The 56,513-nt window shown below is 51.9% G+C and carries 57 protein-coding genes (2 of these 57 only partly in view); 23 read left to right on the forward strand and 34 right to left on the reverse strand.

Going from position 1 to position 56,513, the window contains the following annotated elements; all coding sequences use genetic code 11:
• Positions 1-225 carry the final stretch of a class I SAM-dependent rRNA methyltransferase gene (locus CS910_RS02440; protein ID WP_099209574.1) on the forward strand. 966 nt of this gene lie to the left of the window's left edge, so the window shows 225 of its 1,191 coding nt (coding positions 967-1,191); the start codon falls outside the window, past its left edge; the stop codon is at positions 223-225.
• A 163-nt stretch (positions 226-388) separates the two neighbouring features.
• On the opposite strand, the gene CS910_RS02445 is transcribed toward CS910_RS02440, so the two are convergent.
• Entirely contained in the window at positions 389-1,132 is a 744-nt protein-coding gene (locus CS910_RS02445; RefSeq protein WP_099209575.1) for an RlmF-related methyltransferase, read from the reverse strand.
• 36 nt (positions 1,133-1,168) lie between these two features.
• Positions 1,169-2,431 (reverse strand): M20 family metallo-hydrolase, encoded by a 1,263-nt coding sequence (locus CS910_RS02450; protein ID WP_099209576.1) that lies wholly within the window; start codon positions 2,429-2,431, stop codon positions 1,169-1,171.
• A gap of 106 nt (positions 2,432-2,537) precedes the next feature.
• Here CS910_RS02450 and CS910_RS02455 point away from each other — a divergent pair, with 106 nt between their 5' ends.
• On the forward strand, positions 2,538-3,353 hold the full coding sequence (locus CS910_RS02455) for an MBL fold metallo-hydrolase (RefSeq protein WP_099209577.1): 816 nt from the start codon (positions 2,538-2,540) through the stop codon (positions 3,351-3,353).
• Here CS910_RS02455 and glmM read toward each other — a convergent pair.
• Together glmM and CS910_RS02465 are read right to left on the reverse strand one after the other, a co-directional pair.
• Positions 3,322-4,692 (reverse strand): phosphoglucosamine mutase, encoded by a 1,371-nt coding sequence (glmM, locus tag CS910_RS02460; RefSeq protein WP_099209578.1) that lies wholly within the window; start codon positions 4,690-4,692, stop codon positions 3,322-3,324. The two genes, CS910_RS02455 and glmM, sit on opposite strands and share 32 nt — an antisense overlap.
• 22 nt (positions 4,693-4,714) lie before the next feature.
• Positions 4,715-5,113 carry a UPF0146 family protein gene (locus tag CS910_RS02465; protein ID WP_099209579.1) on the reverse strand — a complete coding sequence of 133 codons (399 nt, stop codon included), beginning with the start codon at positions 5,111-5,113 and terminating at the stop codon, positions 4,715-4,717.
• A 133-nt stretch (positions 5,114-5,246) separates the two neighbouring features.
• Here CS910_RS02465 and CS910_RS02470 point away from each other — a divergent pair, with 133 nt between their 5' ends.
• Together CS910_RS02470 and CS910_RS02475 are read left to right on the forward strand one after the other, a co-directional pair.
• On the forward strand, positions 5,247-6,272 hold the full coding sequence (locus CS910_RS02470) for a TrmB family transcriptional regulator (protein WP_099209580.1): 1,026 nt from the start codon (positions 5,247-5,249) through the stop codon (positions 6,270-6,272).
• 5 nt (positions 6,273-6,277) lie between these two features.
• Positions 6,278-7,624: a glycogen synthase gene (locus tag CS910_RS02475; RefSeq protein WP_099209581.1), complete on the forward strand. Its 1,347-nt coding sequence runs from the start codon at positions 6,278-6,280 to the stop codon at positions 7,622-7,624.
• Here the strand turns inward: CS910_RS02475 and CS910_RS02480 are convergent.
• Positions 7,621-7,983, reverse strand: coding sequence for a ribonuclease P protein component 2 (locus CS910_RS02480; RefSeq protein ID WP_099212382.1), 363 nt, complete (start codon positions 7,981-7,983; stop codon positions 7,621-7,623). The genes CS910_RS02475 and CS910_RS02480 overlap by 4 nt on opposite strands.
• Positions 7,984-8,054: 71 nt before the next feature.
• On the opposite strand from CS910_RS02480, the gene CS910_RS02485 reads away from it, so the two are divergent.
• From CS910_RS02485 to CS910_RS02500, 4 genes are all read left to right on the forward strand, one after another.
• Positions 8,055-9,140, forward strand: coding sequence for a radical SAM protein (locus CS910_RS02485; protein WP_099209582.1), 1,086 nt, complete (start codon positions 8,055-8,057; stop codon positions 9,138-9,140).
• A gap of 114 nt (positions 9,141-9,254) precedes the next feature.
• Entirely contained in the window at positions 9,255-10,037 is a 783-nt protein-coding gene (locus CS910_RS02490; protein ID WP_099209583.1) for a hypothetical protein, read from the forward strand.
• Positions 10,038-10,073: 36 nt separating this feature from the next.
• Entirely contained in the window at positions 10,074-10,304 is a 231-nt protein-coding gene (locus tag CS910_RS02495) for an antitoxin VapB family protein (protein ID WP_099209584.1), read from the forward strand.
• Positions 10,274-10,645 carry a type II toxin-antitoxin system VapC family toxin gene (locus CS910_RS02500; RefSeq protein ID WP_099209585.1) on the forward strand — a complete coding sequence of 124 codons (372 nt, stop codon included), beginning with the start codon at positions 10,274-10,276 and terminating at the stop codon, positions 10,643-10,645. The genes CS910_RS02495 and CS910_RS02500 overlap by 31 nt, the downstream gene beginning before the upstream one ends.
• 51 nt (positions 10,646-10,696) lie before the next feature.
• On the opposite strand, the gene CS910_RS02505 is transcribed toward CS910_RS02500, so the two are convergent.
• Positions 10,697-11,752 (reverse strand): AAA family ATPase, encoded by a 1,056-nt coding sequence (locus tag CS910_RS02505; RefSeq protein WP_099209586.1) that lies wholly within the window; start codon positions 11,750-11,752, stop codon positions 10,697-10,699.
• 154 nt (positions 11,753-11,906) lie between these two features.
• On the reverse strand, positions 11,907-15,107 hold the full coding sequence (gene ileS / locus CS910_RS02510; protein WP_099209587.1) for an isoleucine--tRNA ligase: 3,201 nt from the start codon (positions 15,105-15,107) through the stop codon (positions 11,907-11,909).
• A gap of 160 nt (positions 15,108-15,267) precedes the next feature.
• Between ileS and yjjX the strand changes: the two genes are divergently transcribed.
• Together yjjX and CS910_RS02520 are read left to right on the forward strand one after the other, a co-directional pair.
• Complete coding sequence (gene yjjX, locus CS910_RS02515; RefSeq protein WP_099209588.1) at positions 15,268-15,810, forward strand: inosine/xanthosine triphosphatase; 543 nt, start codon at positions 15,268-15,270, stop codon at positions 15,808-15,810.
• 157 nt (positions 15,811-15,967) lie between these two features.
• Positions 15,968-16,321, forward strand: a complete 354-nt coding sequence (locus CS910_RS02520; protein WP_145955337.1) for a hypothetical protein — start codon at positions 15,968-15,970, stop codon at positions 16,319-16,321.
• A 35-nt stretch (positions 16,322-16,356) separates the two neighbouring features.
• Here the strand turns inward: CS910_RS02520 and CS910_RS02525 are convergent, their stop codons facing one another.
• Genes CS910_RS02525 through CS910_RS02535 form a run of 3 tightly spaced genes read right to left on the reverse strand, consistent with a single transcriptional unit; the run spans position 16,357 to position 17,957 of the window.
• Positions 16,357-16,740: a hypothetical protein gene (locus CS910_RS02525; RefSeq protein WP_099209590.1), complete on the reverse strand. Its 384-nt coding sequence runs from the start codon at positions 16,738-16,740 to the stop codon at positions 16,357-16,359.
• A 50-nt stretch (positions 16,741-16,790) separates the two neighbouring features.
• The gene (locus tag CS910_RS02530) at positions 16,791-17,618 is read right to left on the reverse strand and encodes a DMT family transporter (protein ID WP_099209591.1); all 828 of its coding nucleotides are present in this window, start codon (positions 17,616-17,618) and stop codon (positions 16,791-16,793) included.
• Between the two features lie 30 nt (positions 17,619-17,648).
• Complete coding sequence (locus CS910_RS02535) at positions 17,649-17,957, reverse strand: hypothetical protein (RefSeq protein WP_099209592.1); 309 nt, start codon at positions 17,955-17,957, stop codon at positions 17,649-17,651.
• Between the two features lie 104 nt (positions 17,958-18,061).
• On the opposite strand from CS910_RS02535, the gene CS910_RS02540 reads away from it, so the two are divergent.
• A complete protein-coding gene (locus CS910_RS02540) occupies positions 18,062-19,789 on the forward strand; it encodes a glycoside hydrolase (protein WP_099209593.1) in 1,728 nt (575 codons plus the stop codon).
• A gap of 242 nt (positions 19,790-20,031) precedes the next feature.
• Here the strand turns inward: CS910_RS02540 and cca are convergent, their stop codons facing one another.
• A complete protein-coding gene (gene cca, locus CS910_RS02545; RefSeq protein ID WP_099209594.1) occupies positions 20,032-21,396 on the reverse strand; it encodes a CCA tRNA nucleotidyltransferase in 1,365 nt (454 codons plus the stop codon).
• A gap of 75 nt (positions 21,397-21,471) precedes the next feature.
• Between cca and CS910_RS02550 the strand changes: the two genes are divergently transcribed.
• On the forward strand, positions 21,472-22,791 hold the full coding sequence (locus CS910_RS02550; protein WP_099209595.1) for an ATP-binding protein: 1,320 nt from the start codon (positions 21,472-21,474) through the stop codon (positions 22,789-22,791).
• On the opposite strand, the gene thpR is transcribed toward CS910_RS02550, so the two are convergent.
• From thpR to CS910_RS02600, 10 genes are all read right to left on the reverse strand, one after another.
• Positions 22,755-23,309: an RNA 2',3'-cyclic phosphodiesterase gene (gene thpR / locus CS910_RS02555; protein WP_099209596.1), complete on the reverse strand. Its 555-nt coding sequence runs from the start codon at positions 23,307-23,309 to the stop codon at positions 22,755-22,757. The genes CS910_RS02550 and thpR overlap by 37 nt on opposite strands.
• Positions 23,310-23,368: 59 nt before the next feature.
• Entirely contained in the window at positions 23,369-24,709 is a 1,341-nt protein-coding gene (locus CS910_RS02560) for a hypothetical protein (protein ID WP_099209597.1), read from the reverse strand.
• Between the two features lie 248 nt (positions 24,710-24,957).
• Positions 24,958-25,422 (reverse strand): phosphoribosyltransferase, encoded by a 465-nt coding sequence (locus CS910_RS02565; protein WP_099209598.1) that lies wholly within the window; start codon positions 25,420-25,422, stop codon positions 24,958-24,960.
• A 161-nt stretch (positions 25,423-25,583) separates the two neighbouring features.
• On the reverse strand, positions 25,584-30,770 hold the full coding sequence (locus tag CS910_RS02570; protein ID WP_099209599.1) for an adenosylcobalamin-dependent ribonucleoside-diphosphate reductase: 5,187 nt from the start codon (positions 30,768-30,770) through the stop codon (positions 25,584-25,586).
• 175 nt (positions 30,771-30,945) lie between these two features.
• Entirely contained in the window at positions 30,946-31,377 is a 432-nt protein-coding gene (locus CS910_RS02575) for a ferritin family protein (RefSeq protein WP_099209600.1), read from the reverse strand.
• Positions 31,374-32,171, reverse strand: coding sequence for an HAD-IIA family hydrolase (locus CS910_RS02580; RefSeq protein WP_099209601.1), 798 nt, complete (start codon positions 32,169-32,171; stop codon positions 31,374-31,376). The genes CS910_RS02575 and CS910_RS02580 overlap by 4 nt, the downstream gene beginning before the upstream one ends.
• 39 nt (positions 32,172-32,210) lie before the next feature.
• Positions 32,211-32,777 carry a TasA family protein gene (locus CS910_RS02585; protein ID WP_099209602.1) on the reverse strand — a complete coding sequence of 189 codons (567 nt, stop codon included), beginning with the start codon at positions 32,775-32,777 and terminating at the stop codon, positions 32,211-32,213.
• 77 nt (positions 32,778-32,854) lie between these two features.
• Positions 32,855-33,790, reverse strand: a complete 936-nt coding sequence (locus CS910_RS02590; RefSeq protein WP_394346613.1) for a DUF1616 domain-containing protein — start codon at positions 33,788-33,790, stop codon at positions 32,855-32,857.
• Between the two features lie 66 nt (positions 33,791-33,856).
• Positions 33,857-34,105 (reverse strand): hypothetical protein, encoded by a 249-nt coding sequence (locus CS910_RS02595; RefSeq protein ID WP_099209604.1) that lies wholly within the window; start codon positions 34,103-34,105, stop codon positions 33,857-33,859.
• Entirely contained in the window at positions 34,096-34,842 is a 747-nt protein-coding gene (locus tag CS910_RS02600) for a hypothetical protein (RefSeq protein WP_099209605.1), read from the reverse strand. Before CS910_RS02600 ends, CS910_RS02595 begins: the two co-directional genes overlap by 10 nt.
• A gap of 68 nt (positions 34,843-34,910) precedes the next feature.
• On the opposite strand from CS910_RS02600, the gene CS910_RS02605 reads away from it, so the two are divergent.
• From CS910_RS02605 to CS910_RS02645, 9 genes are read left to right on the forward strand one after another with little or no spacing between them, the layout of a single operon-like run.
• Positions 34,911-36,650: a hypothetical protein gene (locus tag CS910_RS02605; protein WP_099209606.1), complete on the forward strand. Its 1,740-nt coding sequence runs from the start codon at positions 34,911-34,913 to the stop codon at positions 36,648-36,650.
• Positions 36,647-37,678: a DUF4350 domain-containing protein gene (locus CS910_RS02610; protein ID WP_099209607.1), complete on the forward strand. Its 1,032-nt coding sequence runs from the start codon at positions 36,647-36,649 to the stop codon at positions 37,676-37,678. Before CS910_RS02605 ends, CS910_RS02610 begins: the two co-directional genes overlap by 4 nt.
• Entirely contained in the window at positions 37,668-38,597 is a 930-nt protein-coding gene (locus CS910_RS02615) for an AAA family ATPase (RefSeq protein WP_099209608.1), read from the forward strand. The genes CS910_RS02610 and CS910_RS02615 overlap by 11 nt, the downstream gene beginning before the upstream one ends.
• A 3-nt stretch (positions 38,598-38,600) precedes the next feature.
• The gene (locus tag CS910_RS02620) at positions 38,601-39,896 is read left to right on the forward strand and encodes a DUF58 domain-containing protein (RefSeq protein WP_099209609.1); all 1,296 of its coding nucleotides are present in this window, start codon (positions 38,601-38,603) and stop codon (positions 39,894-39,896) included.
• Positions 39,897-40,442 (forward strand): hypothetical protein, encoded by a 546-nt coding sequence (locus tag CS910_RS02625; RefSeq protein WP_099209610.1) that lies wholly within the window; start codon positions 39,897-39,899, stop codon positions 40,440-40,442. It abuts the gene before it with no gap.
• Between the two features lie 31 nt (positions 40,443-40,473).
• Complete coding sequence (aglJ, locus tag CS910_RS02630) at positions 40,474-41,403, forward strand: S-layer glycoprotein N-glycosyltransferase AglJ (RefSeq protein ID WP_197704277.1); 930 nt, start codon at positions 40,474-40,476, stop codon at positions 41,401-41,403.
• Between the two features lie 6 nt (positions 41,404-41,409).
• The gene (locus CS910_RS02635; RefSeq protein WP_099209611.1) at positions 41,410-42,582 is read left to right on the forward strand and encodes a DUF1972 domain-containing protein; all 1,173 of its coding nucleotides are present in this window, start codon (positions 41,410-41,412) and stop codon (positions 42,580-42,582) included.
• A gap of 3 nt (positions 42,583-42,585) precedes the next feature.
• Complete coding sequence (locus tag CS910_RS02640; RefSeq protein WP_099209612.1) at positions 42,586-43,716, forward strand: glycosyltransferase family 4 protein; 1,131 nt, start codon at positions 42,586-42,588, stop codon at positions 43,714-43,716.
• A 5-nt stretch (positions 43,717-43,721) separates the two neighbouring features.
• The gene (locus tag CS910_RS02645) at positions 43,722-44,936 is read left to right on the forward strand and encodes a glycosyltransferase family 4 protein (protein ID WP_099209613.1); all 1,215 of its coding nucleotides are present in this window, start codon (positions 43,722-43,724) and stop codon (positions 44,934-44,936) included.
• On the opposite strand, the gene CS910_RS02650 is transcribed toward CS910_RS02645, so the two are convergent.
• The gene (locus tag CS910_RS02650; protein WP_099212387.1) at positions 44,933-45,976 is read right to left on the reverse strand and encodes a glycosyltransferase family 2 protein; all 1,044 of its coding nucleotides are present in this window, start codon (positions 45,974-45,976) and stop codon (positions 44,933-44,935) included. The two genes, CS910_RS02645 and CS910_RS02650, sit on opposite strands and share 4 nt — an antisense overlap.
• A 64-nt stretch (positions 45,977-46,040) precedes the next feature.
• On the opposite strand from CS910_RS02650, the gene CS910_RS02655 reads away from it, so the two are divergent.
• Together CS910_RS02655 and CS910_RS02660 are read left to right on the forward strand one after the other, a co-directional pair.
• The gene (locus CS910_RS02655; protein WP_099212389.1) at positions 46,041-48,143 is read left to right on the forward strand and encodes a DUF2206 domain-containing protein; all 2,103 of its coding nucleotides are present in this window, start codon (positions 46,041-46,043) and stop codon (positions 48,141-48,143) included.
• Positions 48,144-48,158: 15 nt separating this feature from the next.
• On the forward strand, positions 48,159-49,523 hold the full coding sequence (locus CS910_RS02660) for a sulfatase-like hydrolase/transferase (RefSeq protein WP_099209614.1): 1,365 nt from the start codon (positions 48,159-48,161) through the stop codon (positions 49,521-49,523).
• Here CS910_RS02660 and CS910_RS02665 read toward each other — a convergent pair.
• From CS910_RS02665 to CS910_RS02720, 12 genes are all read right to left on the reverse strand, one after another.
• Positions 49,520-51,049 carry a flippase gene (locus CS910_RS02665; RefSeq protein WP_099209615.1) on the reverse strand — a complete coding sequence of 510 codons (1,530 nt, stop codon included), beginning with the start codon at positions 51,047-51,049 and terminating at the stop codon, positions 49,520-49,522. The genes CS910_RS02660 and CS910_RS02665 overlap by 4 nt on opposite strands.
• Before the next feature lie 50 nt (positions 51,050-51,099).
• Complete coding sequence (locus tag CS910_RS12230) at positions 51,100-51,216, reverse strand: hypothetical protein (RefSeq protein WP_197704286.1); 117 nt, start codon at positions 51,214-51,216, stop codon at positions 51,100-51,102.
• A gap of 69 nt (positions 51,217-51,285) precedes the next feature.
• Positions 51,286-51,666, reverse strand: a complete 381-nt coding sequence (locus CS910_RS02675) for a DUF2283 domain-containing protein (RefSeq protein WP_099209616.1) — start codon at positions 51,664-51,666, stop codon at positions 51,286-51,288.
• Positions 51,650-51,955, reverse strand: coding sequence for a hypothetical protein (locus CS910_RS02680; RefSeq protein WP_145955340.1), 306 nt, complete (start codon positions 51,953-51,955; stop codon positions 51,650-51,652). The genes CS910_RS02675 and CS910_RS02680 overlap by 17 nt, the downstream gene beginning before the upstream one ends.
• A gap of 59 nt (positions 51,956-52,014) precedes the next feature.
• Entirely contained in the window at positions 52,015-52,206 is a 192-nt protein-coding gene (locus CS910_RS12035; protein WP_223211914.1) for a hypothetical protein, read from the reverse strand.
• A gap of 5 nt (positions 52,207-52,211) precedes the next feature.
• On the reverse strand, positions 52,212-52,898 hold the full coding sequence (locus tag CS910_RS02690; RefSeq protein WP_099209618.1) for a hypothetical protein: 687 nt from the start codon (positions 52,896-52,898) through the stop codon (positions 52,212-52,214).
• Positions 52,895-53,830: a helix-turn-helix transcriptional regulator gene (locus CS910_RS02695; protein WP_099209619.1), complete on the reverse strand. Its 936-nt coding sequence runs from the start codon at positions 53,828-53,830 to the stop codon at positions 52,895-52,897. The genes CS910_RS02690 and CS910_RS02695 overlap by 4 nt, the downstream gene beginning before the upstream one ends.
• A 428-nt stretch (positions 53,831-54,258) precedes the next feature.
• The gene (gene rfbD / locus CS910_RS02700) at positions 54,259-55,116 is read right to left on the reverse strand and encodes a dTDP-4-dehydrorhamnose reductase (protein WP_099209620.1); all 858 of its coding nucleotides are present in this window, start codon (positions 55,114-55,116) and stop codon (positions 54,259-54,261) included.
• Complete coding sequence (locus CS910_RS02705; RefSeq protein WP_223211915.1) at positions 55,113-55,622, reverse strand: type II toxin-antitoxin system VapC family toxin; 510 nt, start codon at positions 55,620-55,622, stop codon at positions 55,113-55,115. Before CS910_RS02705 ends, rfbD begins: the two co-directional genes overlap by 4 nt.
• Positions 55,582-55,779, reverse strand: a complete 198-nt coding sequence (locus tag CS910_RS02710; protein ID WP_099209622.1) for a hypothetical protein — start codon at positions 55,777-55,779, stop codon at positions 55,582-55,584. Before CS910_RS02710 ends, CS910_RS02705 begins: the two co-directional genes overlap by 41 nt.
• Before the next feature lie 54 nt (positions 55,780-55,833).
• Positions 55,834-56,391, reverse strand: coding sequence for a dTDP-4-dehydrorhamnose 3,5-epimerase (gene rfbC, locus CS910_RS02715; protein ID WP_099209623.1), 558 nt, complete (start codon positions 56,389-56,391; stop codon positions 55,834-55,836).
• A 5-nt stretch (positions 56,392-56,396) separates the two neighbouring features.
• Positions 56,397-56,513 carry the final stretch of a PIN domain-containing protein gene (locus tag CS910_RS02720; protein WP_099209624.1) on the reverse strand. 219 nt of this gene lie beyond the right edge of the window, so 117 of the gene's 336 nt are visible here — the last part of the coding sequence; its start codon lies off the right edge, out of view — the gene reads right to left on this strand; the stop codon is at positions 56,397-56,399.

Genomic DNA, 56,513 nt, shown 5'->3' on the forward strand with positions numbered 1-56,513 from the left:
AAGCTCGTTAAGGAGGGTGGAATCCTCGTCACCTGCTCCTGCTCCCAGCACGTTGACATGCAGGCCTTCAAGGACATGGTCATTGCCGCTGGGGCAAAGGCCGGCAAGTTCCTCAAGATGCTCGAGCCCTACAGGACTCAGGCCCCGGACCACCCGATACTCATGGCCTCGAAGGACACCGAATACCTTAAGTGTCTCTTCCTCTACGTTGAGGATATGCGCTGAAACTCGGGGACGATGACGAGAAAGCACCTCCACTGAGACCGGCGTGAGTGCTGAGACGCCCACGGTCCGAGTCCCGTTATGGTCGCTCTATCGACCGAAATCCTTTTCTATTTGGTTGTTCAAACGACCAAAATTGCGGAAGTTATGGCTGTTACAACGACCATTACAGTCTGAGTATCAAACTGTGCCTCCACCGCGTCCCAGCTTTGAATTTGACGTCCTTTACGGAATAGCCCAGCTCTTCCCCCTTCTCGGCTATAACCCTTATCAGCTCCTCCTTGTCGGGAAGAAAGAGGGCCACCCTTCCGCCGGACCGTAGGTAGTCCCTCGCTTCCTCAATAAGTTTCACCGAGAAGGCCTCGCCGTACTTCCCACCGCCAACGCCTTCCCTCTCCGTTAAAACGCCTCTCGTCGGCCTCTCGTAGTAGGGAGGAGCCGAGAAGATGACGTCGAAGCGCTCTCCTTCGGGGATTACCCCCCGGATTATGCCTCCGTCGCTCTTGATTAGCCTGACCTTTGCGCCGTTACGCTCGATGTTCCTCCGCGCGTACTCAAAGAACTCATCGTCCAGCTCCGTGGCCGTTACCTCACAGTCGAAAAGCCTCTCAGCCATAAGCGCCATCATCGCGGTGTGTCCGGTTCCAATCTCCAGAACCTTCTCCCCGCCCCTCAAAAACGTCTTAAGGAAGAGGTAGCGCGATATCGGGGGCGTCACGAGACCGCGCGGGTGGTATTCTATCTCCAGCCCGAAGAGGGCCTTCGCTATCGCCCTATTGTAGAGTATCCTCGCCCTCCTGTTCGAGAAGTCGAGCCTTCCGAGCTCGTCAACGTATTCCTCCAGCTCCGGAAAGAGCTTAACCGCTTCCCTCACAGGCAGTCCGAGCTTTCCGTCCTTCCAGAGGGGCATGGAAAGAGGTGGAAACTGGAAAGAAAAGGCTTTCGCTCAGCGCAGGGCGAGGTAGGTCATTACTTTGGCGTCCTCGACCATGTTGTCAATCTTGGCGTACTCGTTGGGCTGGTGGGCCATCTCGTCGAGCGTCGCCCAGACGACGGCCGGAATTCCCTTCCTCCTGAAGAACGCCGCGAAGGTTCCACCACCTATACCACCAACCTTTGCTTCCTTCCCGCGTAGCTCCTTTATCGCCTCCTTCAGGAGCCTCACTATCTCACTGTTCGGGTCTGTCGGCGGTGCCGGGTCGCCCCTCTGGAGGACCTCCACCTCGATTTCGGGGAGAACCTTCCCGTCAAGCTCCTTCCTGTGCCTCTCCTTAACTTCCTTCGCGACGTCCTCGACGTCCCTGAGAATATCGTCGAGGCTGTACCTCGGCAGAACCCTGCAGTCGAAAACGACCTCGTGCTCGCCGGGAATTATGTTGGGGCTGTCGGCCGGGTTTCCTCCCATCGTCGGCTCGAAGGTGCTCTCCTGCGGGTCAAAGAGCCCGTCCCTCTCGCTGTACTTCTCGTGAAGCCTTTTGTCGAGGTTGTAGGCCAAATCTAGTGCGACGCGGTGCGCGTTTAAACCTTTGTCCGGCATGCTCGCGTGCACCTGCTGGCCCTTAACTTTGAACCTGAACCAGAGGATTCCCTTTTCGGCAACCTCTATGAACGTTCCGTCCTCGTTTCCGCCGTCCGGGACGAGCACGAGGTCGTCTTCCCTGAACAGCTCCGGGTGCTCCTTCATAAGCCACCCGATTCCGTACTTGCTCCCGGTTTCCTCGTCGCTGACGAAGGCCAAAATGACGGTTCTCTTCGGCCTTATCCCGAGGTTCATCATGGCCCTCACAGCGTAAAGCGAAGCAACCAAACTCTGTCCGTTGTCCTCGCTTCCCCTGCCGTAAACCTTGCCGTCCTTCACGAGCGGTTTGAAGGGCTCCGTAACGGTCCACTTGCTCAGGTCCCCCGGCGGAACGACGTCGATGTGCGTGAGAATCCAGAGCCTCTCGCTCTCCTCGCCTTTCTCGCCGTAGTAATAGGCCAGTATATTCGGCCTGACCCCGTTCTTGGCCCTCTCGTCCGGGGCGTTGTAGACCTCGACCTTATCGAAGGGCCAGTCCCTGATAATCTCAAGCAGCTTCTGCGCCTTGTCGTACTCCCCCTCGTAGCCGTAGTCGGGGCTTATGGCCGGAATCTTAATCAGCTCGACGAGCGTCTTTACCATCTCATCCCTTAAGCTTTCAACTTCCTTCAGAACCCCTTCGAACTCCATCAGAACCACCGCCACTACTTCTCCCCGGAGCTTAAACCGGTTTCGGAGCGCTTATATACCCCACCGCCCAAACCCTACCGTCCGCAGAGGATACGGAGGTGAGGGAGTGATAGAGATAACCTTCCTCGGAAGCGGGGGCGGGAGGTTCATCACAATAACCCAGTTCCGCTCCACGGGGGGATTCCACATAAGGGCGAGCAGGAACGTTTACGTCGACCCCGGACCGGGAGCGCTCGTCAGGAGCTGGCGCTACAAGCTCGACCCGAGGAGGCTCGATGCTATCTTCGTCTCCCACAGGCACGTTGACCACTGCAACGACCTCGAGGTCATGGTCGAGGCCATGACAGGCGGTGCGCTCAAGAAGAGGGGAACGCTGATAGCTTCGAAGAGCGTCGTCTATGGCGACGAGACTCATACACCTGCGATAAGCAAGTACCACATTGAGGTTCTTGAGAGCGTCCACACGCCAGAGCCGGGCAACAAGATAGCGATAGGCGAGGAGGAGTTCCTCATAACGCCGAGCCAGCACTCGGACCCCACAACCATCGGCTTCCGCATGAAGACCGCCTACGGCGACATCTCCTACATTCCCGACACGGCCTACTTCGACGGCCTGATAGAGTGGCACGACGGGGCGAGAGTTCTCATAGCTGCCATAACGCGCCCGAGGGACATGGGAATTCCCTACCACCTCAGCACCGACGATGCCGTTGAGATGCTCAAGAGCATGGAGAAAAAGCCGGAAGTCCTGATAATGAGCCACATCGGCATGAAGATGCACTTCGCCAACCCCTACAAGGAGGCAAAGTACATCGAAACTGTAACGGGCGTCAAGACCTACGTCGCAAAGGAGGGCTTTAAGGTCATGATAGATAAAAGGGAAATAGCCGTCAGGACCCTTCGACCCGCGCGCTTCGTTTGAGCTTTTCCACTTCTTTTGCAACCGTTTTATAAGCTAACTCGAAGAGCTCGTCCCTTCTCTTTTCGCTCGGCCCCTCGACGACGACGCGAATCTTCGGCTCCGTCCCGCTCGGCCTGACGAGAACCCACGAGCCGTCCCTCAGCTGGAAGCGGTAGCCCGAAATCGTGAGGACTTCTTTGATTTCCTCCCCTAAGGCCTTCTCAAGCTCCTCTCTGGCCCTCTCGACGACCTTCCCCTTGAGTTCGTCCGGGCACGGAACGTTCTCCTTCCTCAAGTAATAGACCGGAATCTCCGAGACGAGCTTCGAGAGCGGGCCGTTCTCGTCAATCATCCTAATCAGGAGCGCCATCGTCACGAAGCTGTCAATCCAGTTGCCGAACTTTGGATGGACGAGCTTCCAGGGCTCGCCGGCGAAGATGGCGTTGTAGCGTTTTATGCCGTCGTGGGGCTGGCCGAGGGGAACGCGTACAACCTTCCCTCCGGCCTTTTCAACCACCTCATCAATCCTCGACCCGGTGTTTATCGACGTAACAACCGTTCCCCCGCCGTTTTCTTCAACGTAGTGCTTGGCGAAGAGCGCTATTACTGTATCCTCGTCAACGTAGTTACCCCTCTCGTCGAAGACCGCTATCCTGTCGGCGTCGCCGTCCTGAGCTATTGCCAAATCGACGCCGAGTTCTTTAACAAGCTCCCCGAGGTAGGCGATGTTTTCATAGCGGGGCTCTGGCTTCCTTCCCGGGAAGTGGCCGTCAACGTGGGCGTTCACGCTTATAACCTTGGCCCCCATCTCGCGGAGCAGGTAAGGAGCCAAAACGCTCCCGGAGCCGTTGGCCCCGTCGTAGAGGACTTTAAGGTCCGTCTCGTGGTTTACGAAGTCGAGAACCGCTCCGATGTAGTCGTTTATAACGTCGAGGGATTTAACCGTTTTAATCTCGTTCCACTCTGCCTTCCTGAAGTTCCCGGAGAAGATTATCTCCTCAAGCTCCCCCTCCTGCTCGACGTAGAATTCCGTCCCGTCGCCGTTGAAGACCTTTATCCCGTTGTCGGTCGGGGGATTGTGGGAGGCTGTAATCATAACTCCAGCGTCGCCGTGCTCTCTCGTTGCCCAGGCTAAAGCTGGAGTTGGAATCAAATCGGCATCTAAAACCTCCATCCCGCTCGCGAGCAGACCGCTTATCAGAGCGTTCTTGAGCATGATGCTTGAAGTCCTCCCGTCCCTCGCGACGACCGCTTTTCCGCTCCTGTAAGTTCCAACGGCCATTCCGACCTTCAACGCAAGCTCGGGCGTCACCTTCTCCCAGAGCCTTCCCCGAATCCCCGCGGTGCCGAAGAGCTTCATACCACCACCGGCTTTAGTTCGCTCACGGCTTATAAACGTATATCGCCAGTCCTTTATAGTTCACGAGCCTCATCTGTTTGGGCACGGAGTCACCGCTCAGGGGCAGAATCACGAGGGGAACGCCGGTTTTTTTGCTCAGCTCGACGATGGGCTTCATTATCTCGGGCGTCGGCCTTACTGAGTAGAGAACCACCGCGTCCCTGTAAAGGCTGACCCTCGGCCTGAAGAGGTCGTCGCGGACCGCTTTTATGCCAGCTTTCTTCGCGTTCTCAACGGCTCTCTCGTTCCAGTCTATCGCCAGAACGTCGTAGCCGAGCTCGGTCAGCCTTAAAGCCACTTTCGTCTGGAAGCCTATGCCGAGCTCAACAGCCTTTCCCCTGGGGAAGTTCTCGGCTATGAAATCGGCGAGGGTTTCGAGCATGATTTTGACCCCGTTTCCACCTCTTAAACGCCCCTTAAAAAAGGTTTGAAGCCAAAAGTTTTATACACCTACCGTGACCATATACCACTAAAGATGAATAAACTATCGTTAGTGAAAGACAGGGGGAAGTAAAATGAGGGAGGAGGAAATCATTGAGAAGCTCCAGAAGCTCGGACTCACGAAGTACGAGAGCTTAGCGTACATAACCCTTCTCAAGCTCGGCCCGAGCAAGGCCACCGACATAACCAAGGAGAGCGGAATTCCGCACACGAGGGTCTACGACGTCCTCAGCTCGCTCCACAGGAAGGGCTTCGTTGACGTTATGCACGGGACTCCGAGGCTCTACCGCCCGGTTAACCCCGAGGTCGTCCTCGAGCGCATAAAGGAGGAGTTCATTGAGGACATTGAGAAGCTCAAGGAGGCGTTCGTCGAGCTCTACAAGCAGACCCACGGGCAGGAGTTGCCCGAGATATGGACGATTCTCGGCTTCGACAACACCCTTGAGAGGGTTCAGCACATAATAAGGACCGCCCGCTACGAGGTTCTAATCAACACGCCCTACGAGTTCCTCGAGCTTCTCAGACGGGACATAAAGGCCAGGAAGGACGTAATCTTCGTGATAATCACAAACCTGCCCGATGAAATCCCCGACTGGCTCAAGGCGGACAACATACTCCTCGCGAGAACCGGCGGTGCCCCCTGGCTCATGGCGAGCTGGATAATCGGCGACGCGGACTACTCGATATTCTTCGGCGCGATTCCCAAGGACAAGAGGCGGGAGAAGTTCTACTCCTTCTGGGCCAAGAGCCCCAGGGCGGTCTTCCAGTACATGCACTGGTTCTACACGATTTACTTCGACAACAGCGAGGTGGTCAAACCCATCAACTACGAGGCCCTCTCAAAGCCCCTGACCCTCGTGAACGTCAGGACCCTTATCACGATACTCAAACACGTTGGCCTTCCGAGGGAGGCCGAAATCGTTGGAAAGCTCGTCGATACGAGGGAGCCGGTGGAGCTCCACGGGAAGATTGTTGACTACGAGTACACCCCGCTCGTGGCCAACGTCACAATCGAGGCCGGTGGCAACCGCTGGAAGGTCGGCGGAATAAGCAGTTACGTCGAGGACGTCGAGGGCGAGAAGTTCATACTCCTTGAGTGATGCCTATGCGCGTCCTCATACTCTCTTTCGAATACCTGCCGGTTAAGGTCGGTGGTTTGGCGGAGGCCGTTACGAGCATAGCTGAAGGTCTTGTCGAGCTCGGCAACGAGGTAATCGTCTTCACCCCCGACCATGGGCGGAACCTCGGTGAGCCGTTTCTCACTTTCAGGCTCTCCTTTGAGGGCAGGACCGTCGAGGTAACCGCCAGAAAGAGGGAGCAGAACGGGGTCACGGTTTACACGCTCTCCGGAGACCTCCTCGACACCGACGTTTACCCCGACTGGGAGACCCTCCTCAGGAAGGCCGTCCTCTTCGGCAAAGCTTCGGCCGGTCTGCTCAACCACCTTATCGGGACCTTTAAGCCCGATGTCGTTCACGCCCACGACTGGCACACCGTCTTCGCCCTCGGACTTTTGAAGAAGTACTTCTCTCCCAAAGCCGTTTTCACGGTCCACAGGCTCAACAAGGCCAGGATTCCAGCGGGCTACTTCCACGAGGCCAACCTTGGTGAGCTCGCGCCTTACCCCGAGATAGACCCCGAGCACACCGCCTGCTACATAGCCGACGCGGTAACGACCGTTAGCAAAAGCTACCTCCTCGAGGAATGGGACTTCTTCAGGAACTTTGACGGCAAGGTGACGCACGTCTTCAACGGCATAGACTGCTCCTTCTGGAGCGAGGAGCTCCTTGAGAACGCCGATAGGCCGAGGGAGGGGCGGAGACGGCTAATCCTCCAACGCTTTGGTTTGAGTGACGGAAAGGCCTTCATGTTCATCGGTCGCTTCGACAGGGCCCAGAAGGGCGTTGACACGCTCCTAAGGGCGATAGAGATACTCTCCGGGGACCCGTCTTTTAAGGAGATGCGCTTCATTATCGTCGGCAAGGGCGACCCGGGATTAGAGGCCTGGGCCAAAGCCGTTGAGAACCGCTTCCCTGAGAACGTCAAGGTAATCACCGACGTCCTGCCGAGGGAAACCGTCCGCGAGCTGTACGGCTCGGTGGACTTCGTGGTGATTCCGTCTTACTTTGAGCCCTTTGGATTGGTTCAGCTTGAGGCGATGTGCCTCGGGGCGATTCCAATAGCGAGCGCCGTCGGTGGACTCAAGGACACGATAATAGACCTCAACATAGACCCTGAGAACGCCACCGGAATACTCGTCCCGCCGAGAGATGCATTCGCCCTCGCGAGGGCCATGGTTTCGGCTAAAGAGCTCAACGAAGGAACCCTCGCAAGGCTCCGTGAGAACGCCAAGAAGCGCGCGAGAAAGGACTTCGCCTGGGAGAAGGCCTGCAGGCGCTACCTGCTCGTTTACACAGGAGCAGTGGACAAGGCGATGCCCTTCCTGCTCTAACGCCAGCCGAATTTGGCTAAAAACTTCCTCTTCAGCCTTTTTATCGTCCCTGAAACTCCGAGCGTCCTGAAGATTGCCTTCGAGCCGTTTATCTCCGTCACAAGGGTTAGGGCAAACCTGAGCTCCTCGACGTGCTTTCTGTCAACCCTGACGATTCCGGTCTGGCTCTTCTCATCGAAGCGTATGAACCAGGGCTTTGCTTTAGCCGAGCCGAGGACTCCGAGCGTTGAGAGGCTTGCCTCCCATATCGCCCTCTTGACCTCGTCCTTCCGGAAGGGCCTCTCCCCAATCAGCTGGAAGGCTATGTAGCGGTGCTTCTCGCGGAGTGTAGGGGGCAGATACTTTGGCTTCTCCCTCATAGGCATCGGACAACTTTGCCCGCCAACGTTTTTAAGGCCTGCCCCCGGGTTAGGGTTGGCGAGGTGTTGGCATGGTATGGGAGACCCCTTACTTCTCATACGCCGTGAGGGAACTTCCGAAGGGCTGTGGGCTCTGCGTTAGGGGTGAGAAGCTCGTCCTCTTCACCACAGGGAAGTGTCCGAGGGACTGCTTCTACTGCCCGCTGAGCCCTTGGAGGAGGGAAGATGTTGTTTACGCCAACGAGAGACCCGTTAAGAGCGTTGATGACGTCATCGAGGAGGTGATGATTCAGGAGGCAAAGGGCGCGGGCGTCACCGGCGGGGACCCCCTCGCGAGGCTCGACAGAACGGTTCAATACATACGCGCCCTCAAGGAGGCCTTTGGTGAGGACTTTCACGTCCACCTCTACACCACCGGCGCTTTAGCGACCAAGAAGAACCTCGAAAAGCTCTACGATGCAGGCCTTGACGAGATACGCTTCCACCCCGACCTCTTCAATCCCAACTCGAAGCTCTTCAAGGTGGAAATAGAGAACATAAAGAACGCCTTCGACTTCGACTGGGACATCGGCGGGGAGATTCCCTCCGTCCCGGGCCAGTTCGAGAGGATGAAGTGGTACGCCGAATTCCTCGACAGCCTCGGTGCGAAGTTCCTCAACGTGAACGAGCTGGAGTTCAGCGAGACCAACCTCAGAAACCTTCTCGACAGGGGGTACCGGCCGATAAGCGACGAGAGCTCGGCCATAAAGGGTTCGCTTGAACTCGGGCTTAAACTCCTCGAGTGGGGTGAGGAAAACACCTCGCTGAGCTACCACCTCTGCACCGCGAAGCTCAAGGACGCCGTCCAGCTCAGGAACCGGTTGAGGAGAATGGCGAGGAGCGTGGCTAAGCCATACATGGAAATCACCGAAGACGGAACGCTCCGCTTTGGGATTGCCGAATACGACGACCTGGACGAGCTTTACGAGTTCCTCGTCAGCGAGGCCGAGGTTCCGGAGGAATGGCTCCACGTGAACAAGGAAAAGGGCAGAATTGAGATGCCCGAGGAGGTGGCTTTAGAGCTGGCCGAGGCCATCGAAGGCGACGTGAGGTTCTTCATCGTCGAGGAGTACCCGACCTTCGACCGGATTGAGGTCGAGAGGATTCCTTTACCCTGAATTTCTCCTGAGTTCCTCTTTTGAGTTGTTACTTATGGGGGCGTAAGTAACTTACGGGGGCGTAAGTTGTAAGGGCTTCGAAAAGGTTATTTACCCCCGGGAATATTAACGGCCATGCGGGTCTTTGTTAGGGACTACCTCCTCCCATGGGCGTTCATCGTCGTATTTTGGCTCGTCCTCTGGCTTCTCATCCCCCCAATGAGGGAACATCTAAACGCCGTGAACATCTTCGCGGTTTTCCTCCTTCTCATTCCGTTTCTCCTCGTGGCGCTTCACTTCGTTGGTAAGACCCTCGAACGCTACGGCTACTCGCGGGAAGACATCAGAAGATTGCCCGAGATAATCGAGAAAACCCACGGCAGGCTCTACTTTCCAAAAGAGGTGTTTAATATCATCGGCGACGCCATTATCTTCTGGGGACTCTTTGCGTGGGTTCTTCTGGCGACTGGAGACCCGATAATGGGACTTTTAAGCGGAGTCGCGATGTTTGCTGAAATCTTCGCCTTCTTCGTTCTTTTCGTCTCGATGGTCATTTGGGTTATTATCTTTCCCCACTCCCTTTACAGGCTCTTTACCGGGAGGGAACCCAGCAGGGACTTCCTGATTGAGCTGATAAGACAGAACCTTGTCCTCACGGCAATCCTCGTCGCGGTCAGGCTCATAGCACTCCATTCAAACTATCCGGCGGGTGATGATTTAATCGGGAAGATGATGGCCTTTGGACGGAAAACGGAGTTGGTAAGCCTGCTCCTTGAACTTTCTGGGCTGAACTTTCTCTTTGGCATTGTTAGCCTCTACGGGTCGAGGAAGAGCAGAAAGCTGACGGCGCTGGCGCTGACGGTCATCGTGTTCCTTCAGCTGTGGGTCGCGTGGAGGATTGTGGCGGACAAACTTTAAATATTTCGTGCATGCATGCACTTATAGGTGGTGCCGTTGGGCAAGACGATAACGATAGCGGATGACGTTTACTACGAGCTCGTCAAGATGAAGGGGAACAAGAGCTTTTCCGAGCTTTTGAGAGAGCTCATAGGCAAGAAAAAGAAGGGCAATCTCGACGTGCTGATGATTGCCTTCGGGACGATGACGGAAGAGGAGGCCAAGGAATTTGAGAAGGAAATGAAGGAGGTTGAGGAATGGTTGAACTCTTGGACACCAGCGTGGTAATTGAACTGTTCAAGGGCAATCGGAGGGTTTCAATGCAACTCCCAGAAGATGCCGAGTATGCTCTCCCTTCGATAGTGCTCTTTGAGCTCCTCTGCGGAAAGCTCAAACCCCGACAGAGGCTGGCCCTTGAAAAGATGCCTGTGCTGAACTTTGATAGGGCAAGTGCGGAGATTGCGGGCGAGATATTCAGAGACCTGATGTCCAAGGGTCTGAGACCTCCAACAAAGGACCTTCTCATAGCTTCCACTGCCATAGCCCACAATGCGACGCTCTACACCTGCGATGAGGACTTCAAACGCTTCGAGGAGTACGGATTGAAGGTGAAAATTTTGGAAAAGTGATGCGGCTGAATGGAAAAGAAAAAGCAAAAGCCCAACCAGTGTACTCGGGCTCTACGGTCCTCTCAGGATTAGCTTAACCACGGGGTCGGCCAGTCGGTACTCCCCGTTCTCCTCCTCAATCCACCCCATTTTCTTCAGGTTCTTGAGAAGTTCGTACAGCCTCGGTTCTGGAGTCTTCATACCCTTCACGGCGAGGTAGTCCCTTATCAGGCTCCACCTGTTGTAGCCGAGGGCTACCGCCCGTAAAATCTCCTTGTACCTCCTGCTCCTCCTTTCAAGCTCCCCCAGCTCACCGAACAGCAGGCCCTTTGCAACGTTAAGCGTCGCCTCCATTGCCTTTTCGAAGTCTTTCGTTTCAAGGTATTTCACGCCGAAGAGGACGAGCCAGCCAGGGATTCCGTCAAGGATTGATACGGCGCGGTCTATGGTCTCCTCAGACACATCAAGGCCAGCTTCTCTAAAGCCTGTTCTCAGGAACTCCTTTGAGGTTTTTCCGTCGAAGGGCCTGACGTAGATTTCGCCTCCAACCCTTCCGTAAAGCGGGCTCTCGTAGTCGTCTATGCCAAGAAAGTCGTGGAGCAGGCCGACTTCCGAGCCGGTCAGGATAATCCTGAGGTTCGGCAGACTGTCGTAGGCGTGGGCAAACAAAGCTAAGAGCTCCTTCCCGCCCCGTGAGCCGTAGAAGCGCAGGTACTGGGCCTCGTCAAAGGCTATTATGAACCTCCCCGTTTTCTCGCCGACTTCGTTCAGCTCCCTGAAGACCTCCCTCAGCGAGGCGTTCTCTGGTTCTATCTCAAGAAACCGAAGGTTCAGCTTTACCCTGAACCGGGCAAGGGTTCTCCGGAGGGGTCCCCTTTTCGACTGAATTTCCCTTATGAGATCTTCCTTCGTTATGTGCCCGCTCTCGGCGTAGAGCTCCCTGCAGTCTATCAGAATCCCGGGATTCTCGTTGAGGTAAGCCCTTAGTATCGAGCTCTTGCCCACGCGCCTTATTCCGAGCAGAAGGGTTAGAGGATACCTCTCGACGCTTTTCTCAAGCTCCTCGAACTCTTTCTCCCTGTCAAAAATCTCCTCTCTCCTCTCCTTTGGCCTGAGGTCGAACAGCACTTACGCCACCGTAAGTAACTTACTGGGGCATAAGTTATAAGGGTTTCGAAAGGGTTATTTGCCTGGGAATATTAGGACGCCTGCCTTTGAAAGAAACAAAAATTGCGTGGGGGATTGTTTTTGGTTAGAACGAAAGAGAATAAGAAAGTAAAAATCACCCCACCTTCTCAATCCCTATCTTCGCCTGAACCTCGGGCCACTCGACGACGTAGCCCTTCGCCTCGCCGAAGACCACCTCAGTCGCCCTGGTTTCCTTCTTTATGTAGTCGAGGTTCTCCTCGAGCAGTTCGCGGTTCTCGTCGGTGGTCTCTATGGTGACGGCGATTCTGTCGTTCACGTCCAAATCAAGGCGCTTGCGCATCTCCTGTATCCTTCTGACGAACTCCCTGGCGAGGCCTTCGGCGAGGAGCTCCCTGGTGAGGGTCTTGTCCACGAAGACCCTTCCACCCTCGAACTCCTCGCTAACGAAGAAGTCAGGCAGTTTCTCCTCGACTGTCAGGTGTTCCCTCGTGAGGTGGAATGTCTTTCCTTCGAGTTCAACGTCCATCTCGCCCTTCTCGTAGAGCTCCTTTCCGTGCTCGTTTATCCACGCTATCACGAGTTTGGCGTCGCCCTTGAACTCCGGACCAACTTTCGCGAAGTTCGGCTTGATGACGAGCTCGCGCTCGACCTTTCCGACGACCACTTCTTTGGCGTTGAGTTGGTCGCGCAGGATTCTGTTGAGCCTCTCAACGGCCTTCTTTACTGTCTCGTCCTCGGTCTCGACGATTATCCTCCTGACCGGGTAGCGGAGCTTTATCTTGGCCCTTTGCCTGGCGCTTGAGCCCGCTTCGACTATCTTCCTTACCGCTTCCATCTCGCGCTCGAGCTCCTCGTCTATCGCGTTTTCGTCGGGCTTCGGCCAGTCGAGCATGTGGACGCTTTCCACGCCGAGGAACGGCCTGAGCATGTTCTGGTATATCTCCTCGGCTATGTAGGGCGTGAACGGAGCCATCAGCCTCAGCAGGACGTCGAAGACCTTCCAGACGGTGTAGTAAGAGGCCAGCTTGTCCGGGTCGTCGCCTTCAACCCACATGCGCTTCCTGATTAGGCGAACGTACCACCTGCTCAGGTCCTCGACGACGAAGTTGTATATCGCTCTCGTCGCTTTCGTCAGCCTGAAGGTCTCTATACCCTCTTCGACGTCCTTTATGAGCCCGTTGACCCTGCTGAGTATCCACCTGTCCTCCTCGCGGAACGGAAGCTCCTCGGGCTTGAGCTTGGTCGGGTCGAAGTTGTCGAGGCTCATGTAGGTGGCGCTGAGCACGTAAACGTTCCAGAGTATATTGAGCATTCTCTTGACCTGAGCCAGTCCCTTCCAGCTGAAGCGGAGGTTCTCCCAGGGGTTGGTTGCCCAGAGCATGTAGAACCTGAACGGGTCCCTTCCCTCCCTCTGGACGACCTCCTCGGGCCTTATGATGTTGCCGAGGCTCTTGCTCATCTTGTCGCCCTTTTCATCTAGAACGTAGCCGTGCATGGCGACCGCTCTATACGGGACGGTGTCGAAGGCTATCACCGAAGCGGCCTGCTGGGAGTAGAACCACTTGGTGACCTGGTCTTCGCCCTCGACTATGAAGTCGGCCGGCCAGAGCTTCTCAAAGAGCTCCTTGTTCCTTGGATAGTCGAGCGAAGCCCAGCTCGCTATACCACTGTCGAACCAGACGTCAACGACGTCCCTGACGCGCTTCATCTCCTTGCCGTTGACCCTTATGATGAAGGCATCGACGTAGGGCCTGTGCAAGTCTTCTGGGCCAAGCTTCTCCTCTATGACCCTGAGCTTTTCGTTGTAGTCCTCCGGGAGTTCAACGCGCTCGCCGTTAACCTCTATCGCAACGGCGAGCTTGACAAGCTCCTCAAAGCTTCCAACGACGTATATCTCGCCGTCCTCGCTCTGCCATATCGGAAGCGGTATTCCCCAGTACCTCTGCCTGCTTATGACCCAGTCGCCAGAATTGAGAACGCCGTTGTCGTATCTGACCTTCACCCAGTCCGGATACCAGGTGACCTTCTCGTCGTTCTCCTTGATTATCTTGTCCTTGACTTTACTCACCTTGAGGAACCACTGGTCGGTCGCCCTGAAAATCAGCGGGGTCTTACAGCGCCAGCAGTGCGGGTACTTGTGTTCTATCGTTCCGGCCTTCACGAGGTAGCCCTTCTCCTTGAGGTGCTCGATTATCTCCGGGTCGGCGTCCTTGACGTAGACGCCCTTCCACCTGCCCTCGGTGTAGCGACCCTGGTCGTCGACCGGGCTGTAGACAGGCAGACCGTACTTCTGCCCGACCTCGAAGTCCTCCTCACCGTGGCCCGGCGCGGTGTGAACCAGTCCGGTACCGTCCTCAAGGGTTACATGCTCGCCGAGGATTACGCGGTGCGCCCACTCGTACTTCTCGCGGAACTCCCTCTGCCTCGGATACTCGTCGAGAAGGACGTGGGTATAGCGAATCCCCTCAAGCTCCTCGCCCTTGAACTCCTCGACCACCTCACCCTTGACCCCAACCTCGCTCAGAACGCGCTCGACGAGGGCCTTCGCGATTATCCAGTACTCCTCGCCGTTCTCGGTCTCGACCCTAACCCTCGCGTAGTCGTACTCGGGGTGAACGGTAACGGCTAAGTTGGCCGGAAGCGTCCAGGGTGTGGTAGTCCAGATGAGAAGATACTCTTTCTCCTTTCCTTCAACCGGGAACTTGACGTAGATGCTCGGGTCCTTCCTGACCTTGTACTCACCGCGAACCTCGTGCTCGGCCAGAGCGGTTTCACAGCGCGGGCACCAGTGCAAAACCCTCTTGTCCTTTTCCAAAAGCCCCTTCTCCCAGGCTTTCTTGAGGGTAAACCAGCCCGATTCGATGTACTCGTTCTTTATCGTCATGTAGGGGTTGTCCCAGTCCATCCAGATTCCGAGCATCTTGAACTGCTCGGTCATGACCTTGAGGTTGTTAAGGGCGAACTCCTTACACTTCTTGATGAAGTTGTCAACGCCTATCTCGGTCTCGATGTCCTTCTTGGTTTTGAGTCCAAGGGCCTGCTCGACCTTGACCTCTATCGGCAGGCCGTGCATGTCGAAGCCCGGCTGTCTGCGAACGTTGTAGCCCTGCATCGTCCTGAAGCGGATTATCATGTCCTTGATTATCTTGTTCCAGGCCGTTCCAAGGTGTATTGCACCGCTCACGTACGGCGGTCCGTCGAGGAAGTAGTACTTCGGGCCGTTCGCCCTGCTGGCCTTGACCTTCTCGTAGGTGTCGTTCTCCTTCCAAAAGGCCTCTATCTTCTCCTCCAGCTTGCCTGGGTTGTATTCCCTAAACTCCGGCTCCTTAATCATCCCAGAACCCTCCAGAAGTGATAGTTAAGGCTAACCCAGAAGAGGGCTCAAGCCTCGAAACGGGCGGAGCGAAGGATAAAACACTCCCCCCTCATGGGTATCGGGGCAGAGTTGGGAAGTTAGCTTATAAGGTTTTCTGCCAAGCCGTTTCGGTGGTGGCATGAGAATCGCGGTCGGCTCTACCAATCCGACGAAGGTTAAGGCCGTTGAGAACGTGATGCAGAGGATTTACGGCGACGTTGATGTGGTCGGCGTTGAAGTTGACAGCGGGGTTTCAGACCAGCCGATTGGAATCGAGGAGATAGCGAGGGGTGCTATAAACAGGGCGAAGAGGGCTTTGGAGAAGACCAACGCTGACCTTGGCGTCGGAATTGAGGCCGGAATCTACCCCTTCCCCGGGACGCTGACGGGCTACCTCGACGTTCAGGTCTGCGCAGTTGTTAGTCCCGACGGGAGGATAACGATAGGCCACAGCCCTGGCTTTGAGTATCCGCCTGTTGTAATCAAGAGAATCATTAAAGAGGGAGTTGAGGCAGGCGTGGCGATGGGCGAGCTCGTCAGAGACCCAGAACTCAAGAGGAAGGTCGGCGCGATAGGCGTTCTCAGCAAAGGATTGCTCACGAGAACCGAGCTCAACGAGATTGCAGTCCTGATGGCGATGATACCGAGACTGAATCAGGAGCTGTTCTTCGGGAGAAAATGAGGCTGTGCCCTCCCCGACCGTCCCCCGGTCACCCCTCCCGGAGGCGTGAGAGGGGAGGGCGGTTAAGGTTAGGCCGGTGAGAATTTTAAGCTTTTGCGGAACTCACGTGCAAACATTGCCAACGGTAGGGTTTTATAATCCGTCGCGGATAAAAAGAATGGGGAGAGTTATGGCGTCTGATGTGAGGGCGATTGAGTTAATGCTTAAGACCGACGAAGAGGCCAGGCGTTCGGTCAGTGAATGGATTGTCCAGCTCGCGAGGAAAATTCATGAGAAGCCTGAGGACATAGTGTGGTTTTTTGAGATGAAACGACTGATGAAGGAAGTTGAAAGGCTGGCCACTACCGTTACTGATGAAGAGCTTGAAAAGTGGGAGATAGAAATGGAAGAAGAACTGAGAAACTCTGAACCAGTAGAGCAGAGTCTTGAGACGTTGATGGAGATTGGCGAGAAGAGTTTTAGGAAGTTCAAGCGCATCGAGGCAAAGCTGAAGGGGCTGGGGGGCATTTGATAACCTATTAAAAATGGAAGTTTGTAAGAGAAGCCTTACGATGAAGCTTTCTCCTCGACCTGCCTCTCCTCCTCGGGCTCGCCCTTTCTCCTGCTCTCGTTCTTGATGACCTGTATCACGTAGTCTATGAACTTTCTGACCTCCTCAAGCTCCTCCTCTGGGATGTCCTGAATCTTCTTGTTCTTGCTCTTGTAGGTGAGCAGTTTGAGGAGCGCGAGCCTTCCAAGGGCCGTCCTCGTGCTTATCTCCCCGTTCTTCCAGTCGCGCCATATGGCGTTCGCTATGCCGTAGAACTCGGGGATGCTGTCGAGTCCCGGGTCTCCAACGTCTATGACCTCCTTTCCAAGGTACTTGTAGCGCTTCTCCTTCTCCTCCTTTGATAACTCCTTGGTGCGGTCCTTTATGTACTCGTGCACCATGACCATCACCTCCGCTTTAAGAATAGGTGGAAGTTTTTATTAACCTTTCGTTAGTTTTTCCTTATCTCGTTCCAAACGCCTGCCATTATGAGGAACGCGCCCGCCAGGGCCCTCCTCGTGAACCTCTCGCCGAGGAGGACGAAGGCCGACAGAGAACCGAAGATTGGTTCCATCGAATAGATGAGAGCCGCCTTGTATGCTGTCGTGTGCTTCTGGTACTTGACCTGAAGGGTGAAAGCCACAACCGTTCCGAAGACGGCCGTATAGAGCAGTCCGAGCCAGGGGAGCAGCTCCCTCGGAAAAACCTTGGGCTCGAACGCCAGAGCGAAGATTAAGGAAAAGACGAAGTTCCAGAAAATCTGCCAGAAGGCCAGGCTGAGGTAGTCCTTCTCGCCGAAGCGCTGGACGAGGACTATCTGAAATGCAAAGCTAACCGCGCAGAGGGCCGTTAGGAGGTCGCCGTAGCCGATGCTCGAGCTTGCCCCTGAGATGAGGTACAGCCCGGTAAGGGCGATGGCGAGCGACAGAACGTCTCTCGCTTTTACCCTTTCCCCGAGGAGGAAGTAGGCTATGAAGGGTGTGAACACGACGTAGAGAGACGTTATGAAGGCCGAGTTCGACGCGGTGGTGTACTTGAGGCCGACAATCTGGAAGCCGTGGCCAAAGAATAGTGTAAGCCCGAGGAGGAAGCCCTCGCGCAGAGTTTCCTTCCTGAGAACCTTCGAGCGGAAGAGGATTAGCATTAGAAGCGACGCGATACCGAAGCGATAAGCCAAGAAGAGAATCGGCGGAAGGTAGTCCAGACTGACCTTCATCGCCGGAAAGGTGAGGCCCCACATGGCGGTTATCGTGAGAAGTATGAGTTCGGCCCTCTTCATCGAGCCGAGTTGCTACCGGAATTTAAAAAGCTACTCCCCGGGTCCATTGATGCAGGACATGTTCATTGAAAGGAGCATCTCCACGTAACCGCTTTCGAGGTTCTCGCGGATTTTACCGGCCAGCTCTCTGAGCTCCTCCTCTTCAAGCGGTTTCTTCGTTTTCAGCCACTTTATCAGCCCGTCCCTCTTGTCGAGGATTACGACGTCTCCTTCGGTGATGAGCGGGACGTAGTTCATCTTTATTCCGTAAAGCTCCTCCGCGAAGGCCAGCTTCGCCCTCAGCAGTTCGAGGTAGTTGGCCAGCTCCTCCCCAAGGAGTTCCCTCAAGAGCCTTTTCATTCTCCCACCACATGTGCTTTGCTGGACAGCTTTATTAACCTATCGGGCAGATATGGGTAGGAAAAGGCGATAAGGGTTGAGGACGTATCACTATCGGTGAGACCATGTTCATGAAGTACGCCCACCACTTTCACGCCTACCAGCCGGGCGACATAGTTTACGTTGAGGACGGCGACGGCTCCGGGCCGATAGAGTACGAGGAGCGGAAAAGCCCGGTCGCGATTAGAATCGGCGATGAGGACGTTAGGGGCGAGAACTGGACACGGGCGATGCTCTACTCCTATGAGCGGATTTCCGATGTTCTCTCAAGGCTCAGGGGAGTCAGCGTCGATATCGAGCCCTTCACGTTCCTCATGCTCCTTAAGTACAGGAGGAATGTCTTTGAAGATGCCGTTGAGCTTCTTAAGAACCTTGACGCCGTTCCGACGGTTCCCTTCCACCCGATAATGCCCCACCTCGACGAGTTTGAGCAGAGAATCCTTGCAAGGGTTTCCTTTGACTTCTACGCCCCTCTGATTGGCGACAAAAGCGTCATCGGCTACTGGCTTCCGGAAGCCGTGATAACGAGAAGGACCGTTCAGCTCATTGAATCCCTCACTGATAGGAAGCTCGTCTTCCTGCTCGATGAAAGACAGCTACTCTACGACTTCCCGCAGGCGAAGTATTCGTGCAACCGCTACTCCAACTCCTTCGTCTTCGGTCGTGAGTGGGGCCTGAGCGACGCCTTCGCCTTCAACATCCTTGATGTCCAAGGGCTGGTGAGCGAGACACTCTCTCGGAGGGACGACTACAAGGAGAACCTAGGCGTTCCCTACCTGGTCTTCACCGCGAGCGACCTCGAGAGCCTGCTCGGAAATCCTGCACAGCTCGAGCGCTTCGTTGCCTGGATGGAGGGCCTTGAGAGAAACGGAGTTGAACGGATTTCGGCGCCTTCCTTCGTCTGGAAGAAGCTCTCCGGCGAATTCAAGCGCCTCAAGGGCGAGTGCTCCTTCGAGATGCCCGTCAAAGAGTTCTCCAGCTGGAGCGACTACCTCGACCTGAGCCTTGACGGCAAGACGAGCGACTCGCGCTGGCTCGGTTACCGAAGGGCCGATGGAAGGGTCTTCGCGAGGGAAATAAACGGAAGAAAAATCTCCCAGCTCTGGAAGGTAGCCTTCACGCGCCTTTTCGGCGAGCTCAACAGGACGGTGAGGCTCGGCGTTTTAAAGGGTCTGAAAGAGCTTAACGCCGACCCCGAGGAGTTCCTGGTCAGGTATGCGCGGGTCTTCTTCAGGGATTACTACGACTACTTCGGCCTGAGCACGTCTCTCAACTACGTCCTCGAGCCTGCCGACGGCGATATGGACGCCCTACCGCTCGGCAGAGCATACTACCTCATGCTCCTCGCCAACCACTCCTGCCCGCGCTTCTGGGAGAACCTCGACACCCGCGTTGCCTTCTCCAACGTCTCGGTCATGGCGAAGGCTCTGATTGAGCTGATGAAGTATTTCGAGGGAAGCGAGCTTCAGTCGCTCTTTATCGGGGCGTATCTCAAGATGCTCCGCTTTGAGGACCTCTACCACGTATGGAACCTTTCCGCGATGCCGTCAATCGAGGGCTGGGAGACGGGTGAAGAGGCCTGGCGCGAGGCTTTGAAGCCCGAGGTTCCAACGAGCGGCTACAACGTCGTGACGAGAGCCGCGCTCTACGTAGGAAAACGTGACCTCTGGGGCGACCTGAGAAGCCTCATTGAAGGCTACAACCTCGAGTGGGCAACCGCGGACACCGGCCACATCCCCGGCGAAAGGCACGGCCTTTGGGAGAACTCGGAGTACTGCGAACACCGGGGGTAGTTTCCTAATTTTATCCCTTGAAACGCGGTCTTGGCCATTATAACCAACCAGAACGGTAGGTTTATATTTTGTCTTCCCTAACTTCGTAACTGGTGGTTCCAATGAAATCCGAAGAAAAGGTCGAGTTTGGGGAGTCTCATCTACTCGAATGCCTACTCAAGGGCATTGACTGCAGAAGGTGCATGGAGCTCAAGCGGGCGCTTGAGGGTATACGGGAGAAGGTTCAAGGTCGAGAGCTCCTTTTACTCCTTGAGATTCCACTTCTCCTTGCTCAGGAAGAGATAAGCCTCACGCTCAAGCTCCTTGGGAACGTAATTTAGTAAAATATCCGCCTCCCTCACCGCGTCTCTTATCCCTTTTCCGAGCGACACCTGGTTTTTGTCGAGGAGTTCGATTATGACCTCCACAACGCTCTCCCGGACAGCCTTTTCGGAGTAGAGCCTCTTTCCAATAACCCAGACCTTCCCGTTCTTCCGGTAGAAGTTCCGTCCCCGCTCGGTGAAGAACTCCGGGCCGGCCTTAATCTTGACTTTCTCGCGCGTGTCTCTATCAAGTTCGAGCATTATGAAGGCCTTGCTCTTTCTCCCGACGTCCCAGCCGAGGACGCGGAAGCCTTCCCTCTCAAGGGCCTTCTCAAAGCCCCTCGCGCTCCTCTCCAGCTGGGGCAGGAGAATGTCGTCCACCATATCCGGGGCATTGATTAGGAGCGTTACAAGGGCGGTTCCCCTCTTCCTCAGCTCGTCGAGGTAGTTTCCCTTAGACTTCTCCGGTGGGAAGAAGAACTTGACCGAGGGGTTCTCTAGGAACTCCATCGTCTTGAAGTAGAAGCGCCCGTACTTCTCCCAGCTTAAGTTGGCCGAAACGTTCCGCCTCGGATCGACGGGGTCTATCACTACCAGCGGTCTGTCCTCCTCGGTTTCCCTCTTCACTGTCTTAAGCGCGGTTTCCGGCTCTTCCCTCAGCCAGTCCGCCGGGTCTATTACCTTCTGCCTCAGTATGAAGTCCGCTTTCTCGACGACATCGAGGAAAGAACCGTACTTGATGACGAGGATTTCGGCCAAATAGCCGGAAAAGCCCCTTACGTAAATCTCGCTCCCGTAGGCGTTGATGCCCTTCAGGAAGCGCTTGAGGAGCCTTACCTCATCGTTCCGCCCCCTGAGGTGCTCGTTCACCCAGCGCGTGTGGAGTATCGAGCGGTCAACGGCGGTTCTAACGTCCCTCCAATTTCTGACGTCGTAGCAGGGCACGAGGTCAACGCTTACCCCCCTGTATCTCGCCCGGACGTATGGGTGCTCCGCGTAGGCTATCTCGTAGGAGTCGAGCTTCTCCGCTATGGCTTTTCCGAGTTCCAGACCTTTTTTCCTCAGCTCCTCAAGGGGGGTTTCGAGGGGGAAGGCTAAGAACAGGTCAACGTCGTGGTCTCCGGCTAAGTATGTGTCCTTCGCGAGCGAGCCGACGAAGTACGGCCTGACATCGAGGTCGAGTTCGTTTATCTTTTCCTCAGTTATAGTTCTCAGCTCCTCCATGAGGGTCTTAACGAAGGTTCTCTCCTCCTCGCTAGGCCTTATCTTGGAGAGCACTTTTTCTAGAACCTCGTCAACCTGCATTCCCTCACCTATTGATTTAAAACTATCAAAATATTTATATATCTTTTGTTAGCTAGCTATCAAGTAGGTGCGAGCATGGAGGGGCTTGCCGTCGTTCAGAACCCCTGGTGGAGTGACGCGGACGCGATTTACCTTGACGATAGGGTTAAACGGGCGCTCTCAAGGAAACCTCGGCTTCTGTATCGATTTAAGCCCGTGAATAAAATCCTGATAGGGCCTAGGCAGGTTGGCAAGACAACTTACATGAAGCTTTCAATAGCCCATCTCATTGAATCCGGTGTTAATCCGAGAAACATCATGTACTTCTCCTGCGACCTCCTGAGGGACTACAGAGAAATCGTCTCCATTGTTCGCTCGTTTCTGAGGAGGACTTCCGGGAAGGCCTACGTTTTTCTCGACGAGGTTACGTTCGTTGATGGCTGGGAGCGGGCGGTTAAGTTTCTCCTAGATTCACCTCTGGCCTCGAGGATGGTCCTTCAGGTTACGGGCTCGACGTCGGCCGGTCTTAAGAGGGAGAGCTTTCCGGGCCGAGAAATCAAAGTTGAGGAGTTCCTCCCTGTAGATTTTAGGCTCGTTGCGTCCATTTATCGACCCAAACTAAGTGGAATCCAACTCCTTCACGGGAATCCCACGACTCCAAAAGAGTTCTACGAAAACGCCCTCGAGCTGTATCCTTACCTCGATGACCTCTACGGAGCGTTTGACCTCTACCTGAGTTCCGGTGGCTATCCCCGTGCAATCTATGAGCTCTTAGATGGTGAAATCTCGCCCGAAACCTATGAGATGGTCTACAATGCAACGGTTCTCGACGTTGTGAAGCTGGGAAGGAGTGAGAGAATTGCTCTCTCGCTCATCCTCGGTCTGCTCAGGCGCTACGGTGACAGGGTGAGCCTCAACTCCCTCGCCAAGGAGCTTGAAATCGGTTCCCACGTGACTGTCAGGGATTATTTGGAGCTCTTTGAGGAGCTCTTCATCGGCAGGAACTACTTCCAGGTGAGGCTCCACGACATGACGCCCCTGTTCAGAAGGGAGCGGAAGTTTTACTTCTTGGACCCCTTGGTACTCAGGACTTTTTCTCGGCTCTTCGGCGTGGCCGTGGACGAGCCAAGGGTCGTTGAGGGTGTCGTGGGTGAACATCTAAGCAGGCTCTTTCCCACTTACTACTTCTACGGCTCGAAGGAGGTTGATTTCATAGCCGGAAACCTTGGGGTTGAGGTAAAATGGAGGAAAAGCGTCTCTTCATCAGACTTTCCAAGGGTTGGCATAAAGAACAAAATCCTGCTTTCAAAGGCCGACCTTGACTTTGTGGAATCCCGGAACCTTGCGATAATTCCCGTCCCGCTGTTCCTCTTCCAGCTTCATTCAGCGAGCTCGAACCTCGCAACGGTCTCGTAAATCGGGCCCTTCGGCGTCGGCGTGCTCTTCTTCAGCTCTATCGCCTCGACATTGAACTCGCCGAAGTCCTCGTTGGCGAGGTCTTTGAGCGCCATCGCCAGTTCAACCTTATCGCGGACGAACTTGACGCGCCCGATTGTTATGTGGGCCACGAAGTCCTTGTCCTTCTTGAAGCCGAGCCTTCTCATCTCGCGCTCGACGTCGTTCGCTATCGCCTTTATCCCCTCGTCGTTTTCGATTCCGGCCCAGATAACCCTCACGTAGTTTGGGTTCGGGAAGACGCCGATTCCCTTGACGCGAACGCGGTGCTTTTTGTGCTTCCTCGCTATCTCCGCCAGGGCCTTCTTGACTTCCTCCGCCGTTATCTCGTCAATCTCCCCAAGGAACTTGAGCGTCACGTGGAAGTTCTCCCGCTCGACGAACTTTATCTTCGCCGACTTGTTCCCTATCCTCTCCTGGGCCTTCAGGAGGTTGTCGCGAACCTCTTCGCTCACATCTATCGCTATGAACGCCCTCATACCACCACCGAGAAAAGTTGGAGGGAGGGGTTAAAGGGGTTTTCGTGTTCGTTACAAGCTCAACGGCGGTCGGCTTCGACATAGAGACCAACTGGGACGTTCACTCTTTCATAACCTGTGCCGTACCAGTGGTGTACCGGGATTTCCACCGTGTAGTTGCTTTCCATGGCGTAGAATATCACGTCACTTGATGGTCCGTTGTTTTTGACGTGGCCGAGCATAACGTAGCTTGAGTAGTCGCTGACGCTGAACCCGACGGTTATTGTCGCGAACCATGGGGGGAGACTACCCCGGGCGAGAGCGTCCAGAATTGCTCCTATGGGGATTCCAACGCCAAAGCTGTGACCGTCGCTTCCTGCGTAAATTTTGCCGTAGAACTCCGAGAGAGATACGGGGTCGTTTATTCCAACTGATATTCCCCTTGACTTCTCCATCCAACTATTGGGGAAACTGTATGGTGGTTCTCCGAGTGTTGAGCCGCTCTCTATGTGTTCGACGTTTCCGCTTACCCTGTCTATGGTGAAGCTGTCTATTTTTGCGAAGTATCTTTCGTTTCCCGTTGGCGAACACAGTACTTGTCCGTGTGAGTCTCTCTCACACATGTATTCCTTCTGGTATATGTAGTGCACCGTCCCCTTAATCCATACGTAGCCCCAGGAATACCCTTTTGGAACCGTTATATCGTCTCCTCCCGCGAAGTAGTTGGTTATGGACCTTCCAAGGACTTTGACGGTTATTGAACTCGGGTCGAACTCAACTTTTTCTGATATCCTATCCCCCATTGCAACTGTCACGTCCGGACCCCAGTACTTCTGGACTGTTATCCCAATGTCTGCCGTGCCGAAGATGTCGCTCTGCGCGTTGTTGTGGATTATCAGAACAGGTATTTTGACGTTTTGAAACCTCTGCTCTCTTACCGTTCTCCATTCAAACCACGGGGGATTTATGTAGCCTTCGGGTTGTACGCCGGCCTTTCTCTCAATTTCTGCGAGTGGGGTTCTTTTAGCTTCCCTGAGGTCGAAGTTTAGTTTTACAGTTTTCGGGAGAGTGTTCTGCCGGGGGGTTACTTCAAAGCTGTCCGGTGGTAACGTATAAACCGCACCGTTCTTCACGACCCAGACGTCCACGCCGATGAAGGCGGTTTTTGAGCCTGTTTTCCCTGCAATTACTCTGGCCTCGTTGAGGGTGTTTGAGGATATCCTTATGGTGTTTTCTGAGAAGAGGAGTCTCCTTTCGAGGGAGCCCCTTTCGAGGACTTTAATGCTCCCTTTCTCGTCAAACGTCCAGATGGTGTAGTAGACTTTCCCTTGTCCTGTTAATGCGTTTCCATCTCTATCGAGAAGAACCACTTTGGCACCGCCTATGGGTGTTGCGTAAATATACCCCAGAACGCTGGTCATCAGCAGTCCCAACAGGGCTGCTAATAGTGGCCTCCACCGTAAGTGGTTCACCCCCTTACAGTTTTTGTATTACTATTTGGATGATTTATCCCTTATAAGTTTTTCCTCTTGTTATTAGTAACGTTTCTTCCTTTCTTTTTTGAGTATGAATCTATTCTAACACGGATTTTCCTTACAGAATTCTCCAAAAGAAGCTCGAGTAAAAAGAGCTGCACGGAGATGCAAAGAAAGTGCAGAGGCAGAAAAACTCACTCCCTCACCACAACCGGGAACTCCTCCCAGGGGAATACTATCCACTTGTCCGTGCGGAAGACGTAGAAGTCGGGAACGACCTTGGTCCAGGGCTTCATGCTGAGACAGGCGACCTTAACCTCCTTCGCCCCTGCCTTCTTGACCTCCTCGATGACGACCTCAAGTGTCTTTCCGGTGTCGCTGACGTCATCCACGATGACGACCTTCTTGCCCTCCAGCGAGCCGTGAAGGGGAATCGTTATCACTGGCTTCTCCATCCTCTCGTCGATGCCCTTGTAGAACTTGACGTCTATGACCTTGAACTCCACATCACCCAAAACGTGGCTCAGCCTCACAGCTGGGATAAGCCCGCCCCTCGCGATTCCAACTATCACGTCGGGCATGAAGTGCTTTCTCAGTTCTTCGGCGAGCGCGAAGACGGCCCTATCAATTTGCCACCAGGTCAGGTAAACCTTGTCCATGGGAACACCTCCGAATAGCGTGAGTTCTCAACGCCGAACTTAAGCTTTGGGTGAGTGGTGGAAGTTAAAAGAAAGGCCTTAAAAAACCTATTTTGGCAGGAGAATGTTAAAAGATGTCTGGAGGAACGAAATTAAGGGGGCAAAGAAAACGGAAGAAACCCTCAGCTGATGACACACTTGCTCCAGCCGCAGCGCGGGCAGGTGGCGCAACCGCTCTCCATCCTGAGCTCTACCAGCTCTCCGTCTTTCTCGTAGCAGACCGGGCAGTAAGCCACTCCAAGGAGCTCCTTAATCTTCTCCTCAGGAATCTCCGGTTTCTCCGCGTGGTGCGGGTGCTCTGGCGTCTTTGGCGTGATGGTCTTTGCTGTGCTCAGGGAAAAGCTGAGCGCCGGCGCTTCCTTCTTCTCCTTCCCGTTGGTGCCGTTGAGTATGGCCTCGACGTTGATGAACTTGGCCAGCCAGGGCTCGGCCTCGACGACAGCCTTCAGCTTCTCGACGGCGTAGCTACTCGGCTTGGCCGGGACACGCTTCCTCTTCTCTCCCTCGACGCTGTAGACCTGTACCGAGAGCGAACCGTCGCGGTAGACGGTTATTCCCTTACAGCCGAGCTTGTAGGCCAGCAGGTATGCCGCTTTAACGTCCTCCACAGTCACGTCGTTTGGCATGTTTATCGTCTTGCTCGCGCTGTCGGTGAGCCAGAGCTGTATGTTGGCCTGAGCCAGGATGTGGTCGAGCCAGTGGACGTCCATCGAGGTGACAAAAACGCGCTGCATGTCCTCGGGAATCTCCTCAAGGCCCTGCACTGAACCGTAGTTGTCGCTTATCTTCTTCAGTAGCTGCTCGCTCCAGAGACCGCGCTTCTTGAGCTCGGACTCGAAGACCGGGTCGACGTAGTAGAACTCGCCAACGGTGACGCTCTTCTTGTAAACGAGGGCAAAGATTGGCTCGATTCCGCTGGAGGTGTCGGCTATCATCGAAACCGAGCCAGTGGGTGGACAGGTGGTCACCATGCCGTTTCTAACTCCATGGCGCTTGATTTCCTCAACAAGCTCGTCCCACGGGAGCGTCCATATCTCGCGATGGTAGAAGCCCTCGACCGGTAGCTCACCGTCCTTGTATCTGCTCTTCTCGTAGAGCGGGAACGTTCCGCGCTTTTTGGCGGCCTCAACGCTGTACTTGTAGGCGTAGAAGGTGAGGTATTCCGTTGCCTTCCTCATGAATGCGAAGCCTTCCTCGCTGTTGTACGGAATGCCGAGCTTGAAGAGGGCATCTGCCAGTCCCATCATTCCGACGCCTATTCTCCGGGTCAGCTTCGTGTTGTGGTTGATTTCAGGAAGCGGGAAGCGGTTGACGTCGATGGCGTTGTCGAGGTACTTGGCGACCTTTTGAATGACATAGGCGTACTCGTCCCAGTCGAAGTACGGCTTCCCCTCATCGTCATACTTTACAAATTTGGCGAGGTTGATGCTCGCGAGGTTGCACGATTCGTATTCGTAGAGGGGCTCTTCACCGCAGTTGTGGCTCAGGAAGCCGTTGCTTATGTAGCTGTGCTTCTCTGGAACGGTGAAGTCGTAAACGAGCTCTTCACCAAGCACTTCAACGCTCTCAACGGTAACGATAGGCTCGTCCCTCTTGGTCTTCTTGAGGCTGAGCTTCTCCGTCTTATAGCCCTCGAAGCCAATCTTCTCCGCGAAGAGCTTCCTGCTGTAGTTGGCTATGACGAGCTCGTGGTAACCTTCGCCCTTGTAAGTTCTCTCCTCGCCGTCTTTGGTGGTGTATTTGAACTCGCTCGGGTACGGCCTTTCGTAGAGCTTGGACAGTATTCCGAAGAGCAACAGGAGGTCCTGAACTTCCCTGAGTAGCTCGCGGTCCTTGGATGTTAACCTTATCGCCTTGTCGTTATCAACGTAGCCATCTGCACTGAAGAGGCCACGGAGGAAAGCCGCTATCTCCCTCGGCTTTAGCCTGAAGACGATTTCTGGAACGCGCTTGTCGTTGGTTTTGACGATACCCTCAATCCACTCGTAGGCTTTTCCCCTGACGCCGAGCTTAATCTGGTTGCCGTAGCGGTGGGGCTCGGCTTTGATTCCGAAGTGTTTGACGAGTATCTCTCTGACTTTCCAGGCTGTTTCCTCTTCCTTTTCGGCATTGAAGTAGAACCATGCCCTTCTGTCTTTAGTGTTGAGGTATCCGTCTCCAATGAACCAGCCGAGAACGAAGGCAAGGTCTTCCCCTATGCTCTCGCTTCCGAAGTCATCTTCGACTTCAAAGCGCGGGAGGAGTATTTTGTCACCCGGAGCGATGTCCTTAACTTCCTTCCAGCCCTCTGGAGTCATGAGCTTGTGGTCAAGTGTTGCGGTTATTTCGTATCCTTCTTTTGTCTTCACCCTTGCGACGGTTTTCCTGCCGACCTTCCAGACGTAGGCGGGAACTGCTATCGGGTCAGCAATCGCCAGCTCAGCTCCGTGAACCGTTTTGTACTCCACCTTTTCTTCTCCCGGAAGGAGGACCTCAACAGCGTAGGCGTAAGGCTCTCCTCCATCGGTTATGCCCTCTACTGCAACGGCCTCTTTCTTTCCGCGCTTTTTCGCGAGCGTGAAGAGTTCTTCCGCTTTAATGTACCCTTCTGGGGTAAGAATCCTCGTCTCCCCGACCACACACGGGTTAGTAGCCCTTATCGGCCCTCCCTTCGCTTCCGCCAAAACGTTCCTCCTGTTGATGACGTCGAAGAATATAACGCCGGGGTCGGCCTTGCTCCAGGCCATGAAGGCCAACTCCTCGAAGAGGCTCTTGGGGTCGACCTCCTTGACCTTTTCACCGGTCCTGGGGTTCACGAGCGGGTAGCGCTTGCCCTCCTTCAGGGCCTCCCAGAAGTCCTCCCATATGCCGACGCTGATGTTGAAGTTGCTGAGCACGTTGGTTCCGGTGTTTCTCTCCTTCGCGTGAATGAACTTCTCTATGTCCGGGTGCCAGACCTCCAGGATTCCCATGTTCGCTCCGCGCCTTACGCCTCCCTGCTTGATGACGTCGCTGACCGCATCGATGAGGTGCATGAAGGAAACGGGCCCGCTGTTGGAGGTGTAAACTCCGTTCCCCGTGAGGAGATGAACTTCCTCAACCTGGAGGTCATAGACATGGCGCTTTCCAAGGGGCTCTATCTTAGTTATCCTCGTTGGATACAGTTTTGAAAGCATTTCAAAGTACTTGACTTCCTCTTCATCAAGACCGAGTTCATCTTTAAGCTCAAGCACCTTCCTTATAAAGGCCCTGTGTGTTACCTTCGAGTTGTAAGCTAAGAGCTTGTAGTCCCTCTGTATCTTTGCCCTCGTCTCCGGGTTCTTTATGCGGTATATCACGTTGAACGGGAAGGAATACTTCTTGTTCTTCCCGTTCTCTTCGAGGTTATTAATCGCTTCATTGGCTATTTCTGACAGTTTGACTGACTCTTTTAGGGTTTCAAATGCCTTGAGCTTCATGTCCCTCGTCTGAACTCTGAGTGTGTAGACGGTTCTGTGGCCGGGAGCGTTTGGGCTGTACTCCTGTATGCTTGTGACGATTCCAAGGGCCATGAAGAGGAGCTGGGCGTCCTTTATGAACTCCTTTGAAACGGACTTGAAGGCTATTCTGTAGTGCTGGTCGAGCGTGCCGTCCCCATCAAAGAACCCTGCCAAGAACGCGGCCATGACCGACGGCGGGCTCCTGAAGATGGCCTCCGGAACGCGTATGTTTTCAGATTTGTCCTTCGAGAGGTTGTTCTCCTCAAGGAACTTCACTATCTTCGTTGAGGGAATGACGAGTGTTATCTTGTGGCTCTCTTCCCTCAGGAACTCCTTTGGTTCGATGCCAAAGAGCTCTTTAAAGTACCTTCTGACCTTCTCCTTTATCCCCGTTTCACTCTGGTTCAGGTAGATTTCTATCTTTGAGTTCTTCCTTCTCCCGTTCTCGAAATAGTGTCTCACGTGACCATCCGCGTAGATTATGCCGAGGAGATATGCGAGTTTCTCATCGAGTATTGATGGTAATTTCACTTCGTAACCTTTACTCTTCAGCTCAACGTCCGTCTTCAGCTTGATGTATTCTCCACCTTCCCACTCTGGGGCAAGGATGTAGATGTAATCGCCGACGTTCAGTTCCCTTAGGGGCTTAAGGAGGGGATTACCGTTTTCATCAAAGACGAGGAACTTGTGGTCGTCCGTAACCTTGAGCTCGTAGCCATCCTCTGTAACGACCCTAAATACCTCCATTTCTCCGTTGTCATAGGCCTCTATAATGCTCCTAAGTCCTGCGTGGGTGATGATTTTTGGTTTCTCTCCGTGCACTATTTCCTCTATTGGGATGAAGCCCCTGTCGGTGAGAATCCTCGTGTCTCCCGTGAAACACGCCGCTCCAGCCGTAGAACCGACGAAATCACCTTCAGGACGGAGCTTTGAGAAATTAACTCCGGTGCCGCCCCCTGCCTTTTGTATCATGGCCACGTCGTGCGCGGCCTTCATTATGCTCTCCATATCGTCCTCTATCGGGACAACGAAGCATGCCGAGAGCATTCCCAACGGCCTACCTGAGTTGATGAGGGCCGGGGTGTTGGGCATGAAGACTTGGCCGGCCATGAGCCTGAAGTACTCCTCTATTTCAGCCTCGTAGTCGTCGAAGGCCCCGTTCTCGAGCATGCTTAGGAACTCGTCTATCGAGACCTTCATCTTCCCCTTCTCTGCCAGCTCGCGGTAGAGGTTCACGAGCCTCTCGAAGTGGTACCTGTTGAGCTTGAAGCGTCCGATTGAGTACTTCCCGTCGAACTCCTCGAAGTGCTCAAGGTAGTACTTGACCCGGCTTAAATCCTGCTCGTGCTTTCCTTCCTTGTCGTAAACGCGCTCGTCGTAGAGTAAATCGGGGATGACCGCGAGGGTGGCGACCCTTTCAAAGAGCTCCCTGGGGCTCTCAACAATCTCCCCCTTCTCGTTCCTTATGAGGTATCTGCTCGCCAAAACGCGGAGGGCGTTGAGGGAGAAGCGCTTGTCGATTTCATCGAGCCTGTCCTTGTTGAGGATTTTCTTCTTCTCCTCCCTGATTTCGGCCTTCTTCTTGCGGTAGAGGATGTATGCCTTGGCGACGTCGAAGAGGCCCGCTCTCATGAGCTCGAGCTCAACGATGTCCTGTATGTTCTCGATGTTGGGAATCTGGCCGTCGTAGAGCTCGTTGACGCGCCTGACGACCCTTCTGACAACCCTATTGAGCAGCTTTTCGTCGTGGATTCCAACTTCGAGCATTGCCCTCCGGATGGCCCACCTTATACGCTCCCTATCAAAAGGTACGATTCTACCGTCTCTTTTCATCACTTTTTCAACGGCCATATAAACACCCCTGACACACAGCTGTGTATAAATCTGACCATTGGTAAAATCATCAGCACCGCCACTCTCGCCGGGTTCCCTAATATACCTTGCCCTGCTTCGACTTGCCACCCTGACGAATTCTGAGTTATCACCTTGGATGGTAGGGGACGGGTAGAAAAGGGGGATGGACAACTTAGAGGGACTCGTACATCAGCTTCAACCTGTACGCGTGGGTTAGTTCTTCTCTCGCGAGGTGGAGAAAGAGGTCGCTGAAGGGCTCACCCAGGAGCTTCGCGAGCTTTGAGTACATTTCGTAGGCGTGCTTTTCCCTCAGGACGGCTTCGACCACGAGCTCCTCGAAGCTCTCTGGTTTGGCCCTCTCATCGCTCAGGACAGGTTCTATTGACAGTTCGTCCATGTAGTCGATGATTAGGTTTTCGAGGGTCCCTTCGTTTAGGAGTCCAGCGAGGGTTTTACGGTGTCTGAGTTCCTCCTCGGCTATGAGCGCGAAGGTGTCCCTCAGTTCCGGCCTCTCAAAGAGCGCGTACGTTTCCCCTAGCTTGTAGAGGTTGTAGAGCTCGTTTTCCTGCCAGATTAGCCTCTCTATCAGCTCCCTTGCCTTCATTCCACAACCCTCAGGTAGTCCAGGAGTTCCCTTACGCTCGGCAGGACGAGGTCCGGCTTAATCTCGCTCCGCTCGACGTCCTCTAATGTGCTCACGCCTGTGAGAACCATTATCGCCTTCATGCCGAAGCGCTTCGCGAAGGCAATGTCTGTGTCAAGCCTGTCCCCGACCATCCATACCTCGTCAACTGGCCCGAGCTTTTCCATCACTACTTCATAGGCCGGTTCGTTGGGCTTTCCTATGATTAGGGGCTCCCTCTCACTTGAAGCCTTCAGCGACGCTATTATCGCCCCCGCCCCGGGGTAGAGTCCCTCCTCCGCCGGGTACGTGGTGTCGGGGTTCGTTCCGATAAAGCTCGCCCCGTTCCTTATCGCCAGCGTCCCGTACTTGAGCTTCTCGTAGGTTAGCTCGGGGTCAAGGCCAACCACAACGTGCTCGATTTCCTTCCATTTCCCTTCCCTGCACTCCCCGATGCTTACAACGCCCCAGCCGAGCCTTTTCATCTCCTCGTGGAGGCCCTCCCCCCCGATGACGAAAACCTTCCCCGGTTTGAGGTGCTTTGCCATGTAGAGTCTCGTGGCGAGGCCAGAGGGGACTATTCTCTCCGCCGGGACGTCTATACCCATCGAGAGGAGCTTCTGCCGGTAGGCCTCCGGTGTTTTCGTTGAGTTGTTGGTGAGAAATACGAAGGGAATCCCCTTTTCCTTCAGGTATTTGATTACCTCCCGCGAACCCTCAATTGGTCGGTTTCCGCGGTAGAGGACGCCGTCCATGTCGAACACTATTCCAATCATGCTCCCACCGGAGGGAGAAGGTGGGGGAAGTATAAAAGCTCACTGGCTCGCGTCGAGCCTCAGCGTCACCTCTATCCCGTCGGTCTGACACTCGTTGCCGGCCTTTTTCGGCAGTTCCAGGTTCATCTCGACCCTTGCCTTCTCCCCTGGCTTGAGCTTTACCGGCAGGGTGATTGCCCTACCGTTGAGGTCGTCGAGGGTTTTGTTCACGAGCACGGACTTCCCGTTCACGCTGATTGTTTTCAGAACCAGCCACTTTCCAAGCTCTCCGACCTTGGGCGTTGAATCGACGTCCTTCTCGGCATTGGACATTTTGACCTCGTAATCCCTTACCGTGAGGGTCAGGGTCAGTCGCCCTATGGCCACGGTGCCTCCGTTCTTCACGTAGAAGCCGACCCTTCTGGCGTCGCCGGGGACGAGGTTCTTGAGCTCGAAGAGCTTCAGGCTGTGGTAGAAGCGCTTCCCGTCCCTGCTTATGGTAACGCTCAGCTCCCCGCTCGTTATCCTGTTTCCCTTTGAGAGCGCCGAGTCCGTAAAGAGGGAGCGGGAGACGCCCGCGACGAGGAGCAGACAGAACAACGTGGCAACTAACAGTGAGCGTTTCATCTTGACTGCCTCCGGTGGTAGTCACTGGGGGTTGGCGTTCATCCCTTATATTCTTTTCGCTTATTCGTTGTAATTACTCACTTATGAACGTAGATATTGAGCTTAAGACTCTGTATTGTTCCGTTGACGGCCTTCAGGATGAGCTCCTTTGCCGGTGTTTCGGCGTAGTTTCCGTCCCGCGGCGCCGGCGGGAGTTTTGGCTGGCGGTCCTTGAACAGGAGGAACCAGAGCTGCCACCTGCCCGGCCTGTCTATCCTGAAGGTGTACCTCTTCTCGAACTCGGGCGTCCAGTTGCCCTCGAGCTTCACCGGAACCGGTGGAAGGGTGACGTTGAACCAGCCGGGCATGGGGTACATCTCGTGGATTATCGTCGTGTTCGTCCTGTTGTCCCAGGTTAAGTTCACGAGCCAAATCTGGACGTAGTAGGTGACGTTCCTGTGTTCGTGGTTTACGATTCCTATTATGACTGTTGCGTTCTGTCCGACTGTCAGGTTGGTGGGGTAGTCGCTCGCCTTGCCGTTCGGGCCGAGGATGTAGAACTCTGTGAAAGCTTCTCCGGGCTTCGGATGGGTCACGACGTAGGCCAAGACTCCCACGGAGGTCACGATTGCGATTATCAGAATCACGGTGAGCGCTTTGTCGAGCCTGCTCGCCTCCTCCCACTCGAGCTCCCTCTTAATGTCCTCAGGGGTTATCCAGGGAATCCAGGGCTCGATTGCGTTCTTCCTCCTGTAAACCGCCGCGAGGGCGAAGATTATGTTGAAGAGGGTCAGGCTGACGAGGATTGGCTTGAGCCTTATCCCCCAGGGAGTGTAGTTGAGGGCGAGGCCTATGAGGGGGACTATCGCTATGCTGAGACCGAAGCTCAGCGCCAGCCTCTCGAGGTTGTCAAGCTCCTTCCTCTCGGGGAAGAGGGCCGTTACGAAGGCGTAGCCCGGGAAGAAGAGTACGAACGCCAAACCGAGTGCCTTCCTTGCAAGGCTGTCAGGGAAGGCCGCTATCAGGACGTCCATGAGGATGGAGAGGCCTATGAGCGTCAGCAGGTCCCAGTAGCGCCAGACTCCCTCAGGTTTTTCCACTCACCTTCCCCCCGAGAGGATTGAGTACACCTTTGCCATGACTATGATGACGAACACCACAATCAGGAGCTCTATGAGGGGTTTTAAACCCTCCTTCTGCTCCCTGCTCAGGAAGAGGCTTCCCACCTCAACGGTAATCAGGAGGCCTATGAGCGTTAGGGTCAGGAATACGCCCACGCTCGACGTTGCCAGGGCTGAAATCAAAACCCACGCCGACAGGAAGAGGAGCATGAGGTCCTCTACATCCATTCCTCGACTCCCCCGAGCTTCCTGACGGTTGCCTCAATCCCGTAGTCCTTCTCCTCGATGGACTCTACCGCGAGCACCTGACCCGTCCCCTTGGCGAGCGCGAGGAGAACGGAGGAGCACACCGGACAGGGGACCTTTTCGCAGTTCTCCGGTTTGCACCCGATTGTCGGTCGAATCACCACGCGGAATCCCTCGTCCTTTTCCTCTATGTACACCCTGTCCGCGAGTTCGAGGTACCTGAGAACCGAGCCGGCGACGCTCTCAACGGCACCGCTCCCGGCCCCGTCGAGCGGTCCTTCAAAGTGCTCCTCGAACTTCTCGACGAGGGAGTCTCCAAAGGGGCCCAGGAAGAGCCCCATTGCCCTGTCATTGGGAACGTCGGTCAGGAAGACCGTCTTCTCGTCCAGCCTCGCCAGGTCGAGTTCAAACTTCTCGTGGAGCGGCACGAAGAGTCCGCCCCTCGGAAGGTTCTCGTAGGGTGGTATGAAAACGGCGTTGCCCTCAAGGTAGAGGTTGTCGGCGAAGGTCGAGAAAACCCTCCTGTATGGTTCCATGAGGGCGTTAACGCTCTCCCTTTTGACGTACTCGCTCGATTTGAACGTAAGGACGACGAGACCCAAGAAAACGCCGGCTATGCCAAGGTTCGTCAGTTTGACTTCGGCGTTGAGGAAGCCCACGATGCCGATGACCGCGCCGAGGGTTATAAGAACGGCGCCGATGACGTTTTTTGCCTCCATTTTCCCTCCCAGAGGAGAAACCACTAACCTTATAAAAGGTTTTTCTTGTTAATGAACCTTGATACAAAATGAAAAAGAGAGCCGCATCCTTCTTCCTGCTGGTGCTCCTTGTGCTCTGGACTCCATCGGTTCAGGCCCAGCCCCAGGGTAGGGACGACTCCGGGGCCTACGTCTACTTCGGCGGTCTCCTCAACATGAGCGTTTCCGCGCTCCACTCGGTTCTTGACGGCAACACCTCCCTCGAAGGCGCCGTCCGCCTCTGGAACGCCACGAACATTACCTACTCTGCGGTTCTCGTCTACGGCCTTAGGGGCCCAGTGGCCGCCCTCGCCGGTGCCTTCAACGACCTCGGTAGGGGAGTCTATCTAATCTCGCTCGGGGCCGCTGAGTTCACCAACTACACCCGGGCCGGTGACTACGCGGATGCGGGTTCGGCGGTCCTCCTCGTCGAGGAGGGCTACGCCCTGTCAAGACGGGCCCTCACCGTTATTTCCTCCGTGCGGCTCTCGGTGAACGGTTCCGAGAAGACGCTTCCGACCGATTCCCTGAACGATGCCCTGAACCGCGTGGGCTCGCTGATAAGTGAGTATCACTCGATTCTGAGCTCCAGGTGGCATCCGTCGAGCCTCGTCGTTTTCTCCTCCAAGGAGTCCCCCTACGTCTTCGAGAACGTTACCTTCTTCGGCTACGCGCCCAACATGAGCACCGTTAGGCTCTGGGTTGGGGACAGGTCCTTCACCCTTAAAGTCTCAAACGGGACGTTCTCGATGACCTACGCCTTCAGCGACGTTGGCACCTACGAGGTTTACGCCGTCGGTGTGAACTCAACCGGAACCTTCAAGTCCAACATCCTCAGGATTAGGGTGTCGAGGATTCCGACGAGGATAGTGGCGTCGGAGAAGAGGGAGAGGAAGGCCGTTGTAGTCGGCTACGTCCTCGACGCCTGGGGCAGGGGCGTTCCCAACGCAACGGTCTTCGTGGTTGCTGGAAAGGTTTACAAGGGCCTGACCGGAGCCAACGGAAGTTTTAGGATAACCGTTCACCTGAACTCGACCGTGAACGGGACGGTTGCCTTCTTAGGTAACAGCTTCTACGGCCCCTCAACGCTCGTCCTGCCGCTCGTCCCGGCGAAATCACCCCTACTGATTAAGGTCTCCTCGTCGTTCGACCCGCTCTCGGGCGCCCTCACCCTAAAGGGGACGCTCTCTCCGAAACCTGACTACCCCATTACCCTGGGGGTATACGTCGATGGCAAGAGGCGCTCCGAGGTTACGGTTAGTGGAGGGAAGTTCGAGGTCCGGCTCAAGCTGGGCGGTGGTGAGCACGAGGTCTACGTCCTCTTTCCGGGCGATGATAACTACCTGCCCGCGAAGTCCAACGTTCTCGACGTTACGGTTTCGAGCACCAGCTACGTTGCAAGACTGCTCGGTTTAGCGGCCCTTGTCATCGTCGCTTTCATCGTCTACAGGCGTGTGAGGGGTGGGAAGAAGGTCCCCGCTCCGGAGGCAGTCCCAGAGGTTAGGACCGAGGAAGGGCCCGGCGGCGAGGTTCCAAAGAGCGTCCGCGAGGTTTATCTGACCGTTTACCGGGCCCTCCTGCGCCTCCTTCATCTGCCGCCCTCTGTCACCCCGAGGGAGCTCCTCTCGAGGTTTCAGGGCTCCGGCCTTTACCCGAGGCTCAAGGCCCTGACGGTCCTCCACGAGAGGGAGGTCTACGCGGGGGTCAGGATGAAGGCAAACGCCGTAAAGGGTGCACTCAAGGCCGCGGCCAACCTGATAGTATCGCTCTTCGTGGGGGAGGAGCTGTGAGGAGGGTCGCCTACGTAATCCTGGTCATCATAGGGATATTCCTCCTCGTCATGCCCCTCAGCGTTCCGAGGTTCAAGAGCGACGCGCCCTACAGCGTCCTGAACACCGGGCCGAAGGGGACGTCGAGCTTCGGCGTTCTTCTCTACCACTCCGGGAAGGTCGTCCCAGTCCTCTTTCCCTACTCGGGTTCCGACTTCTCCTCGAAGAACGGGACGCTCATCGTAATAGCCCCCGACGTCGGGTTCTCGAAGCGGGAGGTTGACGTGCTGAAGTCGTTCCTCTCCTCCGGCGGAACGCTCCTCCTGGCCGACAACTTCAACGAGGGGAACGCCCTCCTCGAGGCCCTAGGCGTTCCCGACAGGCTCTCCCGCGAGCCAGTCGTCAGCGTGACGTACAACTCGAGCTCCGCCTACCCTGTAACAAGGGCCCTCTCCCCGAGCCTCTCGAGGGGCGTTTCGTACCTCGTCCTCCACAGGCCGGCCGCGATACTTAACGCCCAGCATCCCCTGGCCTTCACGAGCAACGCCACGCTCTTCAACGGAACCTACGGGGCCGTCCCGATAATCGACGAGGTAAAATACGGTAAGGGGATGATAATCCTCGTCTCCGACCCGGACGTTTTCACGAACGCCCTCTTCAGGCAGAACGAGCCCTTCCTCCGCGACCTGGTTTCCTACCTTCCCGGCAAGGTGTTCTACATAGACGAGGCCCACCACAGGGACCTCAACCCGTACTCGTCCGGAACGATCGTCATCCAGCGCGCCGTCAGCAGGGGCGACGTCTTCTACTACATACTCTTCGTTGCGCTGCTGGCCTTCTTCGTCGAGTCGGGCCTCGCCTCAAGGCTCCTCTTCGCGGCCCTTGGACTGGCGCTGGGGATCCTCGAAAGGCTCTTTGGAACCGAGGAGGAGGGCCTTGAGGACGTAATCAGGAAGCTCGAGGAGAGGGGCTACGACGGGGATAAGTTAAAAAGACTCGTCGAGGAAATCGAAACCGGTTCAAAGTTAGGTGGTGCCCATGGACGGTAAGGAGTTCATCGAGGCCCTGAAGGCCGAGGTTTCGAAGGCAGTCGTTGGAAGGGAGGAAGTGATTGAGCTCCTCACGATAGCACTCCTGACCGAGGGTCACGTCCTTCTCGAGGGGATTCCGGGGGTTGCCAAGACAACCATAGCCAAGGCCTTTGCCTCGGCCATAGGCCTGAGCTTCTCGAGGATACAGTTCACGCCCGACCTCCTTCCCGCCGACATAATAGGGGTTCGCTACTACGACCAGAAGACCGGCGAGTGGGTAGTTAAGATGGGACCTGTTTTTGCGAACGTCGTGCTCGCGGACGAGATAAACCGCGCCCAGCCGAAGACGCAGAGCGCTCTGCTCGAGGCGATGCAGGAGAGGCAGGTGACGATAGAGGGCAACACCTACGAGCTCCCCAGGCCCTTCCTCGTGATAGCGACCATGAACCCCCTCGAGCAGGAAGGCGTTTACCCCCTCCCAGAGGCCCAGATTGACAGGTTCATGCTCAAGGTCGAGATGGGCTACCCGAGCAGGGAGGAGGAGCTGACGCTCCTGAGGCGGAAGAGCACCGGCGACTTCGGCGACGTTTCCCCCGTTGTTGATGGGGATGAGCTCTTCTCGCTCATGGAGGCCGTTCGGTCGGTCAGAGTTGGCGACGAGGTCATCGAGTACATCTACGCCCTCATCTCCGCAACGAGGAGCGACGAGAGGCTTCTCTTCGGCGCCTCGCCGAGGGCCGGCGAGCACCTCCTCTACGGCGCCAAAGCCGTTGCGTTCCTTGACGGGAGGGACTACGTGATTCCGGACGACGTTAAGAGGGTTGCCTTACCGACCTTGGCCCATAGGCTCGTTCTCCGCGTTGACTACGAGCTCGAAGGCCTCAAGCCCAGGGACGTCATCGAGGACATCCTGAGAAGAACCCCGGTTCCGGTGTAGCGTATGGACAGGGAAGACCTCCTTGTGATGACCGCGTTCCTCCTCATGCTCGAGGGCTACCTTTCGAGCAACGTTCTCCCGGGTTTCATAGGCTTAGCCGTCCTCCTGTACCTGACCCTCGTCAGGTCCTCGACAGTCTTCTCTCTGGGGGCCTCGCCCCTCCTCCCGGAGGGTCCCCTCGAGGCCGGTAACGAGTACGAGTTCGGGATTCGGGTTTCGAACGGGGGAAGCGCCGTCGAGCTCAGGCCCCGCGTTCTCGGGAGGGGGCTGAGGGTGGAGGCCGGTGATCTCTTCCTCGGCCCGGGGGAGGAGGCCGTCCTCCGCGGCCGGCTGAAGCCCCTCGAGAAGGGCGACGTGCTCATCGAGTCCATAACCCTCACCGCGGAGGACGAGAGGGGCCTCTACTTCGAGGAGTTCCCCGTGGCCTCCGAGGTGGTCTTCCGCGTCTACCCGTCGCTGAAGGAGATTGAAGAAGCGGCGCGGGTCGACAGGAACCTCCGGCTGGCCGAGCTATACCGGGCCGGCCGCTTCTTCGGGAGCGAGGGCCTTGACTTCAAGGATCTGAGGGAGTACCAGCACGGCGACGACTTCAGGAGGATAGACTGGAAGGCAAGCCTCCGCCTCGGCGAGCTCATAGTGAGGGAGTTCCTCAGGGAGGAGAACGTCGACGTCTACATCTTCCTCGACAACACGAGGGAGATGAGGAAGGGCATAAAGCGGGCCAAGGTGGACTACGGCTCGACCCTCGTCCTCCAGCTGGCGTCCGTGCTCCTGCGGAAGTACCGCGTGGGCCTCGTCGTCTACGATGACGTCGGCGCGAGGCTCGTCGAAGCGTCGAGGGGCGCCGGCCAGCTCGAGGCAATCCGGCGGAACCTCGGGATAAAGCGCGAGAGGGGTTTGATGAGCCTGAAGTTCAGTGCTGCTTCCGGCCTCGGGGAGAGGGCGAGGGAGTTCGTTTCAAAGGTCCTCCCCCTGAAGAAGGGCAGGCGCGGCTCTTCGGGCCTCGTTGAGGCCTTCTCACTCCTCAAAAGCCCCTCCTTCGTAATCCTCATCACAGACCTCAACAACCCGAGGGAGGTCTACGGGGCGGTTTCAAAGGCACTGCGGAAGCACAGGGTCCTCATACTCTCCCCGAACCCGGTCCTCTTCTACTCCGGGAGGCTTGACGAGAGAACCCTCGAGCGGCTTTACAGAGCCTACGAGGAGCGCGAGAGGCTTATAAGGAAGTTCAACGCCCTCGTTCCGACGATAGACCTCGGGCCGAGCGACTACCTCAGGGAGATAGCGAGGGTGGTGTGAGTGATAGGGGTGATAGCGTCGATAGTGGCGTTCTACGCCGCCGGGAGCTACGTGGGCATCCTGTCGGCGGTTCCGTGGCTAATCTCACTCAAGAACAGGGACGCCGGACTCATAGCTTTCCTCCTCTACGTCCTCTACGCCTCCAACTCCGTAAGCTTCCAGACGGTTTACTCATACGCCTCCCTCGTCAGGGGCTCCGCCGTGGCCCTCGCGACGCTCATCCTCCTCGACGACGTTCTGAGGGTGAGGCACATTCCGAGCAGGAGGGAGCTCGCCTCCCTGCCTTTCCTCCTCCTGGGCGTTCTCTTCCCTGAGTCGGTCATCGTGGGCTCCCTACTCGCCCTGGCGATAAGGCTGTCGCCTAACGTTTTCATGCCCGCCGTTCTCTTGGGCTTGGCGGCGGTTTTTGCCATCTTCAGGCAATCGCTTGATTACGCGGGCTCCGCTCCAACCCAGGTCGCCGTTATGTCGGCCTTTGGTATTTTTATAACGTTTCTGCTCTTCGTCTGGAAAACTTTTAAAAAGCGAGAGTTGTTTAATAGTTAATGGGTTCCAGAAGACAGGGGGATGAGGCAAGGTGAAAACACTGACTCCCGAGGAAGTTACAATCCTCATACCAACGAAGAACGAGGAAGAGGGAATCGGATGGGTTATTGACGAGTTCAAAAAACTTGGGTACACCAACATTCTGGTTGTGGATGGTCACAGCACCGACAGAACGAGGGAGATTGCCAAGGAGAAAGGGGCGACGGTCATAGTTCAGAGCGGTAAAGGCAAAGGGCAGGCGGTCGCGGAGGCCTTTAGTGTCATAGACACGCCTGTTGTTGTCATGATTGACGGCGATGGCACCTACGACCCAAAGGACGTTAAAAAGCTCCTTCAGCCTATCGAGAGGGGTATAGCCGAGCACGTTATAGGGAACCGTTTGATTAACTTTGAAAAGGGGGCGTTTACTCGGTTAAACCTGATTGGTAACAAGATTTTCAACGCGCTCTTTAGGACGATTTACGGCGTTGAAGTTCATGACATTCTCAGCGGTTATCGGGCCCTAACAAAGGACCTCTATAAGACGGTGAACCTTAAGAAGCACGGCTTTGAAGTCGAGACCGAGCTGACCGTTGAGACGATAGCCAACGGCTTCAGGATATTCGAGGTTCCGATTAACTATTACAAACGCAAGGGTCGGGCAAACCTTCACCCGATAAAGGACGGCTGGAGAATTGGGAAGACGATACTCGAGCTCCTCACTCGGTATAACCCTGGTAAGTACCTGTATTTCATTGGAACGTTCTTCCTTCTCGTGGGTCTCTTCACGGGAATTTATGTCGTCAAAGACTGGATGAGGGGCATAACCCATTACCTGCTTGCCCCCCTGACGTCCACTTTCGTTATCGTTGGTATCAACCTCATCGTCTTTGGGTTTATCGTCGGTTACATCTTTAAGAGCATTGCGGAGTTGAAGAGGGAGATAAGGACCATTGCGCTAAAGCAAGATAACCAGTGGTGACAGTGTATGCATAAAAAACCTTCTATAGCGATAATCGGTCTTAGGGGCATCCCATCAAAGTACGGTGGCACTGAAACGTTTGTGGAGGAACTTACCAAGAGGTTAAAGGATAAGTTTCTCTTCTATGTGATGCACGAGGACAGGACTTTTTTTGAGGACGAGTACAATGGGATTGTCCGTGTTCACTCCTTTTCAGTTGAGAGCAAAAGCACAAGTATTCCTTCAATCAATGATTTTCTGAATACCTTGTACATGCTTTCCAAGCATAAAAGAGATATCTCCCTCATGTACTTTTTGGGCCCGGATAGCTCCCTTGCGGCGATTCTTGCCCGGCTCGCAAAGAAGAGGCTCTTGATAAACCCAGACGGTGTTGAATGGAGGCGTTTGATAAAGAGAAGCCGCTTTGTTCCGTTCTACGTGTTTCCCCTCTACATGGCTACCATGCTTTACATGTACCTAATGGAATATCTCTCGTGCAAGCTTCCTGATGTTGTGGTTGCCGATTCTATGGGAATCAAGGAACATCTTGAGAGACATTATAATCCCAGAAGGGTTGTTTACATTGCCTACGGGGCAAGGGAGCTTTTGCCTTCTCAGTTATCTCGGGAGGAGGAGTTACGGATTCTCGAAAAGTTTGGCATTGAACCAAACGGGTACTACCTGACGGTTGCTCGTATCGTGGCCGAGAACAACATTCACGTGGAAGTTGAAGGATTCAAGATGGCGAACTCCGGTAAAAAGCTGGCCATAGTAGGGAACTTCAACAGACGGGATCCGTACACTCGGCATCTCCTTAAGTTAAAGGGGGATAGAAATGAGATACTGTTCCTTGACCCAATTTATGATAGGGAGGTCCTTGGTGTTTTGAGGAAGAACTGCTTTGCCTACATTCACGCCTATGAGGTTGGGGGTACTAATCCTTCTCTACTTGAACAGATGCTCTTTAGAAGACCGATACTGGCTTATGACGTGCCGTTCAACAAGGAGGTTCTTCAAGAGGGAGGGATTTATTTCAAGGATGCTGAGGACTTGGCGAGGAAAATGGAGATGCTTGAAGGTGGCTATTACGACTTAAAACTTATAAAGAAGACCCAGATTAAAAGGATACGAAGGCAGTACAACTGGGACAAGGTCGCGAGGGAGTATGTGAGAGTGTTTAGGAGTTTGATGAGGTGGTAGTGAGTGAGACTCCTTTTAATTAATTACATGGAAACCACAGCGCCTGGGGGGATTAACAAAGTAGTGTTTGAAATTGCTAGATGGATGTCTAAGTGGGGTCATGATGTCGTTGTTTTCAACCCTGCGTGGGATAAGGAGAAAGAGTTGACCACTGAGGAGATAGAAGGATTTAAATTAATTAGAGGATATAAATACTCCCCTTTGACATATGGCATGTATCTAAGGAATGCTAAGATCCTTAGAAATTTAATCAAGGAGTTTCATCCAGATGTAATTCATATTCATGGTGCTCATACAGTTTTTTCAGGAGAGACTATTCTTCTCTTAAAAAAATTAAAAAAACATCGGTATGTTCCAATAATATTTACTCCACATTATGACCCTCTAAATAGGAATACATTGGGAGGTATGTTATTTGGAAAATTTTATGATACTACCATTAACAAGTATGCAATTAGTTTGGTGGACTTTATTATCTCAATCTCGTATTTTGAAGCTGCTAACGTAATGTCCGTCTTTAAAGTTCCTGGATATAAAATAAAAGTAATCCCACATGGGGTTCCGATAGTGCCTAAACCAACTAAAAAAAAGTTTGAAGGTCAATTGAGGCTATTGTATGTGGGATATTTAAATCATTATAAGGGCATCCATTATATAATTCAGACATTATACTATCTTGTTCATGAATTTGGGTATACAAACGTTACCCTGACTATTGTTGGAGATGGTCCAGAAAAGAATTATCTAATGAACTTAGCCAAAAAACTAAATGTTGATAGATTTATACTCTGGCTTCCTTTCATGCCGCATGATAAAGTTATTGCTACAATGAGAACTTCGGATATTTTATTATTACTCTCCAAGTCTGAGGGTTATGGTATTGTAGTTGCTGAGGCCCTTGCTGTTGGTGTTCCTGCTATTGTCACAAAAGGTACTGCTCTTGAGGAGTTCATATGGGAGCCTGGATGTTTTGGGGTGAAATACCCTCCTAATCCGCGGGATGTTGCTGGGCTAATATCAAAGATTGTGAACAGCGATGTTAGAGTAGGCCCATTCAGTAAAAAAATCAGGACTTGGGATGAAGTTGTAAAAGATTATGAAGATGTATACTTCAAACTTATTAACAGCAGGTGAAAGCTATGAAAGTTTTGTTTATAACTCAGGAGATTCCAAATCCAACCGATGGGACGGGGATTAGATCTTACAATTTCATTAAATACTTATCAAATTTTTATGATATATATTTAATATCCTATTTATCACCTAAAGAATATCTCGAAAAATACTACAATGAGATGAAACAATTATGTAAACACATTTATATAATAAAACGGAACAATACAAGCTTATATTTTAGTACAATCAAAAATCTATTTCAATATCTGTTTTTTGGATGGAGGTTTACCTATGGAAGAATAGACCCTCTGGGTGCTATGTACTCTATTAAAATGGCTAAGTTGATTGAGGATGTTATCTCAGAAATAAAACCTAACGTGATTGTCTCAGATAATACTATGGCGTACTATGTAGCAAAGGCTCCAGTCAAGAAAATTGTAGACGCCACAGATTGTAATTCCAAGTTATGGGTGGATTTGTATTGGGCATCAACATCCTTTTTAGAGAAAACTTTTTGGGCTATTGAGTTCATTAGGGAAGTGTATAAGGAACTGTTTGTATATTCCCTCTACGACCGGGTTATTGTAGTAACTAACGAAGACAAGAGACTTCTTTCAAGAAGAGTGTCTCCTTATAAAATTACTGTGATACCCAATGGCATTGAAGGAATAAAACAAAGCTCCCAAATACGGATACGTGAATATCCCCTATCTATAGCATATATTGGACACTTGGGAGATAAAAAGAACATCGATTCCATCATGTACTTTTATTATAATATATACAAGCATATAAAAAAGGAAATTCCAACAATACGACTTTATCTAATCGGAAAAGAGCCCTCTCCAGTTTTAGAGAAAATAGAAAAAATGGATAAAAGCGTTATAATCACGGGGTTTGTTAAAGATATTGAAAAGTACGTATCTAGAGTCTCTGTAGTAGTCGTTCCAACTGTGTATGGAACTGGAATCAAAAACAAAATGCTTCTAGCCTTGGCCCTAGGAAAACCTGTTGTGGCAACCTCGGTTGGTGCTCTCGGCATCAATGGTAAGACTAATCACCACTTTTTAGTTACCGACGATCCGAAACAATTCAGTAGATATATTATAGATATTCTCCAAAGTGCTACAAAACGAAGAAAGCTTGGTTACTGTGGAACTAAGTTAGTTAAGGACAAGTATACATGGGAAAACGCAGGAAGATTGTTAAAATATGAAATCGAGAAATTGGTTGATTAGTTTGTAATTCCGTCTAAGATGCCCTTTAAATACGACAAATACAAATCCCAATTAGTATGATAGATAACGAAAACACCAAAATAAAACCATATTTCCCAAGTAAACGTATATAACAAACTAACATTTAAGAATTTAATTAGGCTATTTTTCTTTAAAAACCAAAATCTATTTCGTATCATATGATAAATAAAGAATGAACTTTTGGGGCCTCCACTGGAAGCTGCTACTTTGTGCCATATCTTTGCAGTGGGCACATAGACTAGTGTATAACCTTCTCTTTTTGTTCTAAAATCTAAATCTGTCTCCTCCCAATAACAGAAAAATCTTTCATCAAAGAGCCCAATTTTTTCTAGAACTTCTTTTTTAATCAGCATGCAAGATCCCTCAATTTTATCAACACTCATAAGTTTATTCCATTGCCCTTGATCCACCTCATTAAAACCGTATCTTTTCTCTGTGCCTCTCCAAAGAACTAAATCTGCTCCAGTAAAGTTAATTACGTCATTCCTACTGTTATAATCATAGTAATAAATCTTTGGCCCTGTAATTCCAATTTTTTCATCATTTTCAGCAACATTAACGAGCTCGTCTAGAAAGTGTGGGTCTACTACAGTATCATTGTTCAAAAGTAAGATATAATCTGGATTTAATGTACTTAGAGCAAACTTCATACCAATGTTATTACCCCCAGCAAAACCGTAGTTGTTTTTGTTTTTAATTAAAATCATTCTTCTATCTATATCACACTTTTCATAAAGTGCTTTTTTGTTAAATCGTCCATGCTTTGCATCATTCTCACTAATTTCAAACACTTTAATTGGCTTATTATACGGATTATATTCAAAGAATTTTGAGTTAACCTGCATTCTTCCGGAAGCGTATTCTTTGATATTCTTAATTGAGTTATCACTAGAACCATTGTCAACAACGATAACATCGTAGTTAGGGTATGTTATTCTATACACTGACTCTAGGCACTCTATTGTGTCTCTCCAGCCGTTCCAGTTAAGGATTATTATAGTAACTCTCGGGGCGGTCATCATTATGGTACCGGTCAAAAACATTATAAAGACTTTTCTATGGTATTATGCTTGGAGTGTGGGAATGAGCAAAAGGAAGGAAATTATAATTACAATTTCAATCCTGCTAGGATTAAATTCGTCAATAATTGCAGGTTATTTAGGGATTCATATTCCTTTGGCTAGGTACGTTTTTGGGTTTCTTGTGTTAACATTTTTGCCTGGTTATCTCTTATTAGCTATATCCGGAGCAACCTTCGATAGCTTTTCAGAGCGGGTATTTATGAGTGTTGCTCTGAGTATCTCCGTCATCATGCTTGTGGGAATTTTTGCTAATTTTGTATATCCCCTTCTTGGAGTGGATAAGCCGATTACTCTCTGGTCAATTTTAGTGACCATTAACTTGATTATCCTATCTCTTGTTATGATGTATAAGAAAATTGGATTTAGTGTTTCTGATAATTACACAAACAAAAAGATAGTTCTTTCAAAATTGGATTTTCCCTTTATCCTCCTACCAATTTGGTCTCTACTTGGTGCTTATCGTTTTAGTCATTATGGAGATAATAAGGGGTTGCTTTTCTTGTATCTCGTTATTTCTTTTACCCCTATACTCTTTTTTAGATATAAAACTTTTAACAAAACTTTTGCTATATGGTCTATTGCCATCTCTTTAATATGGTCCACTACTTTTGGAGTGTCCTGGGGGTATATTTGGGGATACGATATAAATGGCGAGTATCATTATGCTAACTTAGTGCTTTCAAGTGGGATTTGGAATATTTCAACATACTATCAATACAACACAATTGCAAGCGATAATATTTTGGCACCGGTTTATTCTTTGATTTTAAGTGTTAATATAATATGGATCTTTAAAATTATATATCCCTTATTTCTTTCATTAGTTCCTGTAATTTTGCTTAAAGCATATGAAAAACTTCTAAAAAATAAAATGTTGGCAGAATTTTCAGTGCTTTTCTTTGTTTTTTTATCAACCTTTTTTACAGAGCTAGTCCAACTAGCAAGACAAATGATAGCAGAACTATACTTAGCTCTCTTAGTTTACATGCTTATAACGAGAGTAAACAAAACCTTTGTACTTCTTTTTTTGATATCACTTGCAGTTTCCCATTATGGGACAGCATACCTAGTTATGTTCGCTTTTTTGTTCATCTCTTTCCTTAAAGCATTTAGCCCTAACATCAAACAAAAATTTAGTAATACCCTAGTGATGGTTTTCTCTGTTGTTACGATACTTTGGTACTCCTATGCTGGAAGAGGAGTTCAATTCACTAACCTGACTCTTATTGGATATCAGACACTGATAATGCTTAAGAATATATTTAATCCTCAGTATTCTCAGGGACTTGAACTTATAGTTTCTAAAACAACCCTTGGGTGGGAAATTGCAAAATGGGTAAATATAATTGCACAGATTATGATCATGATTGGCATAATGAAAACGGTGTATAATGCTAAAGATAACAAGAAATACCTTGAATTTTATATCCTCTCCTTTGTCTTTTTCCTTTATGATATCGCGGGAATTGTAGTGCCATACTTCTCAAACAGACTTAATGCTACACGACTGTATCAAATAACTTTGTTTTTCCTATCACCATATTTCACTATTGGAATCACTACGCTTATAACATTGCTAAGAAAAATTTTGCCGTTTAAAAAGATTGGAACTATCGAGAAAAAAGCCACTAGGGTCATAGCAATTTTTCTGGTTATATACTTCTTATCAAATTCAGGGATCATAGTGGTGGCATTACATGACCCTCATCCTCCAATATGGTTAGAGAAAATCAATGGTCCATACTGGGACTCTAGCGAAATATATGGGGGTAAGTGGCTTGTCATCCACAAAGGTAATAACATGAAAATATATTCTGATCAAGACCATGCCTTAATATTTCTCGGTCTTATTGGTCAGCCAATTTCGGGGGTATCCTTTAGAGGAAATTTAAATGAGGATATAATTCTTAATCTTCCTAACAAAGATGCATATTTATACTTTGGATCAATTGAAGTTGTTAGAAAAAAAGTACCTGTACAAGTTTGGTTTGGTTCTATTAGTAAGGTAAAGTATGTGTCTCTATATAACCCTACACTATTCAGATATCTCCTAAATTCACAAAAAATATATGCCTCAAACTCAGTTTGGATATACAAGGTTTAAGGGAGAGTGATTAGAATGGACTGCCCTAATGTAATGTTTATTATTGTAGACACCCTTAGAGATGACTATGCTAAGTCCTTAAAAAGCGAACTTAAGAAACTGGGGTTTATCCCCTATGAGAATGTTATTGCAACTGCATCTTGGACGACTCCAAGCCATGCATCAATTTTCACAGGAATGTATCCAGCATTCCATGAAGCTCATGAAACTAAGGATAAAAAAGATGTTAAAGTAAGGCTTAACATCAAACGAAACCTTTTGAGTTTTAAATTACGAGAACTAGGTTATGACACATATTTGTTAAGTGCAAATCCATATATTCGTCCTGAATTTGGATTTGTGGGCTTTGATAACTTTTATGACAGTATGTACTTGCCACAGTTTTCTTTGTTATCATCAACTGAGAAAACTTTAATAAAACGGCTTGAGAACCACTATAAATCCAAATTAAAGCTAATCTGGGGCTTTGTACAAAATAGATATTTTAACCTTTTGATTAAAGCTAGTCTTAGTTATTTAGTTAGTAAACCTTATTTGTATATTTATTCAGCGTTAAAAAGATGGCCTAAGGACAAAGGGGCAACTGATATTATAAAAGTTCTAAAACAATATCTCTCGTCTGCTGAGAGTATCCCGAAATTTGTCTTTATTAATTTCATGGAGGTTCATGAGCCTTATTTTTTGGGTGATGATTTAGGTGGAACCGGGTTCAGGGAGAATTTGAAAACAAATACTCTCAAATGGGAATTTGTTCAAAAATGGACAAAGTTATATCCAAATGAAGTTTTATATATAACTAAAAAAATCATAGATATAATGAAATTCTTAAAAGAAAAACGGACTTTTGATGATTTCCTTATTATAGTAACTAGTGATCATGGTCAATTATTAGGTGAACACAACAGAATAGGGCATGGAACGTTCTTATACGATGAATTGCTTAGAGTCCCTTTGTTAGTAAAATATCCCAAATGTCATGAGTTAGAACTATTGGATCCAAATAATAAACTACAACAATATGTTAGCTTAACGAAACTTAAACCATTTATTCTTGGGTTGATTGATAATAAATTTTCAGATGATAGTGTTTTGTATAACGATACCGTATTTGCTGAATCCTATGGAATTCATCAAAATGTTGGAAAGCCCCGTAATGAAATAGAACGAAAAAACATCGAGGAACTTGAAAAATACCGTATTGCTATTTACTACAAAAACTTCAAGGGCATCTTCAACGTCACAGACTGGAAATTTGAGAAAATCATTTCCTATGACCCTAACATTGAGGTTACAGAAGACATCGTTAAGCATATGAAAAAAGAAGTCATTAAGTTCCTCAAAATGGCCACAGCTACGAAGGTCCCAAAGATTAAGTTTTAACAAAGCTTCCCGAGAATCTTTTCCAATATTTTCAATCTAATCCCCGTCTTCTTCTCCACGGCTTTGAGCACATCCACGTCTTCCCTTTCAATACTCCGGGTCAGGAGGATGAGGATTAGATAGACACCAATAATGCCAGCGGTGATAACGAGGGCGCTCCAGATACTCCTCGTGGAAACGTGAAGGTCCAGAGCCATCCCCAAAAGGCCAGCCCCGCAGAGGAGTACTTTGGTGTAGCTTCTGCTGAACGGATGAACCCCAACCTTCTTGTACAGTCTCGCGGAGTTGAGGACGTTTACCGTGAGGTACGACACTGCGGTTGCAACGGCCGCACCGTTTATCCCGTAAGCGGGTATTAGGAGTGCGTTTAGGACAACGTTCGTCCCCGCGGACAGCAGGTTTGAGGACATTATGAAACCGTTATCCCCTATGACTATCAGGCTCAACCCGTTTAACCCAAGGAGTGTGTGGAACATAAACCCAGCCGCCAGAATCTGGAGGGCGGTTGCTGCGGGGGTGTACTTGGGGCCGAAGAAGAACCCTATCGTTGCCGCCGGGAACAGGAACATGAGGGCAAAGAGGGGGAACGTTGCTATGAATATCCACTTGGTGAGAACTTGGTAAACCCTCTTGAATTCTTCGAGCTGTCCCCTCGCATAGAGGGCCGTTGCGAGGGGAGGGAAGATTACTCCCGCGGAGTTCAGAAAGATGGGTAAGAGCTTCGCAATAGGCGCGGCACCGTTGTAGAGGCCGGCCGCCCCCGGTCCGAGGTAGTGGCCGAGCATTAGCGTATCCGTCCAGGTCATTATGAAGCTCGCCAGTCCCGTCAGCATGAGGGGAACGGAGAACTTAACCAATTCCTTCCCAATTTTCGAATCCAACGCGGGCTTTACGTCGAAGGTTCTTACCCTTAGAACGTCAAGTGTGAGGGTCGCAAAGGTCACTGCCTGCGCGAGAACGTAGGCTAGGAAGACGAACTCAAAGGAGAACCCAAGCACTACACCAACCACCACAAAGGCCAAGAACAGCGCGGGATACGCCACGTTCTGGAAATACACCTGCTCCCTAACCCGTCCGAATCCCCTGGATATCGATACCATGACCGAGACCAGTGCGGAAAACGGCAGGGCGAAGGCAAGTATTCTGAGTGCGTGTGCGAGTGCTCCTCCACCGAAGAGGCCGGCGACCTCGGGGGAACCCGCGAAGAGGAAGCCCGCCCATACCAGTCCGCTGATTAACGTCAGCGTGATGGCTGTGGATGTCAGTTGCCCCACCTTCGATGGGTCCTTCTCACGGTAAAACGCGACCTCCCTCGGGAGGGAATTCGGGAAGCCGAGGGTCGCGACGACGAGGGCTATGCTCAGAACGGTTAAGGCGAGGTTGAAGACGCCGTAGTCCGACGTCGAGAAGTGCCTCGCTATTATCGCTCTGCTGACGAACTGCAGGAGCATCGAGATTACGGTGCCTGCGAAAACGATTCCGGTCCCCCTGGCGATTTTCTGGAGCGCTTGGCTTGCCTCGCTCATGGGAGTCACCTTTTGACTCATTTGACTCAGGGTTGACTCATGTTGAGTCTTTAGTTTATACTTGCCCCTTTCAACACACTCGAAACTTTCTTAACCAGATTGCCAAGATCCCTTGTCGCTGTTTGTCTTGAAACTTTAAACAGCTCCTGGTATTCCTTATTCGTTATACTGCCTTTTCCTTCACATAGAGTACTACCCTGAAATTATGAAAATCGGAGGATTCTCTTTGATTCCATCTAGACACTGATAGAAGTGACTGCCGTAGGAAGGCCGACGTTTGCCATTTCCAGTACCCTTGAGCGCTCACGTTCCTTTTTTCTCTGGACTACAACTATTGAAATCATCATTTCAACCCGGTCTTCGCTGATCTTAATCTCCGCGTGGAGCCTCCTAATGTTCCTGAGCAGGCCTTTGTCCAATCCGAACTTCTTGGATGCCCCAAGTATCTCAAAACCGATGACGTCCAGCTTATCCCCACCCGAAAGCCGGCCAAAGTCAAGAATAACATCGTCCCCAAGCATAACGGAATGCTCATACTTGCCCTCCGGCACCACTACAAAGAGTGAATCGACGAGGGGATCGTAATCCACGGGTCTGAACTCAATCTTCTCCCCCATACTCTTTCACCTTCGTTCTCCTCTTGGAGGGTTGCGGAAACACCGTCACCACGGTTAATTTTAATTTGCTCTTAACATGCCTTGCATCCACTATTATTATCAGGTCCTTATCCTCAGTATACGCGTAATATAACTTAAACCTCCCCTCAGGCTCTTGCTGGAGCACGCCTCTGAGTCTCTGTGGGTTATAAAGCAGTTCTTCCACCAAATCCTTTGAAATTCCCCTAATCTGGAGGCGATATTCACAGTGATGTGTAACTGTAACCTCAGAGATGCTTTTGGATCTCAACAGAGCCACGAACTTGGTGAAATCCATGTTTCTTCGAATATTGTATCCAAACCGAGAATTTAAATATTACGTTTCTGGAGCCTCTCCCTGAATGAAGCTTTCAAAAAAGCAACGTAAAGATTAGAGCTTCGCTTATGAGGACTCATGAGCCTTTTCCACGTGACAGACCAGAAAACATCAAACCTACGTCCAGCAAAAACGATTCCAGTTCCCCTAGCAATCTTCTGCAGGGCCTGGCTTGCCTCGCTCATGAGGGTCACCTACTTATTTCTTTCAGATATTGCATGAGACGTATGAGTCCTCTTACAGTTCCAATTTGTTGCATTAAAATGTCAACACGATTTATTATCCTCGGGACTAGGCTCCTGAGTGATTCATCCTTTGAGAGCTGATTTCCAAGCTCACGAATAATTACCTCATAATCCAGCCCGGTTTCAACGAGTGCAATCAGGTCCTCAATGTCCCTCATCCGTTCCATTGAAGTTGCACTTTTAAACAAAAAGATGTCTTCTTTTGAAACCAAGTGTATCTTGAAGAACTCGTGATATTCAAAATCTCTAGGAACTTTAGCTCTTGGGATCATACTATCAGATAGGTACAGCTTGTTGAGAACTCTCTTCACAAAAACATCGAAACCAAACCCGTATAAAGGGTGCAGGTACTTAGCACTCATACCCAAATCATAATCCCATTGTGACCTGTACTGCCTCACATAAATTGGTAGTTTTGACAGTGGAGTTTCTAGAAGGTTCTGCATAAGAGAGAATTGTTTCCTGCTTAACAGTACAACGTCAATATCCTTTGTCGCACTTTTGAGCCCTCTGAGAGCCAGATTCCCACCACCAATCAAGTAGACTTCCAGAGGCTCGATGTTAAGTAGCTTTGCCTTTTTCTCCAGCAAGTGGAATTCAGATATTATCTTTCCTCTGGTTACTGCACTCACTTCTCTTCACCGAAGTACATTTTGAGGATTTCTTTCACTTCCTTCATAGGGGGATAGGGATATTTTTTAACCTCTTTGTCTCTGAGGTATTCCAACAACCCGCTCACACTAACGTCATATTTTCTACCGAGCTCAATAAGTTTCTTTTGATTTATCTCCTCTCTATGCGCCAACAGCAGGACAATTGAATACAGAATCGTCCTCGGGCTGAAATCAATTAGCAGTGCATGCACAATAACATCTTCCAGCGAAAGTCCCTCCGTTTTCTCAGAATAATAATAGTGGTATTGTCCGATTCCAATAAGCCCCACTCCAAAATCGCTGAATCTTTCAAGCCCAGTTAGATGAAAATTCCCGATATCTTTTCCTCTGTACGCTCCAGTCTCCAGGATAAACTCCCCGACTCCACTCCACACCAAGGCGGAATCCTCGGAGAACTCCCTTGCTTTGATGGAATTTTGTAGCTCATAAAATTCCTCTGCAAACTCGTGAAACAGGCTATATCTCTCCACTAGAAAATACTTTTCATCTTTCTTCCCGAGGATACCGTAATTGGAGAGCTTGTTAACTACATGGTAGAACGTGCTTCTTGAAAGGTTGCCCTTTATGCGGAGCTCATGGGCACTCAACGGGACGGGCTTGAGAACCGCGAGGAGGGTGAGGTTCTTTCCGCTCAGGATTTCATCAAGGGGCATGTGACCAAACTTGGAGGTCAATTTTCTAAAAAGTTCTGCGGGCTTTGTCTCGTTTAGTGATGCTATCTTGCATCTCCCCTTTTTTTCCGTCTTTACTAGGCCCTTTCTTTCAAGAGATGCAATGAGAATAGAGGTTCGGTAAATGGATAGGTCCAGTTCGTTGGCTAACTCGGTTATGGTTTTTCTGGCTTTAAGCTTTAAAAGTACCCTAACTTCCATTTTTGAAAGGGGTTTCATGTACAAAAATTAGAAAATATTATATATAACACTTTCGGTTTTTTAGATTGTTCGATTATGGACACTCCTCAATAAAACCCTCTAGGTCTCTAATTCGCCCCGCGTGGCGTCCATTGTGTTGCTTATCAGCCGGGAGTTCCGCCCTCTGGTGCATTCTGTTGCATGAGTGCAACAGAAACGCACCGTTCATGCAACGGGCGATGAGCTTGTAGCTCGTATTTGCTAATCTAAACGGAAAAGTATTGCCTGTTGAATACATGTTCGTGTGTGGTGTGCGCTCCCAGTAAATTCTCTCCTCAGTTTGTATACCTTAAGAGGTCGCGTTAGTTTCTGACGCGACTTATCGATGATGGTGGAGTTTTCACCGGCTTTGAAACCTGAAAGAAAAGTAGTAATTTTTCTCAATGGTGACCGTTTTGGCCACTGGCCTACCAAACTTTTCGACCCAAATACTCCCTCAGCCCCTCCCTCCAGTTCGGCATCCTCAGGTCGAGCTCGTGAAGCTTTCTGTTCTCCAGCGCCGAGAACCTCGGCCTCCTCGCGAGCCTGTCCAGCTCGCCGGAGCTTATCGGCTCGACCTCAACGTCCCAGCCGAGGATTCTGAAAACCTCGAGGGTGAACTCGTACCAGGAGCAGTGCCCTTCATTCACCATATGGTAGACCCCGTACTCAGGCTCAATCTTCAGGAACTCCACCAGGGTTCTGGCCACGTCGAGGGTGTGGGTCGGGCTCATGACCTGATCGTTAACTATCCTGAGCCTCTCCCCGCGCTTCGCCTTCTCGATGACCCAGTTCACGAAGTTCCCGCCCTTTCCGCTCGCCCCGGCTTTACCGTAGAGGCTCGCGACACGTATGATGTAATGTCTCCTCGAATAGTTTCGCGTGAAAACCTCGCCGGCGAGCTTGCTCGTCCCGTAGACGTTTATCGGGTTTGGGACGTCGTCCTCGGTGTACGGCTCTCCTTTCTCTCCGTCGAAGACGTAGTCCGTGCTGATATAAACGTTCACCGCTCCAACTTCCTCCGCAGCCCTCGCGACGTTGAGCGCTCCGACCGCGTTCACCGAGAAGGCCTTCTCCGGGTAACGCTCGGCATCGTCGACGCGGACGTAGGCGGCCGTGTTGATTATGACTTCGGGCTTGACCTCCTTCAGAATCCTCAGGCTCTCGGGAACAGTCACGTCGAGGTCCCTGTGGGTCAGCGGAACGACATCAAATCCTTTCTCCCTAAAAACCTCAACCAAATCCGTCCCGAGCTGGCCGTTTGCCCCTATGATTGCGACCCTCATGAGGAACCACCATTTTTGATGACTTCTTCCAGTTTTTCTTTGCTGTCCACAAGCGTTATTCCTTTCCCTTCGCACGCTTTTCCAAAGTCGCTGTCAAACGATATCAGGTACCTAACCCCGTAGAACTTACAGGTTGCGAGAATAATCGCGTCAGTTGGCAGGAGTCCATATGTACCCATGAGCACTATCGCATCCTCTCCGATAAGCATATTATCAGAGAGGTAGGAAAACTCATCAAGAATTGAATAAAGGGGGCTTCTGCCAACGTTCTTGACGAGCGAAGGTTTGTGCTTTAAAGTGTAGCTCTTTTCTCCGGTCGAGTCCTTCAGGTACCTGATTGAGACCTCGGTTAGGACAATACCGTTTATGAAAACGTCACCAAGGCTTTTTGCGGCCTCTATTATCTCCTTTGCACGATTTTCCCCGTAAAAGTAGTCCAGGATAACATTGCTGTCAATGAAAAACCTAAACCTCCCACTCGTCATAGATATCAGCCTCAATCTCATCGATGCTTTTCTTTTTCCCTTTTAGAATCCCGAAGGTGTCTTTGAAATCCTTGGCGGAGATTTTTCGTACTATGAACCGGGCCTCCCTCTCTAGGAGCGACTTAACGAACTCCTCCATGCCGTCGGGAACGTTGAGAGTAATCACCACTTTGCCCACATTATCACCTCTTTTTATCTGGACACCGGAGCTAAAAAATTTGTGAGAATCACCTCAGAACACCCAGCCCCTCTCGACGGCCTCCTTCAGCGTCGGCCACTTCCTGTCCTTCTCCGAGATTATCGGCTCATCAACCGGCCAGTCTATGCTTAGCTCGGGGTCGTTCCAGATTATTCCCCCCTCGTAGTCGGGGGCGTAAACGTTGTCCACCTTGTAGACCACGTCGGCAACCTCGCTGAGGACGACGAAGCCATGGGCGAAGCCCCTCGGGACGTAGAGCTGCCATTTGTTGAACTCGGACAGAATAACTCCGACCCACCTTCCGAACGTCGGCGAGTTTTTTCTCAGGTCAACGGCCACGTCGTAGATAACCCCCCTGACAACGCGGACAATCTTCGCCTGGGCGTAGGGCTCGCGCTGGAAGTGCAGACCGCGGAGCACGCCGTACCGGGAGCGGGAGTGGTTGTCCTGGACGAACTCCCCCTTTATCCCAGCGCTCTCGAAGTCGGGCTTCTTGTAGGTCTCCATAAAGAAGCCCCTCTCGTCGCCGAATACCTTCGGCTTGATGAGTACAACGTCCGGAATCTCAAGCCTCTCGAACTCGAAGGGCATCGCCATCACCTTAACTCAAGTTTAAGTTCGGGCGCCACTTTCTTTACCTCACTGAAGTGTTTATCCATCGTTACCAGCGTTAGCTCCCTGCTAATGGCAACGGCGGCAATTACTACGTCCAC

The organism is Thermococcus henrietii (assembly GCF_900198835.1).
Taxonomy (GTDB): domain Archaea; phylum Methanobacteriota_B; class Thermococci; order Thermococcales; family Thermococcaceae; genus Thermococcus; species Thermococcus henrietii.

Bases quoted from the DNA above. Each gene is read 5' to 3' on its own strand.
- CS910_RS02445 (WP_099209575.1), bottom strand. From the start codon at position 1,132: ATGCCCCTCTGGAAGGACGGAAAGCTCGGACTGCCTGTGAGGGAAGCG.
- CS910_RS02450 (WP_099209576.1), bottom strand. From the start codon at position 2,431: ATGGAGTTCGAAGGGGTTCTGAAGGAAGTTGAAAGCTTAAGGGATGAG.
- glmM (WP_099209578.1), bottom strand. From the start codon at position 4,692: ATGAAGCTCTTCGGCACCGCGGGGATTCGGGGAAGGCTCTGGGAGAAG.
- CS910_RS02465 (WP_099209579.1), bottom strand. From the start codon at position 5,113: ATGCTCGAAACCCTCGCCGATTTCATAGCCGAGAACTTCCCCAGGGGA.
- CS910_RS02470 (WP_099209580.1), top strand. From the start codon at position 5,247: ATGAGGGAGGAGGAAATCATTGAGAAGCTCCAGAAGCTCGGACTCACG.
- CS910_RS02475 (WP_099209581.1), top strand. From the start codon at position 6,278: ATGCGCGTCCTCATACTCTCTTTCGAATACCTGCCGGTTAAGGTCGGT.
- CS910_RS02480 (WP_099212382.1), bottom strand. From the start codon at position 7,983: ATGAGGGAGAAGCCAAAGTATCTGCCCCCTACACTCCGCGAGAAGCAC.
- CS910_RS02485 (WP_099209582.1), top strand. From the start codon at position 8,055: ATGGTATGGGAGACCCCTTACTTCTCATACGCCGTGAGGGAACTTCCG.
- CS910_RS02490 (WP_099209583.1), top strand. From the start codon at position 9,255: ATGCGGGTCTTTGTTAGGGACTACCTCCTCCCATGGGCGTTCATCGTC.
- CS910_RS02500 (WP_099209585.1), top strand. From the start codon at position 10,274: ATGGTTGAACTCTTGGACACCAGCGTGGTAATTGAACTGTTCAAGGGC.
- ileS (WP_099209587.1), bottom strand. From the start codon at position 15,107: ATGATTAAGGAGCCGGAGTTTAGGGAATACAACCCAGGCAAGCTGGAG.
- yjjX (WP_099209588.1), top strand. From the start codon at position 15,268: ATGAGAATCGCGGTCGGCTCTACCAATCCGACGAAGGTTAAGGCCGTT.
- CS910_RS02520 (WP_145955337.1), top strand. From the start codon at position 15,968: ATGGGGAGAGTTATGGCGTCTGATGTGAGGGCGATTGAGTTAATGCTT.
- CS910_RS02525 (WP_099209590.1), bottom strand. From the start codon at position 16,740: ATGGTGCACGAGTACATAAAGGACCGCACCAAGGAGTTATCAAAGGAG.
- CS910_RS02530 (WP_099209591.1), bottom strand. From the start codon at position 17,618: ATGAAGAGGGCCGAACTCATACTTCTCACGATAACCGCCATGTGGGGC.
- CS910_RS02535 (WP_099209592.1), bottom strand. From the start codon at position 17,957: ATGAAAAGGCTCTTGAGGGAACTCCTTGGGGAGGAGCTGGCCAACTAC.
- CS910_RS02540 (WP_099209593.1), top strand. From the start codon at position 18,062: ATGTTCATGAAGTACGCCCACCACTTTCACGCCTACCAGCCGGGCGAC.
- cca (WP_099209594.1), bottom strand. From the start codon at position 21,396: ATGCAGGTTGACGAGGTTCTAGAAAAAGTGCTCTCCAAGATAAGGCCT.
- CS910_RS02550 (WP_099209595.1), top strand. From the start codon at position 21,472: ATGGAGGGGCTTGCCGTCGTTCAGAACCCCTGGTGGAGTGACGCGGAC.
- thpR (WP_099209596.1), bottom strand. From the start codon at position 23,309: ATGAGGGCGTTCATAGCGATAGATGTGAGCGAAGAGGTTCGCGACAAC.
- CS910_RS02560 (WP_099209597.1), bottom strand. From the start codon at position 24,709: ATGACCAGCGTTCTGGGGTATATTTACGCAACACCCATAGGCGGTGCC.
- CS910_RS02565 (WP_099209598.1), bottom strand. From the start codon at position 25,422: ATGGACAAGGTTTACCTGACCTGGTGGCAAATTGATAGGGCCGTCTTC.
- CS910_RS02570 (WP_099209599.1), bottom strand. From the start codon at position 30,770: ATGGCCGTTGAAAAAGTGATGAAAAGAGACGGTAGAATCGTACCTTTT.
- CS910_RS02575 (WP_099209600.1), bottom strand. From the start codon at position 31,377: ATGAAGGCAAGGGAGCTGATAGAGAGGCTAATCTGGCAGGAAAACGAG.
- CS910_RS02580 (WP_099209601.1), bottom strand. From the start codon at position 32,171: ATGATTGGAATAGTGTTCGACATGGACGGCGTCCTCTACCGCGGAAAC.
- CS910_RS02585 (WP_099209602.1), bottom strand. From the start codon at position 32,777: ATGAAACGCTCACTGTTAGTTGCCACGTTGTTCTGTCTGCTCCTCGTC.
- CS910_RS02590 (WP_394346613.1), bottom strand. From the start codon at position 33,790: ATGGACGTCCTGATAGCGGCCTTCCCTGACAGCCTTGCAAGGAAGGCA.
- CS910_RS02595 (WP_099209604.1), bottom strand. From the start codon at position 34,105: ATGGATGTAGAGGACCTCATGCTCCTCTTCCTGTCGGCGTGGGTTTTG.
- CS910_RS02600 (WP_099209605.1), bottom strand. From the start codon at position 34,842: ATGGAGGCAAAAAACGTCATCGGCGCCGTTCTTATAACCCTCGGCGCG.
- CS910_RS02605 (WP_099209606.1), top strand. From the start codon at position 34,911: ATGAAAAAGAGAGCCGCATCCTTCTTCCTGCTGGTGCTCCTTGTGCTC.
- CS910_RS02615 (WP_099209608.1), top strand. From the start codon at position 37,668: ATGGACGGTAAGGAGTTCATCGAGGCCCTGAAGGCCGAGGTTTCGAAG.
- CS910_RS02620 (WP_099209609.1), top strand. From the start codon at position 38,601: ATGGACAGGGAAGACCTCCTTGTGATGACCGCGTTCCTCCTCATGCTC.
- CS910_RS02635 (WP_099209611.1), top strand. From the start codon at position 41,410: ATGCATAAAAAACCTTCTATAGCGATAATCGGTCTTAGGGGCATCCCA.
- CS910_RS02645 (WP_099209613.1), top strand. From the start codon at position 43,722: ATGAAAGTTTTGTTTATAACTCAGGAGATTCCAAATCCAACCGATGGG.
- CS910_RS02650 (WP_099212387.1), bottom strand. From the start codon at position 45,976: ATGACCGCCCCGAGAGTTACTATAATAATCCTTAACTGGAACGGCTGG.
- CS910_RS02655 (WP_099212389.1), top strand. From the start codon at position 46,041: ATGAGCAAAAGGAAGGAAATTATAATTACAATTTCAATCCTGCTAGGA.
- CS910_RS02660 (WP_099209614.1), top strand. From the start codon at position 48,159: ATGGACTGCCCTAATGTAATGTTTATTATTGTAGACACCCTTAGAGAT.
- CS910_RS02665 (WP_099209615.1), bottom strand. From the start codon at position 51,049: ATGAGCGAGGCAAGCCAAGCGCTCCAGAAAATCGCCAGGGGGACCGGA.
- CS910_RS02675 (WP_099209616.1), bottom strand. From the start codon at position 51,666: ATGGGGGAGAAGATTGAGTTCAGACCCGTGGATTACGATCCCCTCGTC.
- CS910_RS12035 (WP_223211914.1), bottom strand. From the start codon at position 52,206: ATGAGCGAGGCAAGCCAGGCCCTGCAGAAGATTGCTAGGGGAACTGGA.
- CS910_RS02695 (WP_099209619.1), bottom strand. From the start codon at position 53,830: ATGAAACCCCTTTCAAAAATGGAAGTTAGGGTACTTTTAAAGCTTAAA.
- rfbD (WP_099209620.1), bottom strand. From the start codon at position 55,116: ATGAGGGTCGCAATCATAGGGGCAAACGGCCAGCTCGGGACGGATTTG.
- CS910_RS02705 (WP_223211915.1), bottom strand. From the start codon at position 55,622: ATGAGATTGAGGCTGATATCTATGACGAGTGGGAGGTTTAGGTTTTTC.
- rfbC (WP_099209623.1), bottom strand. From the start codon at position 56,391: ATGCCCTTCGAGTTCGAGAGGCTTGAGATTCCGGACGTTGTACTCATC.